At 68.6% G+C, this 40,745-nt stretch carries 36 protein-coding genes and 1 pseudogene (1 of these 37 only partly in view); 18 read left to right on the top strand and 19 right to left on the bottom strand.

Annotated elements, in window-relative coordinates; translation table 11 throughout:
• From D472_RS0112595 to D472_RS0112570, 5 genes and pseudogenes are all read left to right on the top strand, one after another.
• A pseudogene (locus D472_RS0112595) lies at positions 1 to 227 on the top strand (glycoside hydrolase family 6 protein); the annotation flags it as partial.
• Between the two features lie 208 nt (positions 228 to 435).
• Entirely contained in the window at positions 436 to 1,263 is an 828-nt protein-coding gene (locus D472_RS0112590; protein WP_017604846.1) for an SDR family oxidoreductase, read from the top strand.
• A gap of 324 nt (positions 1,264 to 1,587) precedes the next feature.
• A complete protein-coding gene (locus tag D472_RS0112585) occupies positions 1,588 to 1,941 on the top strand; it encodes an antibiotic biosynthesis monooxygenase family protein (protein WP_017604845.1) in 354 nt (117 codons plus the stop codon).
• A 365-nt stretch (positions 1,942 to 2,306) separates the two neighbouring features.
• Positions 2,307 to 3,278 carry a GNAT family N-acetyltransferase gene (locus tag D472_RS0112575; RefSeq protein ID WP_017604843.1) on the top strand — a complete coding sequence of 324 codons (972 nt, stop codon included), beginning with the start codon at positions 2,307 to 2,309 and terminating at the stop codon, positions 3,276 to 3,278.
• A 432-nt stretch (positions 3,279 to 3,710) separates the two neighbouring features.
• Complete coding sequence (locus D472_RS0112570) at positions 3,711 to 4,310, top strand: HAD family hydrolase (RefSeq protein WP_026117629.1); 600 nt, start codon at positions 3,711 to 3,713, stop codon at positions 4,308 to 4,310.
• A 61-nt stretch (positions 4,311 to 4,371) separates the two neighbouring features.
• On the opposite strand, the gene D472_RS0112565 is transcribed toward D472_RS0112570, so the two are convergent.
• From D472_RS0112565 to D472_RS0112555, 3 genes are all read right to left on the bottom strand, one after another.
• Positions 4,372 to 5,259, bottom strand: a complete 888-nt coding sequence (locus D472_RS0112565) for an alpha/beta fold hydrolase (protein ID WP_017604841.1) — start codon at positions 5,257 to 5,259, stop codon at positions 4,372 to 4,374.
• Positions 5,260 to 5,691: 432 nt separating this feature from the next.
• Complete coding sequence (locus tag D472_RS0112560; RefSeq protein ID WP_017604840.1) at positions 5,692 to 6,516, bottom strand: aldo/keto reductase; 825 nt, start codon at positions 6,514 to 6,516, stop codon at positions 5,692 to 5,694.
• 86 nt (positions 6,517 to 6,602) lie between these two features.
• Positions 6,603 to 7,610 carry an NADP-dependent oxidoreductase gene (locus D472_RS0112555; protein WP_017604839.1) on the bottom strand — a complete coding sequence of 336 codons (1,008 nt, stop codon included), beginning with the start codon at positions 7,608 to 7,610 and terminating at the stop codon, positions 6,603 to 6,605.
• Between the two features lie 377 nt (positions 7,611 to 7,987).
• Here D472_RS0112555 and D472_RS0112550 point away from each other — a divergent pair, with 377 nt between their 5' ends.
• Positions 7,988 to 8,824 carry a TIGR03619 family F420-dependent LLM class oxidoreductase gene (locus D472_RS0112550; protein WP_026117628.1) on the top strand — a complete coding sequence of 279 codons (837 nt, stop codon included), beginning with the start codon at positions 7,988 to 7,990 and terminating at the stop codon, positions 8,822 to 8,824.
• Between the two features lie 81 nt (positions 8,825 to 8,905).
• Positions 8,906 to 9,355, top strand: coding sequence for a GNAT family N-acetyltransferase (locus D472_RS0112545; protein WP_017604837.1), 450 nt, complete (start codon positions 8,906 to 8,908; stop codon positions 9,353 to 9,355).
• Between the two features lie 148 nt (positions 9,356 to 9,503).
• On the opposite strand, the gene D472_RS0112540 is transcribed toward D472_RS0112545, so the two are convergent.
• The 4 genes from D472_RS0112540 to D472_RS0112520 form a co-directional block, all read right to left on the bottom strand.
• Positions 9,504 to 11,306 carry an alkyl/aryl-sulfatase gene (locus D472_RS0112540; protein WP_017604836.1) on the bottom strand — a complete coding sequence of 601 codons (1,803 nt, stop codon included), beginning with the start codon at positions 11,304 to 11,306 and terminating at the stop codon, positions 9,504 to 9,506.
• A 213-nt stretch (positions 11,307 to 11,519) separates the two neighbouring features.
• A complete protein-coding gene (locus D472_RS0112535) occupies positions 11,520 to 12,002 on the bottom strand; it encodes a DUF1269 domain-containing protein (protein WP_017604835.1) in 483 nt (160 codons plus the stop codon).
• Between the two features lie 362 nt (positions 12,003 to 12,364).
• Positions 12,365 to 13,144 (bottom strand): class I SAM-dependent methyltransferase, encoded by a 780-nt coding sequence (locus D472_RS0112525; protein ID WP_017604833.1) that lies wholly within the window; start codon positions 13,142 to 13,144, stop codon positions 12,365 to 12,367.
• 53 nt (positions 13,145 to 13,197) lie between these two features.
• Complete coding sequence (locus D472_RS0112520; RefSeq protein ID WP_017604832.1) at positions 13,198 to 14,175, bottom strand: AraC family transcriptional regulator; 978 nt, start codon at positions 14,173 to 14,175, stop codon at positions 13,198 to 13,200.
• A 97-nt stretch (positions 14,176 to 14,272) separates the two neighbouring features.
• Here D472_RS0112520 and D472_RS0112515 point away from each other — a divergent pair, with 97 nt between their 5' ends.
• The 6 genes from D472_RS0112515 to D472_RS0112490 all read left to right on the top strand — a co-directional run bounded on the left by D472_RS0112515 (position 14,273) and on the right by D472_RS0112490 (position 21,326).
• Positions 14,273 to 15,130 (top strand): NAD-dependent epimerase/dehydratase family protein, encoded by an 858-nt coding sequence (locus D472_RS0112515; protein ID WP_026117626.1) that lies wholly within the window; start codon positions 14,273 to 14,275, stop codon positions 15,128 to 15,130.
• Between the two features lie 610 nt (positions 15,131 to 15,740).
• Complete coding sequence (locus D472_RS0112510) at positions 15,741 to 16,409, top strand: enoyl-CoA hydratase-related protein (protein WP_017604830.1); 669 nt, start codon at positions 15,741 to 15,743, stop codon at positions 16,407 to 16,409.
• A gap of 237 nt (positions 16,410 to 16,646) precedes the next feature.
• A complete protein-coding gene (locus tag D472_RS0112505; protein WP_017604829.1) occupies positions 16,647 to 17,276 on the top strand; it encodes a TetR/AcrR family transcriptional regulator in 630 nt (209 codons plus the stop codon).
• Positions 17,273 to 19,513: a glycoside hydrolase family 3 C-terminal domain-containing protein gene (locus D472_RS0112500; protein ID WP_017604828.1), complete on the top strand. Its 2,241-nt coding sequence runs from the start codon at positions 17,273 to 17,275 to the stop codon at positions 19,511 to 19,513. The genes D472_RS0112505 and D472_RS0112500 overlap by 4 nt, the downstream gene beginning before the upstream one ends.
• Positions 19,514 to 19,602: 89 nt before the next feature.
• On the top strand, positions 19,603 to 20,574 hold the full coding sequence (locus tag D472_RS0112495) for an arsenic resistance protein (RefSeq protein WP_017604827.1): 972 nt from the start codon (positions 19,603 to 19,605) through the stop codon (positions 20,572 to 20,574).
• A gap of 128 nt (positions 20,575 to 20,702) precedes the next feature.
• Positions 20,703 to 21,326: a hypothetical protein gene (locus D472_RS0112490; RefSeq protein ID WP_017604826.1), complete on the top strand. Its 624-nt coding sequence runs from the start codon at positions 20,703 to 20,705 to the stop codon at positions 21,324 to 21,326.
• Positions 21,327 to 21,563: 237 nt separating this feature from the next.
• On the opposite strand, the gene D472_RS0112485 is transcribed toward D472_RS0112490, so the two are convergent.
• From D472_RS0112485 to D472_RS0112470, 4 genes are all read right to left on the bottom strand, one after another.
• Positions 21,564 to 22,424 (bottom strand): 5-oxoprolinase subunit C family protein, encoded by an 861-nt coding sequence (locus D472_RS0112485; RefSeq protein ID WP_017604825.1) that lies wholly within the window; start codon positions 22,422 to 22,424, stop codon positions 21,564 to 21,566.
• The gene (locus D472_RS0112480; RefSeq protein WP_026117625.1) at positions 22,421 to 23,032 is read right to left on the bottom strand and encodes a 5-oxoprolinase subunit B family protein; all 612 of its coding nucleotides are present in this window, start codon (positions 23,030 to 23,032) and stop codon (positions 22,421 to 22,423) included. Before D472_RS0112480 ends, D472_RS0112485 begins: the two co-directional genes overlap by 4 nt.
• A 96-nt stretch (positions 23,033 to 23,128) precedes the next feature.
• Complete coding sequence (locus D472_RS0112475) at positions 23,129 to 23,890, bottom strand: LamB/YcsF family protein (protein WP_017604823.1); 762 nt, start codon at positions 23,888 to 23,890, stop codon at positions 23,129 to 23,131.
• A gap of 27 nt (positions 23,891 to 23,917) precedes the next feature.
• Entirely contained in the window at positions 23,918 to 25,162 is a 1,245-nt protein-coding gene (locus D472_RS0112470; protein ID WP_017604822.1) for an NRAMP family divalent metal transporter, read from the bottom strand.
• A gap of 185 nt (positions 25,163 to 25,347) precedes the next feature.
• Here D472_RS0112470 and D472_RS0112465 point away from each other — a divergent pair, with 185 nt between their 5' ends.
• Positions 25,348 to 26,055: a GntR family transcriptional regulator gene (locus D472_RS0112465; protein ID WP_017604821.1), complete on the top strand. Its 708-nt coding sequence runs from the start codon at positions 25,348 to 25,350 to the stop codon at positions 26,053 to 26,055.
• A 62-nt stretch (positions 26,056 to 26,117) separates the two neighbouring features.
• Positions 26,118 to 26,903: an aminotransferase class IV family protein gene (locus D472_RS0112460; protein WP_026117624.1), complete on the top strand. Its 786-nt coding sequence runs from the start codon at positions 26,118 to 26,120 to the stop codon at positions 26,901 to 26,903.
• Between the two features lie 18 nt (positions 26,904 to 26,921).
• Here the strand turns inward: D472_RS0112460 and D472_RS25410 are convergent, their stop codons facing one another.
• The 4 genes from D472_RS25410 to D472_RS25400 all read right to left on the bottom strand — a co-directional run bounded on the left by D472_RS25410 (position 26,922) and on the right by D472_RS25400 (position 33,039).
• Positions 26,922 to 29,210, bottom strand: a complete 2,289-nt coding sequence (locus D472_RS25410; protein WP_083903450.1) for an MMPL family transporter — start codon at positions 29,208 to 29,210, stop codon at positions 26,922 to 26,924.
• 150 nt (positions 29,211 to 29,360) lie between these two features.
• Positions 29,361 to 30,842, bottom strand: a complete 1,482-nt coding sequence (locus D472_RS0112450; RefSeq protein WP_017604818.1) for an SDR family oxidoreductase — start codon at positions 30,840 to 30,842, stop codon at positions 29,361 to 29,363.
• Positions 30,839 to 31,498 carry a DUF4383 domain-containing protein gene (locus tag D472_RS25405; protein ID WP_017604817.1) on the bottom strand — a complete coding sequence of 220 codons (660 nt, stop codon included), beginning with the start codon at positions 31,496 to 31,498 and terminating at the stop codon, positions 30,839 to 30,841. Before D472_RS25405 ends, D472_RS0112450 begins: the two co-directional genes overlap by 4 nt.
• Before the next feature lie 326 nt (positions 31,499 to 31,824).
• Complete coding sequence (locus D472_RS25400) at positions 31,825 to 33,039, bottom strand: lycopene cyclase family protein (protein ID WP_017604816.1); 1,215 nt, start codon at positions 33,037 to 33,039, stop codon at positions 31,825 to 31,827.
• A gap of 63 nt (positions 33,040 to 33,102) precedes the next feature.
• On the opposite strand from D472_RS25400, the gene D472_RS0112435 reads away from it, so the two are divergent.
• Together D472_RS0112435 and D472_RS0112430 are read left to right on the top strand one after the other, a co-directional pair.
• A complete protein-coding gene (locus D472_RS0112435) occupies positions 33,103 to 33,849 on the top strand; it encodes a class I SAM-dependent methyltransferase (protein WP_017604815.1) in 747 nt (248 codons plus the stop codon).
• 20 nt (positions 33,850 to 33,869) lie between these two features.
• Positions 33,870 to 35,420, top strand: a complete 1,551-nt coding sequence (locus tag D472_RS0112430) for an FAD-dependent oxidoreductase (RefSeq protein ID WP_017604814.1) — start codon at positions 33,870 to 33,872, stop codon at positions 35,418 to 35,420.
• Here the strand turns inward: D472_RS0112430 and D472_RS0112425 are convergent.
• The 4 genes from D472_RS0112425 to D472_RS0112410 all read right to left on the bottom strand — a co-directional run bounded on the left by D472_RS0112425 (position 35,384) and on the right by D472_RS0112410 (position 39,986).
• Entirely contained in the window at positions 35,384 to 36,391 is a 1,008-nt protein-coding gene (locus tag D472_RS0112425; RefSeq protein ID WP_017604813.1) for a DUF5914 domain-containing protein, read from the bottom strand. The two genes, D472_RS0112430 and D472_RS0112425, sit on opposite strands and share 37 nt — an antisense overlap.
• A gap of 11 nt (positions 36,392 to 36,402) precedes the next feature.
• Positions 36,403 to 37,368 (bottom strand): phytoene/squalene synthase family protein, encoded by a 966-nt coding sequence (locus D472_RS0112420; RefSeq protein ID WP_017604812.1) that lies wholly within the window; start codon positions 37,366 to 37,368, stop codon positions 36,403 to 36,405.
• Complete coding sequence (crtI, locus tag D472_RS0112415) at positions 37,365 to 38,831, bottom strand: phytoene desaturase family protein (protein WP_017604811.1); 1,467 nt, start codon at positions 38,829 to 38,831, stop codon at positions 37,365 to 37,367. Before crtI ends, D472_RS0112420 begins: the two co-directional genes overlap by 4 nt.
• Before the next feature lie 93 nt (positions 38,832 to 38,924).
• Positions 38,925 to 39,986 carry a polyprenyl synthetase family protein gene (locus D472_RS0112410; RefSeq protein WP_026117622.1) on the bottom strand — a complete coding sequence of 354 codons (1,062 nt, stop codon included), beginning with the start codon at positions 39,984 to 39,986 and terminating at the stop codon, positions 38,925 to 38,927.
• 261 nt (positions 39,987 to 40,247) lie between these two features.
• On the opposite strand from D472_RS0112410, the gene D472_RS25395 reads away from it, so the two are divergent.
• Positions 40,248 to 40,745: the 5' portion of a MarR family winged helix-turn-helix transcriptional regulator gene (locus D472_RS25395; protein WP_017604809.1), read on the top strand. It continues 96 nt past the right edge of the window; the window shows 498 of its 594 coding nt (coding positions 1–498); the start codon lies at positions 40,248 to 40,250; its stop codon lies off the right edge, out of view.

Here is a 40,745-nt window from a genome sequence, read left to right as displayed (position 1 = left end):
ATGCCTATGTGTGGATGAAGCCTCCGGGTGAGTCCGACGGCTCCAGCCAAGAGATCCCCAACGACGAGGGCAAGGGTTTCGACCGGATGTGCGATCCCACCTATGAGGGCAACCCGCGCAACGGTGAGAGCATGAGCGGCGCGTTGCCCAACGCTCCGATCTCGGGGCACTGGTTCTCCGCCCAGTTCCAGGAGTTGCTCGCCAACGCCCACCCACCGATCCAGTGAACACGAGGTGGACACCGTAGGACCGATGGGCCAGAGCCCTCCCGGGGTCGGGTGCCCGCTCGCCCTCACGGGCGGGCGGGCGCCCACCGCATGACTCCCGGTCGGGGTGGTGAGGCCGTGCTCACCGCCCCGACCGGGCTTTTTCGGTCAGGGTTGATTACTGTGGAGTAGGTCTCACCCTCCCCTCTCCGTCCCGAAGGGCTCCACCATGTCCTCCTCGTCCGTGTCCCCTTCCTCCCCGTCACGTCGTACCGCGCTGGTCACCGGTGCCTCCTCCGGAATCGGTGCCGCGGTGGCCACCGCCCTGGTCGCGCGGGGTCATCACGTGTACGGCACCAGCCGCTCCCCCGAAAAGATCACCTCGCCGATCCCCGGGGTCGAATACCTGGCCTTGGACCTGACCGACCACGCGTCGGTGGAGGCGTGTGCGGCCGCCGCCGGTGAGGTGGACGTCCTGGTCAACAACGCCGGAGAGAGCCAGAACGGGCCTTTCGAGGAACTGCCCATGGACGCGGTGGAGCGGGTGTTCCGGCTCAACGTGTTCGGTGCGGTCCACCTCACCCAACTACTGCTGCCGGGAATGCGCTCGCGCGGGTACGGCCGGGTCGTGATGGTGGGTTCGATGCTGGCCAGCTTCCCGTTGGCCTACCGGTCCTCCTACGTGGCGACCAAGGCGGCGATCAAGGGGTTCTCTGACTCGCTCCGGCGTGAGGTCTCCCCGTTCGGTGTAGGGGTGAGCACGGTGGAACCGGGGTCGATCAACACCGGAATCAGTGAACGCCGCACCCAGTACGTGCGCGAGGGGTCCCCGTTCGAGGCCGAGTACCGCACCATGGTGAACACGCTCAACGCCAACGAGGCCAAGGGCGTCTCCGCCGAGAAGGTGGCCACGACCGTGGTGAGGGCGGTCGAGGCACGCTCCCCTCGTCCGCTGTACGCGGTGGGCAGCAACGCACCCCTGGTCTTCGCACTACGCCGACTGCTGCCGCGTTCGGTGATGTTGCGGATCGTGGCCCGCAAGCACGGACTGCGCTGAACCGGCCCCTTCGGACGATTCCACCGGGGCGCTCGGGCCATGAACGCTCTGAAGGCGCGACCGAGAAGAATCGAAAACGGTGCTGCCCCGAAGATCGTGGTGGTCGAAGGAACCGGGAGCACAGGGCGACGCGCGGCGGGCGACCCCGAGAACGCCGACTCCTGAGACGTCGGACGAGCCTCACGCACGTAGCGTGCCCCGGAGCCGGGGCACAAGACCCTGCCTCGGCTCCGATCACGTCGTTTCGCGGGTATGGAAGCGTGCACGCCGGGAGGGTCCCTTAGGTTGGCCTCAGTAGGTTTCCAACCGCTTGGAGGAGCACCCGTGACCAGTGTCGTCAAGTTCAACGTCCTGACCGTTCCCGAGGGCGAGGGGGCCACCCTGGAGGAGCGCTTCGCCAAGCGCGCCGGTCTGGTGGAGAACCAGGAGGGCTTCGAGGAGTTCCAGCTACTGCGTCCGGTCGAGGGCACCGACAAGTACCTCGTCTACACCCGTTGGCGGTCCGAGGAGGACTTCCAGAACTGGGTCGAGGGGCAGGCCTTCAAGAAGGGGCACGCCCAGGCCGCCGCGGAGGCCCAGAAGGACGGTCACGCGCACGGCGGACACGGTGGCCCGGCCGCGACCGACAGCGAGATCTGGGGCTTCGAGGTCGTCCAGCAGGTGACCGCGAAGGGCTGAGCACCCATCGCTCCGGTCCGGTCGGGCGCCGGACCGGGGAAATCACGCCGGTTTGCGAGCCTCCACCAGGATGCGGGAGGAGGCGGTGGCCTGGGCCATCCGTTCCCCGATGAGCCCGGCATCGAGGCGTCGTGTTCGATGCCGCAACGGCTTTTACGTCGGTGGTGCACGGTGAACGGGCAAGGCACGAAAAGTCCTTGCGGGGCCGAAGAAGCGTGCGCTATAAATGGTCCGCCGCACCGAACGACGGTGTCGGCCCATGACGTGAAGGGAGGCGCATCCGATGTTCACCGTGATCACCGCGCCCTCCGAGGTCACCACCGAGCGCTGACCCGGCTCTGGGCGCACACACCGAAGGTGTCGCCTTGACCGTTCCTTTGAACGAACTGACCATCCGTCCCCTGACCGGTCCCGAGGAGCTCGAGCTCTTCAACCGATTCCCCTACCTCCTCAACCACGAGTTCCCCGTGGATCTGCAGGAGGGTCGCCGCCGCGCCCACTGGATGTGGGTGGCCTTGCACGGCGACCGCTTGATCGCACGCCTGGCCTGGTGGTCCCGTGCCCAGGACGACCACCCCTTCCTGTTGGACGTCCTCGACGTGGTCGAGGACCCGGACCTGGACCGGGTGGAGGTGGCCGAGCACCTGGTGCGCACCGCGGCCGCCGCCACCTTCGAGGAAGACGCCGCTTGGCCCGAATACCTGCGGTTCCTGCCGACCGGCTGGAACGAGGACCCCGCCCAGCGGGCCATGGTCCAAGACCTGATGAAGGCCTTGGAACGTACCGGTGGTTCCCTGCTCACCGAACGGCTACGTCTGGAATGGCGTGACGGTGGCCCGATCACCGTTCCGGGTGACCGACTCCGGTTCCGGGAGATCGAGAGCACCGAGGACATCCTCGGCCTCATGACCCGGGCCTTGGAGGGCACCCTGGACGCCCACGACCGCTCGGACCTACGGCACAAGAGCGCCGCACAGGTCGCCGCGGACAACTTCGAGGACGAGTTCGCCCGCTACACCACGCCGCGTTCGTGGTGGCGGGTGGCCACACTTCCCGACGGGGAGCCGGTGGGTTTCGTCATTCCGGCACGCAACGCCCGCAACCCGATCATCGCCTACGTAGCCGTGCTCCCCGAGCATCGCGGCAACGGCTACATCGACGATCTGCTCGCCGAGGGCGGCCGGGTGCTCCGCGAGGCCGGTATGGACCGGATCCAGGCCGCGACGGACGTGGGCAACCGGCCGATGGCCCAGGCCTTCCATCGAGCGGGCTATGACACCACCAGCGCCGTGATCACCATGGTGTGGAACCGGCCTTCCCTGGAACACACCTCCTGAACCCGTCCGTGGCACGAGTCCCTGGCGGACGGGTGGAGCCGGGGCGTCCACAGGTACTCGAGAGTGTCCCGACCCCCGGCTCCGCCGCACCGTAGCGTCGAAGTCCGCGTAGGTTCGTCTCCTACCGGCTTCGCCGGGGGCCACCCCGCGCACAGCAGACCAGCGGTGATCTTGCTCCCGGTAGCTACGTGAGCGCTCATATGGCTACCGGAAGCAAGATCACCGCGAACAGGGGGGCGACCACCATCACGCGATCGGGAAAAGGGGAAAACCACCCCACGACTCGCCCAACAAGCCCAAGCACCCCCACCTTCGGCACCCCCACCCCCAGAAGGGAAGAGCAAGCCAACGATGCACCACTAGGGGATTCGAGGGAGCCGCTCACGGGTAGGGAGCTTTTTCGTATCCGACCTCGAAGCCTGGGGAGTGCTTGTGAAAGCCGTGCTGTTCGACATGTTCGGTGTGGTCGCCATGGACCAATCACCAACGGTCCGCGCGCAGATGGTGGAGTACTCCGGGCACGAGCACGGTCCCTTTTGGGAGGCCTACTGGGCTTGGCGTCATTCCTATGATCGGGGCGAGAAGAGCGGCCACGAATACTGGAAGGCGGTCGGCGAACGCCTGAGCACGCCCTTCACCTCCGAGGAGGCCGAACGACTGATCGCCTTGGATCTGGACAGCTGGTCCCGGATCAACGGCGAGACCGTCGAGGTGGTCCGAGGGCTGGCCGAGGCGGGTACGCCTTTGGGGTTGTTGTCGAACATCCCCGAAGAGCTGGCCAGGCGGTTCGAGGAACGGTTCCAACACGTCTTCGACCTGTTCCCGGTACTGGGACTATCCTGCCGGATCGGATCCGCCAAACCCGAGAGGCCCGCTTTCGATTGGTGCCTGGAACGGCTCGGGGTACCGGCCGAGGACGTCCTGTTCGTGGACGACAACGCCACCAACATCTCGGCCGCCCGAGAATTGGGCATGCGGGCACACTTGTTCAGGTCGGTGCCGGAACTACGACGGGCGGTGGAGTGGGCGTGAGGCCTTTGGCGGTGCTCACCTGGCACCCCGCGGCGGCCTCACGGGCGGCTCGACCGCCGGATCAGGCGTCGAACTCGCGCAGGAGTTCGGCGACCTTCTCGGGCTGTTCGTACAGGGCCAGGTGACCGGCGCCCTCGATGGCGTGGACCTGGGCGTCGAGGAAACGTCGGGCCGGCCCGTGTAGTCGTGCGGGTGAGAAGAAGGGGTCGTGCGACCCGGTGGCCACGATGGTCGGCGTACCGGACCAGGCCCTGAAGAACTCCGCGTGAAGCGGGGTCGGATTGGAGTGAGTGCGGCAATGGCGGGCCACGAGGGTCAGCCACTCCGCCTCGGACCGGTGCTCCTCACAGTCGATGTCCGTGGACGGACCGCTGAGGAACTCGATCAGGCGGGCGCTGGTCTGCTCGTTGGGGTGAATCATCCACGGCAGGGTGGCGCGCATCGACTCCGAGCTGACACCGGCCGCGGTCAACCCCGCGGGGTTGAGCAGCATCAGGCCGGCGACCAGCGGGTTCGGAGTCGATGACAGCGCGATCGCGGCGCCTCGGGAATGACCCAGGACGATGACCGGACGGTCGGTGATGTGCGGTAGCAGTTCGTCGAGCCACGCACCATAGGTTCCGATCCCGGAGCCGGCGGTCCGCCTGCTACAGCTCAGACCGGGTTGTCCTGGAAGGTCGACCAGCAGTACCGGCCGCTCCGCGGCGAGCGCACGGGCGGCGGGAACCGTGGTGGCGGCGTTGAAGTTGGTTCCCGACAGGACCAGAACGGGGGTCCCGGGCCCACCCGAGGCGCGAAAGACCTGTGTGGGACCCAGTCGGGTCCGCACGGGTGGAAGGGGTCCGAGTTCGGGCCATCGGCTCAGGGCCTTGTGGCACCAGGCGTGTACGGATCGCTCGGCGTTCTCGGAACGATAGACACGCGCGGCGCGAAGGGGAACGACGGTCATAGGTCTGGTTTCGCTTAGAGAGAGAAGGTGTTCGCCGTCCTGACTTCCCGGCGCACCAGAAGGACTGTACGCCTCTGCTGGGCCCCTCGCCACTCCAGGGGTGGAGTATCCCAGAGGTGTCACCGGACAGGGGCCACCAAGAGCCCCGTACCCATGACGAAGCGTCCACTGTTGGGCGTGTTGGCCCTGGTGTGAGGGTGAAGGATCCCGTCCGCAAACGGCCATCGATTCCCGTCGACGTCTACTTCCGCCCTCGCCGGCACGACACGAATCACAGAGCCCTCCGAAGACAGCACGTCATCGGATTGCTGACTCCATCGGTGGCCGGATCCGCCTCAACGAGCCCCGGCACCGCCCTCACGGGATCGGGCACACACCGCGAAGGCGTGCGCCCGATCCTTCCGGAGTCCCGGCACCCCTTCGAGCCCTTCCTCAGGCGCTGTTGAGCTCGTCCGGGTTCGGCCCGATCCGACCATCACGGTTCAGGCCGTCGATCCGCTCCAGGTCCTCGGCGGTCAGCTCGAAGTCGAACACGTCGAAGTTCTCCCGAATCCGGGCGGGGGTCACCGACTTGGGGATGACGATGTTGCCGAGCCGTAGGTGCCAGCGCAGCACCACCTGGGCCGCGGTCTTGCCATGGGCGGCACCGATCTCGGTCAGGACCGGCTCGTCCAGCAGGCCCTTGCCCTGGCCCAGTGGGCTCCATGCCTCGGTGCGCAGTCCCTTCTCCGCGTTGAGCGCGCGCATCCGCTCCTGCGAGAAGTAGGGGTGCAGCTCGATCTGGTTCAGGGCCGGGGTGACCTCGGATTCACCGATCAGACGCTCCAAGGTCTCGGCGGTGAAGTTGGATACTCCGATGGCCTTGGCGCGACCCTCGGAGTAGACGCGCTCCAACGCCTTCCAAGTGTCCACGTACATGTCGCGGTCCGGGGTCGGCCAGTGGATCAGGTACAGGTCGACGTAGTCGGTACCCAGACGCTCCAGACTGGCGTCGAAGGCCTTCAGGGCCTTGTCGTAGCCATGATCGGCGTTCCACAGCTTGGTGGTGAGGAAGATGTCCTCACGAGCCACTCCGGAATCAGCGATGGCGCGGCCGGTGCCCTCTTCGTTGTCGTAGAGGCGGGCGGTGTCGATGCTGCGGTAGCCGACCTCGATGGCGGTCTTGACCGAGGTGTAGGCCTCTTCGTCGGGGACCTGCCAGACCCCGAAGCCGAGCTGGGGCATGGTGAGGCCGTTGTTCAGCGTGACGTACTGCAAGGGTGACGCCTTTCGACGGTGTGGGGTGTGCGCCGTGACGGTTCACGCCACGGCCAGGTGTGGGGCGGTCCGTGTGAAAGGGAGGCTCAGGCGGGCAGACGCACGAGCATCTTGCCGGTGTTGGCTCCACGCATCATGCCCAGGAAAGCGTCGACCGCGTTGTCGATCCCCTCCATCACGGTCTCCTCGAAGCGCAGGCCACCCTCGTTGAGCCACTGTGCGGCCCGCCCGTGGTACTCGGGGGCCAGGTCACCGTGGTCACCGACCAGGAACCCTTGGAGCTTGATCCGCTTGCCGACGAGTAGGAAGAGGTTGTCCGGGCCGGGGACCGGTTCGGTGGCGTTGTAGACCGAGATGGCCCCGCACAGGGCGGCGCGACCGTGGACACGCATGCCTTGGATGGCCGCGCGCAGGTGATCGCCGCCGACGTTGTCGAAGTAGACGTCGATGCCCTCCGGGGCGGCCTCGGCCAACTGCCCCTCCAAGTCGCCCTCGCGATAATCGATGGCGGCGTCGTAACCGAACTCCTCCAGCAGGCGGCGCTTCTTCTCGGGACCGCCCGCCGAACCGATCACCTTCGAGGCGCCGAGTCGCTTGGCGATCTGCCCGGCGAGGCTGCCGACCGCACCCGCGGCTCCGGAGACGAACACGACGTCGCCCTCCTTGAGTTCGGCGACGGCGGTCAGACCGGCGTAGGCGGTGAGGCCCACCATCCCGAGCGGGCCGAGGTAGGCCTGGGCGGGCGCGACCTCGGTGTCGACGACCTGCGCGCGTGCGGCGTCCAGGAGGGCGTACTGGCGCCACCCCTGGGAGTGAAGAACCGTCGCGCCGACGGGCACGTCTGGGCTTTGGGAGGCCACGACGGTGCCGACCGCGCCACCGTCCATGACCTCATTGAGCCGGAACGGGGGGACGTAGGACTTGACGTCGTTCATGCGCCCGCGCATGTAGGGATCGACCGACAACCAGTCGTTACGGACCAGGATCTGCCCCTCGGCGGGTTCGCCGACGGTGGTCTCGACCAGGGCGAAGTCCTCGGGTACGGGCTCGCCGACGGGTCGGGCCACGAGGTGGACTTCCTTGGAAACAGGCATACTTCTCCCCCTGAGTGCGGTGGGTTCGATCGGTCACCGAACGCGACTACGCACTCGAGCGTAGACCCGAACGGCGTTCTACACCCAGTCAGACCCTTCAGGGCGTCCTGTGAGGTTCCCCGCCCGCTCGGCCACCGGATGGTTCGACGCGCCGGACCGGCGTGGGCCCCTGGCCATGGCGGCGGCCCCGGTGGCACCGCCGGGCACGCACTCGCCGGCTCGTTCGATCACGCCGAGTCACGTGAGGGCTCAGACCGTGGCCACGTCGAGGCGCCGGCCGGGGAGGGGAAACGGGCCTTGGTCGCCTCTCCCCGACCACCTGCTCCGCCCCGCTCTTGAGGGCTTGCCCTTTGGGTGTCAAGGACTACCGTCGCCGCATGAGCGAACTACCCGAACCCTTGAGCGGCACCCGCCTCCAAGTGGTGCTGCCCGACGAGTCGCCCGACATGCCCGTATCAACCCTGGTCGACCTGGGTGTACGGGCCGAAGCTTTGGGGGTGGAGACCCTCTGGTTGCCCGATCACCTGCTTCCCCCCGAGCCCTACGGGACGACCTTCGGTGGCGTGTACGAACCTCTGGTGACCCTGGCCTACCTGGCGGCACGCACGCACAGGGTTCGGTTGGGCACGTCGGTGTTGGTGCTGCCCATGCGTGATCCCTTCGTCCTCGCCAAACAGGTCGCCACCCTGGATCGGGTGTCGCGGGGTCGATTCACACTCGGGGTGGGGGTGGGGTGGTCCCGAAAGGAGTTCGCCGCGCTGGGCTCGGACTTCGGTACCCGGGGCGCCCGCACGGACGAGATGCTGGCCCTGCTGCGGCATCTCTTCGAGGGTGAGGGCCCTTTCCAGGGCAGGTTCCATTCCTACGAGCAGGGAGTGTTCGCACCTAGGCCTGCGGAGCGGATCCGGTTGATGGTGGGCGGGGGTTCACCGGCCGCGCTGCGTCGGGCGGCGGAGTGGGCCGAGGAGTGGCAGGGCCTGGATCCGGAGCCCGAGGCCTTCCGGGAAGCCCGCGACCGGCTGCGCGGGCTGACCGATCGTCCCGTGCGGGCCGGTGTGCGCATGTCCTGGACCGGGGGTGAGCGGGAGTTCGAGGAAGCGGTCGAACGTTTCCGCGCGTTGGCGGCCTGCGGAGCGGATTCGGTGGCGGTGTGGTTCGGTGAGGAGAAGGGGTTCGGCGAGCGCATGGCGCGATTCGCGGCCGCACTGCGTTGACCGACGCCGGGTGGTGGACCGCTTTCGGTGAACTCAGGGCCCTGCCCCACCGAAAGCGGCACCTTCGCGTACTTTGGGCTCATGCTCACCATCGAACGCGCCCGCGCCGAGGACGTCACGGCCATCGTCGCCATGCTCGCCGACGACCCCCTCGGAGCCGCTCGGGAGACACCCGAGGACCTCACCCCGTACCTGAAGGCCTTCGAAGTCATCGACGCCGACCCCCACCAGCACCTGGTGGTGGCCCGTAGGGATGGTCGAGTGGTGGGCACCCTCCAGCTGACCGTGCTGCCGGGTCTGTCGCGGACCGCCACCACCCGCGCTCAGGTGGAGGGAGTGCGAGTACACGTCGACGAGCGTGGTAGTGGTCTGGGCGCGAAGCTGATGGAGTGGGCGGAGGGCCAGGCCCGCGAACGAGGATGCGCGCTGTTGCAGTTGACCTCGGACCTGGCCCGTGAGGACGCCCACCGCTTCTACGAGCGCCTGGGGTACGCGGGCACCCACCTGGGCTTCAAGAAGCGGCTCACCTGACCCGGCGTGCCGGCCGGTCTCGACGCGGCCACCGATTCGAACAGGCTCCGGTGGGAGGGTGGCGCCTTCCGGAATCCATGACCGGAGCGTTGCGGCGTCGGGGATCGTACCTGGGCTCCAGATCGTCGGATGGGCCTCCCCGCGTCCTTCAGGGGGTGACGATGTCGAAGGAGAGGTCGGGTTCGTCCAACAGACCCATCAACCGCCCCACCAGGGACTCGTCACCGGAGAACTCCATCCCTTCCATGCCCTTGCCCACGAGCAGACGCAGTAAGCGGAACTTGTTCAGGTCCACGGTCAGGTCGGGTTCGCCCCAGCGCGGGTTCTGTCGAATGGTGAGCGCGCCGTTGGAGAGCACGGTCCGGTACGTGGTGTTCAGGTCGTCGAACCTCCAGTCGATGACGAAGTACTCGTCCCATGCCTTGGGGCCGTTGACGCGGATCGCCACGGATTCGAAGAGCTGCTTCACCGACAGCGCCGAACTGACCCCGGTCCAGGCTCGTGCGGCCGGAGCCCGCTGCTTCCGACGTAGTTCGGCTGCCCCTTGGAGGTAGAAGTTACGCCACAGACCGTTCTCGGCTCCGAACCCCAGACGTTCGTACACCCCGGCCAGGACCGCCCGAGCCTCATCGTGTTCGGGCCGAGCGAACACCGCGTGGTTGAGCAGGGTGACCGCGAACCTGAGGTCACCGTCGGCCAGGTATCCCTCGGCCTTACGGATCACCTCCTCCACTCCGCCCATGCACTCCACGTATCGGCGTGCGGACTCCTCGGGAGGATGCTCCCAAAGGTGGGCGGGGTTGCCATCGAACCAACCCAGATAGCGCTGGTAGATCGCCTTGACGTTGTGCTCGACCGAACCATGGTAGCCACGGGTGTGCCAGGCACGCTCCAAGGAGGGCGGCATTTGGAAGCGTTCGGCGATCTCCGCCCCCACCAGCCCCTGGTTCATCATCCGAACCGTTTGATCGTGCAGGTAGGAGTACAGGTCACGCTGTTCGCTCAGGAAAACGGTGATCCTGTCCGCACCCCACATGGGCCAATGATGGGAGGCGAACAGGACCTCGGAGTCACGCCCGAACAGTTCGAGGGACTCATCGAGGTAGCTCGCCCAGATCCGAGCGTCCCGGACGGGGGCGCCGCTCAGGGGCAATAGGTTGTGCAGGTTGTGGGTGGCGTTCTCGGAAACGCACAGGGCCTGGTGTTCGGGGAAGTAGAAGTTCATCTCCGCCGGTGCCTCGGTGCCGGGGGTCATCTGGAAGACGATGCGAACCCCGTCCACGACCTCCTCCTGACCGGTGCGGGTGATGTCCCGGTTGGGCGCGATGAGGGTGATCGTGCCGTTGGACCCGGCCTGCCCCAGCCCCAACCCGATCCGGCCACGCGGCCCGGCCTCCAGGTAGGCGCCCGTGTAGAACATGCTCCGACGGGCTCTGGCGGCCCCCGCGTAGACGCTCTCGGAGAGGGCGTGCTCCAGGAAACCCTTGGGGGCGAGGATGGGCACGTTGCCGGTGGTGATCCCGCCGACTCCACCGAAGTGGTCCACGTGGCAGTGCGAGTAGATCACTCCACTGACCGAACGCTCTCCACGCTGGGACTTGTACAACTCCAGGCCGGCACGCGCGGTCTCGGCGGAGATCAAAGGATCGATGACCAGGACGCCCTGGTCTCCCTCCACGAGGGTCATGTTGGACAGGTCCAGGCCTCGGACCTGGTAGATCCCTTCGGTGATCTCGTACAGTCCCTGCTTGGCGCACAACCGGGACTGCCGCCACAGGCCGGGGTGGGCGGTGTCCGGGCAGTCCTGTTCCAAAAAGTCGTAGGCGTCGGCGTCCCACACCACCCGTCCCTGTTCGTCCTTGATCTGTCCGGGTTCCAGCCGTGCGAGGAAGCCACGGTCCGCGTCGGCGAAGTCGTCGGTGCCCGAGCGCTGGTGTCCGTTGCCGATCATCACTTCTCCTCGTCGTACCGACGCCGGCCGGCGGGGCGGTTCCATGCGTACGGACCATGATCACGGTGGGGCGTTCAGTGGGGCGCAACCCCCGACCCAGGTGTTGGCCAAGGCACCGATGAGCCGTCCGGGCCCATGAACGGAAGGCCGTCGGTGCGGGTGGCCCGCACCGACGGCTTGAGGGGACCTCGGGGCCTTCGGCACACGAGGGGGTCAGGAACGAAGTGCCTCGACCAGTTCCCGCTCGTCGTCCTTGGACAGGTTGGTCCGGATGACGGTGGGGTTCAGCGGTACGAAGGCGTCGACGACACGGTCGATGGTGGTGTCGTGGGCGAGCAGGAAGACCGCGGCGCGATCCCGTTGGAGTTCGGAACCGATCTGTTCGATCATGTCGTCGTTGATCCCGACGTCGCTGAGCCGCCCGGCGATCGCACCGGTACCGGCACCGACCGCCAATCCCAGGAGCGGGTTGAGGAAGAGCAGGCCGATGAGGGTCCCCCACAAGGCCCCGCCGGCCGCACCGTACTTGGTGAGGTCGAAGGTCTGGTGGATACGGGGACGACCCTTGTCGTCCTTGTAGGCGTAGGCGGCGTCCTCCAGCCGGAGGAGTTCCTGTTTGTTCAGTTCGGAGGCGATGTCGAGCGCCTTCTCGGCGGTGTCTCGATCGGCCACCCCGAGTACGATCAGCTGCGCCATGGGCGTGTGGTCCCCCAACGTCCGTTCCCCATCCGGGTTCTTGGGCCCCGATCCCGGATTCGGTACCTGTCGTCGGGAGCCTTTCCCAGGGGTGGCGTGGGCAAGGTCAGCACGGGGAACAGATCCGGCAAAACCTCACCAATCATTGAGAGGGCCACCGGGGCCGGGTCCGGGATCATCGGGATCACGCTCACGGCGCACCTGACGGCGCACNGCCGCCCCCCCAGCCGATAGAGGACGTATCCCCAGGCCAGAACAGCGGCGGTGACGATCAGGTGGCCCCACGGTGTCAGTTCCACGCGCTTCTCCTTTTCCACCCACCCCCGTTATCTACCCGTTACAAAAGCTCGGATTCGACGGGCTCAGGTGCGGCGAGCCATCACCAGCCGGGTGGTGTAGGGCACTCGAACACGGCCGTCGGGGAAGTGCCGGTCCGCGATGGTCCGCAGTTCGGCTCGCAGACGCCGCTCACCGATCTCCCTGGCGGCGGCCGCCATCTTGCTGGAGGACATCGCCATGCCCAGGTAGCCCTCGGAAGTGAGTTCCCGGACCCAACCGAAGGTGTGTTCGATCGCACCGCTCAGCCCTTCGGTGGCGTTCAGCTCCCCGACCAGGTCGTAGCTGCGGTAGTGGCGGTCGTAGCCGGGGCTGTAGCGCTCCAGCAGCGTCTCGTGGTCGTCGATGAACGCACTGTCGACCAGCTCCCGGTCGTTGTTGATCACGGCCAAGGCGCCACCGGACAGCAGGAGTCGGACCGCCTCGGCGTAGAAAGCGGGACGGTCGAACCAGTGGACGGCCTGGGCGGCCAGCACCAGGGCACCGGAGGCGTCCGGGAAGGGGATCTCCTCGGCTCGGGCGTCCACGTACTCGACCCCCTCTTCCTCGGACGCGGTTCGGCGCATGTCGTGTCCGGGTTCCACGCCGACCACGCGGGGGTCAGGACCGAAGGCGGAGCGCAGGGCACGGGTGGAGATGCCGGTTCCGGCACCGACGTCGAGCAGGAGCCGGGGGTGGGGCCAGGCGTCGGTGGCACCGTCGTGTACGTACTCGCGCAGGACCTCCATGGCCTGCGCGGGATAATCCGGCCGGTGGATGCGGTAGTTCTCGGCGAGTCCGGTGAAGGCCTGGGTTCGGTCGCTCAACGGGCGCCCTTCCGTGTGGGGATCGGTGCCCGCACATCCTAGGGTCGCCGCGCTCAGGCAGGCGTAGGGGAAGAGCCCACCCTCGGCACCGCGTGGGCCTGACGCGTACGTCGGTACCGCGAAGGGCTGACCCCGCGATGGTTCTTGAAGGCCGTGCTGAACGCGAAGGCGCTACCGTAACCCACTCGGGAGGCCACCGACTCCAGCCCCAGGTCCGGTTCGGTGACCAACAAATCGCAGGCCAAGGTCAGCCGCCAAGTCCGCAGGTAGGTCATGGGCGGGGTGCCCACCGAGCGTTGGAAGCGAGCGGCCAGGGTGGCGCGAGAGACGGCGCACTCCCTCGCCAGGGTGTCCAGGGTCCAGGGCTCGACGGGGCGTTCGTGGATCAGGTCCAGGGCGTGGGCGACGACGGGGTCGTGGCGCGCACTGAGCCAGTTCGGGGCGGCGTTCGGGTGCGTTTCCAGCCAGGCGCGGACCGCCATGACCAGGACGCAGTCGAGCAGGCGGTCGTTGAGGGCACTCTGCGCGACCCGGGCGGTGGTGATCTCACGGGTCAGGAGGTGGATCACGGCGGGGTCGACCGAGCCGGCCGGAAGGAGGGCCAGACGGGGCAACGCGGTCAGGGCCAGGCGTCCGACCTCGCCGGTGTCCCCGTAGGAACCGATGATCGCGGTGTGCGTGCCCTCGACGTCGTTGCCCCAGGTGCCGACGCCGTGGCACATGCTCTGGTGAAGTTCTTCGCCGCCCTGGGACACACAGCGTTGGCCGGGTTCGATGGTGATGGTGGGGGCCCGGCCAGGGCGATCGGAGACCACGTAGGGCTCGGGCCCCCGGACCAGGAGCACGTCCCCGGGGCCGGCCTCGACACGTTCGATTCCGGTGTCCAGGCACAGGGATCCCGCGGTGACCACGATCAGGTCCAGGGCCGCGCCTTCACGGATGTCGATGGACCAGGGTGGGCTCATCACCAGGCGCAAGGTGAAGGCGGAGCGGGCGCGTGGGGCGTCCATCAAGCGCACGAGGGGGTCCATGGGTCCGCCTCCCAGCAGAATGGATTCTGGACGTTCTCTTATACATTCCAGCAAAGAAACCATGTCCCGTCCAGCACCGGGGCGCTGTACTAGAGATATGGATACCGACGGCAATACACATCGAGTCCTCGTCACCGGCGGCACCGGGATGACCGGCCGCCGCATCACCCGCCTCTTGGCCCAGCGCGGCGTCGACCATCGGATCGGTTCCCGTTCGGGGCACTCCGAGAGCCACACCCCGCGTTTCGACTGGCACTCCCCCGGCACCTGGGACGGAGTCCTGGAGGGGGTGGACGCGGTCTACCTGTGCTATCACCCCGACCTGGCCTTTCCCGGGGCGGCCGAGAGCGTGACCGCGTTCGCCGAACGCGCCGCCGCACACGGGGTGCGCCGCATGGCGTTGCTGTCCGGGCGGGGCGAGGTGGCGGCCCAACGCGCGGAGAAGGAGGTGCGGGCGGTCTTTCCGGGGCTGACCGTGCTGCGCTGCTCCTTCTTCGCGCAGAACTTCTCCGAGCACTTCTTCGTGCCGGCCGTGTCATCCGGGACGCTGGCCCTGCCGGTGGCGGACGTCGCGGAGCCGTTCGTGGACCTGGACGACGTGGCCGAGGTCGCGGTACGGGCGCTCACCGAGGAAGGGCACGCCGGGAAATCGTACGAGATGACCGGTCCACGCGCCGTGTCCTTCGCCGAGGCGGGCCGAGCGTTGGAGAAGGCGGTGGGGCATCCGGTGGAGTACCGACGAGTGGAGGCGGAGGAGTTCGTCGCCGGACTGGCCTCCCAAGGGGCTCCAGAAGAATTGGGGTGGGGGCTGGTGGCCCTGTTCGAGGAGGTCCTGGACGGGCGTAACAGCCGGCCCACGAACGGGGTGGAGCGTGCGTTGGGTCGCCCGGCCGGCGGATTCGAGGAGTACGTGACCAAGGCGGCCGCAAGCGGGCCGTGGAACAACGGCGGATGATCGGCGGCACCTTACCCGCGGGTTCCTCGGAAGGGGGACCCGCGTTCCCATGTGGGGTCGGCGACCGGCAGGACACTCACGCACCCCACATCACCCGACAGAGTGATGTGTTTCACTCCACCCCTGAAGGGTGCCAGGACATGGACTCGATTCGAAAATCCAGTACACAGTACCTGCGCTTTCAGCAGGAACGGCGTTCCCGGCAAGCCTGCGAAGACATCGGATCTCACGCCCACTACTTCTAGCGATCTCCCCTAACGCAAGTGCTCCGACTTTGCCCAGGGGAGGCCTTATGAGTAGGAACGGAGCAAGACGGCTGTCGGATTCGGTCACTCCGGCCATCACGGTGCAGACGGCCGCGCACGAAGCAGCGAGCAGGTGGAGGGCACCGATTTCCGCGAGACGATCCGGGAGCAGGCCGGCCGGCCTGGCGAGAGCTTCTCCGCGTAGGTCCGGCCCGCGTGGTCCACCTCGCCCTGTTGCACCCCGGCGAAGGGCGGTCGCCCAGGCTGTCTTGGTGGAGCCGTCTGGTCTATGCTGATCACATTAGTTACCGGCCAGTAACATGCGGGTCGCCGAAGACACGGCCCACGAAGAAAGGCAGCGCACCATGCCCACGCTCGAACGCCATGACGAGGTCTTCGTCCTCGACCTCGGTGACGGGGAGAACCGCTTCCACCCGGACTGGATCGCCTCGGTCGACTCCGCGCTGGACGAGGCCGAGAAGGCCGAGGGCCCGCGCGCCCTGGTCACCGCCGCCACCGGCAAGTTCTACTCCAACGGCCTGGACCTGGAATGGCTCATGGCCAACGGCGATCGCTACAACGAGTACGTCGCCAGTGTCCACCAGCTGCTCGGGCGGCTGCTCTGCCTGCCGATGCCCACCGTGGCGGCCCTACAGGGTCACACCTTCGCCGCCGGAGCGATGTTCTCCCTGGCTCAGGACTTTCGTGTGATGCGCGCCGACCGTGGTTTCTGGTGCCTGCCCGAGGCCGACATCAACATTCCCTTCACCCCGGCGATGTCGGCGCTCATCCAGGCACGTCTGGCTCCGCGGACCGCCCACGAGGCCATGGTGACCGGACGCCGTTACGGTGGCGAGGACGCCGCGAAGGTCGACATCGTGGACCGGGCCGTGGCCGAGGAGGAGGTCCGCCCGACCGCCATCGAGTTGGCCCGTTCCCTGGCCGGCAAGGACGGCGCCACCATGGGCACCATCAAGTCCCGCATGTACGCCCCCGCCCTGGAGCTGCTGCGCCAGGCGGATCCGGTCGTCTGACCCCTTCGGACATCGCGCCGAAGCCGAGCCCTTCCCCCGAGATCAAAGAGCGTGGGGGGAGGGCTTCTTCGTGACCAGCGCAAGCCACGAGCCTCGAACTCCGACACGATCGATGTGCCTTGCACCACAAACCAACCAGGCGGTAGGTTTCGTTCCCAGCCTTCGAGTACGGCGCGCATGAGCAAGGGAACGATCCACCGGGGCCGCACGCTCGGACGCCTGCGCGTGAGGAGAGCCGTGACGGACCCAGAGCATCCCCGGCAGCGCTCCACCAAGGGTGAACGCACCCGAGAGCGCATCATCGACGCCGCCGGCGAGCTCTTCTCCCGCTCCGGCTACCGGGCGGTCTCCCTACGCGACATCGCCGCCCACGCCGGACTCACCCACGCCGGGGTCCTCCATCACTTCCCCAACAAGGAGGCCACCCTCATCCATGTTCTGAGCAGGCGCGACGCGATCGACGCCCCGCTCGTCCTGGACGTGGGACCGAACCACGGCGCACTCATCGACAACCTCGTCAGGATCGTGGAGCGCAACACCCGGACCCCCGGTCTGGTATCGCTCTACGTCAACCTATCGGCGGAGGCCACCGACCCCGCGCACCCCGCACACGACTACTTCTTCGCTCGTTACCGCATCCTGCGTGAGCACCTCGTCCCGACCTTCGCCGTCCTCCTCGAGGGTCGCCCGAATCCCACGCCCGAGGTCGCCGCCCAGCAGTTCATCGCCCTCCAGGACGGGCTCCAGGTGCAGTGGCTCCTCGAGCCCGGCGCCATCGACATGCGGGCCGCCGTCGTGTCCTTCCTGCGCACCCTCGGGATCACCACGTCGGACCCCCTCCCTCCACCTGACGAAAGGCCCGGATGAGCACCGATACCCCCCGCCCCGACCTCGCCACGAAGGCTTCGGCCACCTCCGGATCCGGCCTCTGGCACAGTACGCCGATCCCGGGTGTCCTGCGCCGCCTGCACCTGGCCGACGGCCCGCACGGCATCCGCCAACAACACGAGGACGGCGACCACCTCGGCATCGGCGGCAGCGTGCCCGCCACCTGTTTCCCACCGGCGGTCGCGCTCGGTTCCACCTGGAACGTCGACCTGGTGCGGCGGGTCGGCGCGGCCCTGGGCGCCGAGGCGAGCGCCATGGGGGTAGACGTGGTTCTCGGTCCGGGCATGAACATCAAGCGTTCGCCGCTGTGCGGGCGCAACTTCGAGTACGTATCCGAGGATCCCCACGTCACCGCACGGATCGCCGCGTCCCTGGTGGAGGGCATCCAGTCCGAGGGGGTGGGGGCGTGCGTGAAGCACTTCGTCGCCAACAACCAGGAGACCGACCGGATGCGCTCCAGCTCCGAAGTGGACGAGCGAACCCTGCGGGAGATCTATCTGCCCGCGTTCGAGGAGGTCGTCCGCACCACCGACCCGGCGATGGTGATGTGCTCCTACAACCGACTGAACGGGGTGTACACCGGCCAGGACCCGTGGCTGCTCACCACCCTGCTGCGCCAGGAGTGGGGCTTCGACGGTGCGGTGGTCTCCGATTGGGGCGCCGTGGTGGACCGGGTGGAGTCGGTGCGCGCCGGTCTGGACCTGGAGATGCCACCCAGCGGTACCGACGACCGGATCGTCGACGCGGTGAATGGGGGTGAGTTGGAGGAGTCGGTACTGGACACCGTGGTGGAACGACTGGCCAGGGTTCAGGAACGGGTGGCCACGGACACCTCGCGTTCTCGCGAGCATGAGGCGCATCGGGCGTTGGCCCGTGAGGCGGCGGCCGAAGCGCTGGTCCTGCTGAAGAACGAGGACGAGGTACTGCCGTTGCCTTCGGGGCGTTCGGTGGCGGTGCTGGGCGAGTTCGCCCGGACTCCGCGCTACCAGGGTGGGGGTTCCTCACACGTGGTGCCGACCCGGGTGACCAGCGTGCTGGAGGCGTTCGGCGCGGTGGAGAAGGAGTTCCCGGTGCGGTTCGCCCCCGGGTTCACCCTGGACGGGACCGATGCTCCGAAGCTGGCCGACGAGGCGGTGGCTCTGGCTTCCCGATCCCATACCACCGTGCTGTTCCTGGGGCTGCCGCAGGAATGGGAGTCGGAGGGGTTCGACCGTACCCACATCGACCTGCCGGCCGAACAGGTCGCGTTGCTGGCGCGGGTACGGCGGGTGAGCGAGCGGGTCGTGGTGGTGCTGTCCAACGGTGGTGTGGTGTCGGTGGCCGAATGGCGGGACGACGCCGACGCCGTGTTGGAGGGGTGGCTGTTGGGGCAGGAAGGAGGCGCGGCCATGGTGGACGTGCTGACCGGTGTGGTGTCCCCCTCGGGGCGGCTCACCGAGACCATCCCGCTGAGGTTGAGCGACCACGCCTCCTACCTGAACTTCCCCGGTGAGTACGGACACGTGCGCTATGGGGAAGGGGTGTTCGTGGGGTATCGGCACTTCGACACGTTGGAGCGGCCGGTGGCCCACCCGTTCGGGTTCGGGCTGACCTACACCACGTTCGGTTACTCCGACCTGGAGGTGACCGGAAACGATCGGGACGCGTGGACGGTGGCGTTCACCGTCACCAACACCGGTGCGCGGGCCGGACGGGAGGTCGCCCAGCTGTACACGGGCCGGGCGGAGGAGTATCCGACCCGGCCGGTGCGGGAGCTGCGCGGGTTCGCGAAGGTGGCGTTGGAGCCGGGTGAGAGCACACGGGTGGAGCTGGCGTTGAACGGGCGTGACCTGTCCACGTGGGATCCCGAGCACCACCGGTGGTCGTTGGCCGAGGGTACCTACACGGTGTCGGTGGGGGCGTCCTCGCGCGACGTCCGGCTGGTCGGAGAGATCGTCAGCACGGGAGACCGATTCGTGCCGCCGCTGACCAGGCGTTCCACCATCGAGGAGTGGCGGGCGAACGCGATCGGTGGACCGATCCTGGCCCAGATCCAGGCCGGGATGGCGGAGTTGGAGTCGGTACCACGGGAGCTACTGCGGATGGCGGACTCGATGCCGATCGTGGCTCTGGCCACGTTCGGGATGGGTGTGACGGAGGAGATGGTGGACCTGTTGGTGGCCGACGTGCGAGCGCGTAGGCGGGCGGCGATCGAACGCGGAGAGATCACCGGCTGAACTTCGGGGGTGGGCGGGGAGGATGACCGGGCCGAATACCGTGGACGTACCGCCCATCCCAACGTTCGGAAAGCTCGGGAAGCCACAACGTGTCCACGTCGGAGAAGTTCCAGAGTGTGTTCGTGGCACTGGCCGCGGTCCTCGGGCTGGGGGTCGGCCTGCTGTGGCCGGTCGGTGGAGTGGCCGGTCACCTGGTGCTACCCGCGCTGATGCTGATGCTGGTCGCGGTCTTCATCCAGGTGGACGCCGCCCAGGTTCGCCGGGTGCGCGACGCAGGCACGGTGGTGGCCACCAGCCTGGTGCTCAACTTCGTGTTCACCCCGCTGTTCGCCTGGGCGCTCGGCGCGGGCCTGTTGGGCGACTCCCCCGACCTGAGGATCGGGCTCCTCCTCCTGCTGGTCACCCCGTGCACGGACTGGTACCTGGTGTTCACCGGCCTGGCGCGGGGCCACCTGGGAGTGGCGACCGCGGTGCTGCCGGTGAACCTGCTGCTCCAACTACTGCTGTTGCCCGTCTACGTCCTGCTGTTGGGCGGGGAGGCGGCGATGGTCGGCTCCGGCACCCTGGTGGAAGCGGTGCTGCTGGTTCTGGTCGTGCCTTTGGTCCTGGCGGTGGTGGCCCGGTGGTCGGCCTCGCGCTGGAAGGGCGCCCGGTGGCGGGACGAAGGGCTGCTGTCGGCGGCCTCGGCCTCGGTCCTACCGCTGCTGTACGTGGCGGTGTTCGCCATGTTCGCCGGTCAGGCCCGCACGGTCGTGGCGCACCTGGGTGACCTGGCGACCCTCTTGCTCCCGTTGGCGGCGTTCTTCCTGGTCATGCCATGGGTGGCGGTCGGTGTGAGCCGGCTGCTGGGGCTGCCCGGTGACCAGCGGGTCACCCTCACCATGACGACCGTGGCGCGCAACTCCCCCGTGGCCCTGGCCATCGCGGTGGCGGCCTTCCCCGACCGCCCGCTCATCGCGGTGGCGTTGGTGGTGGGCCCACTCGTGGAGTTGCCGGTGCTCGCGGTGCTCAGTCAGATCGTGCGCGTCCGTGATCGGGGCACCCGTGTCACCGGCCGCTGAACCCCCGGCGGTCACGGGAACGTGGACGAAGAAGCCGCTCACGGCGGCGGTCCCGCGTATGGAGGGGGCGTAGCGGGTAACGGACAGGTGGGCCACGTCCAGCCACCCTCACCCCCGGGAGCCCTCTCGTGAAGCTGTACGCCGACACCCCCGTCCGTGCCTGTCTACAACTCGTCTCCGATCTGGCCGCCCTGACCTGGACGTTCCTGTGGATATCGGCGGCGCTCTCGCTACGCGAGATCCTCCAGTCCTTGAACCGGCCCGGAGAACTGATGAGCAGCACCGGAGAAGGCTTCACCGAGCACATGGACACGGCTGCCGAGAACGTCAGCCGGGTCCCGCTGGCCGGGGAGGCCCTGGCCACCCCGTTCACCAACCTCAGCGAGAGTGGCGACTCCCTGACCGCGGCGGGTGATTCCTTCCAGGAGTCGGTGGCCTCACTGTCCTTCACCCTGCCCCTGTTGGTCGCCCTGCTCCCGCTGTTCCTGCTGGCCGCGACCTGGCTGCCCGCGCGCCTTCGATGGATCCATCGGGCCACTACGACCCAGCGGCTCAACGGTCTGGCACCCGAGGCCCGCACCCGGCTGTTGGCGTTGCGCGCACTGTCCTGGGCCTCTCCCACCCGGCTCATGGCGGCGCACGAGGACCCGGCCCTTGCCTGGCAACGGAACGAGTCGGCGACGGTGGCCCGGCTGGCCGAACTGGAACTGCGTCGCCTGGGTCTGCGCCCGGGCAAGGGCGGCGACACCTGACCAACGCTCGGAGAAGAGGGGCGGGACGTGACTCAGGGAACCTGGCAGGACTTCGGGCCGCGCTGGGCGAACAGCAAGGAGTCGAAGGCGAGATCGTGCGGCGGGCACGGCAGGTTGGTCTGGGCGTACCCGAGGCCGTAGCCGGAGGTGGGGACGCGCGGTCCACCGTGGAACAGCTCCCTGGCGTGACCGGACGACGGGTCGGCCGGGCCGGAGGGGTTCTGGAGGCTCGTCTGCTCACTTCCACTGGACGAAACGGATGCGGGTGCCGGGCCGGGCCTGTGCGGCTTCGGGCAGATCGGCGGAGCACACCACGGCGATCACCGGATAACCGCCGGTGACGGGGTGGTCCGCCAGGAACAGGACGGGTTCGCCATCGGGTGGGACCTGGAGGGAACCGGGCACCATGCCCTCGCTGGGTAGTTCGCCCTCGCGCGAGCGTTCCAGGACGGGGCCGGCCAGGCGTGCGCCGACCCGGTCGCTGCGGGAGGTCACCTCGTAGGCGCCGGTGAGCAGGGTCCGGTGCGCCTGTTCGGTGAACCAGTCCTGCCGAGGGCCGAAACGGATCCGCAACTCCACCTGGTCGGCGCCGACAGGGGCCACGGGGGCGTGGTCCAGGTGGGGGAAGTCGGCCGGGGCGGGTCCCACGGGCAGCACATCGCCCGGTTCCACGAGCGCGGGACCGAGTCCGGCGAGCACGTCGGTACTGCGCGAACCCAGCACCGGCGGCACGTCCAGCCCTCCGCGTACGGCCAAGTAGGAGCGTAGACCACGGGACGGGGTGCCCAGGGTGAGTTCGGCGTGGTCGGGCAGGTGGAGGACCGTGTTGATGGCGACGCTCCGACCGTCGACGCGTACGGGTGCTTCGGCGCCGGTCACCGCGACGGTGACGGGGCCACGGGCTCGCACGCACAACCCGCCGAGGGTGACCTCCAAGGTGGCGGCGTCCGAGGGGTTGCCCAAGAGGCGGTTGGCCAAGGTGTGCGAACGGATGTCGGCGGCGCCGGAGCGGCCCACCCCGAGGGCGGCGTGCCCGAACCTGCCTTGGTCCTGAACCGTGGTCATGGGTCCGGTGGCCGAGATCTCCAGAAAACTCACGTGGCCTCCTCGAAGCGCACCCGTACGCCAGGGCGCAGCAAGCCGGGCGGATCACGTTCCAGGTCCCAGGTGAGGACGTCGGTGCGCCCGAGGAGCTGCCAGCCACCGGGTGAGCTTCGGGGATAGACACCGGTGAACCCTCCCGCCAGCGCCACCGACCCCTTGGGCACCCGGGTACGGGCCTGGCCACGGCGGGGCACGTGGAGTCGAGGGTCGTCACCGACCATGTAGCCGAAACCGGGGGCGAAACCACAGAAGGCGACGGTCCAGGTGGCGGCGGTGTGCGCACGGACGACCTCGGCCGATGTCATTCCGGTGAGTTCGGCGACTTCGGCGAGGTCTTCACCGTCGTAGTGCACCGGAATGGTGACGGCCTTTCCCTCTCGCCGAGCGACGTCCGTGGTCAGGGGGATCTGGGTGACGGCGGTGGCTACCGTGGCCGGATCGGTGCCCGGCGACAACCGCAGCAGAACCGTGCGTGCGGCTGGGACGACATCGGTGACGCCGGGTAGCGGGGCCACCTCCAATGCGGCGCTCAGGGCGATGACCTGGTCGAGGTCGGCGACCTCGACCAGGACCCCGGTGTCCGCGCAGTTCAAGACGCGCAAGGACTGCTCCGAATCTGGCCGGGCGGGTCCCCGCCCGGCGGTGTTGGGACCCACTGATGGTGGAAACGTCGGTGGCCGGTTCTCCTCGATCGTGGATCAGGTGCCGGTGAAGGGGGCGAGAGTGACCCCTTCGAGTCGCAACCGGGCGGCGACGGCCCGGGCGATGCCCACTGCGCCGGGACTGTCCCCGTGCACGCACAGGGAGTCGGCCTCGACGAGGATCTCGGTGCCGTCGATCGCGGTGATGGGCTCGCCCCTGGCGATGCGCAGGCAGCGGGTGGCGATCTCCTCGGGGTCGTGCAACACGGAGCCGGGTTCGCGACGCGAGACCAGGGTGCCTTCGGGCGTGTAGGCGCGGTCGGCGAACGCCTCACGGTAGGTGCGCATGCCCACCTCCTCGGCCCGCTCCAGGAACCGGGAACCGGGCAGTCCGAGTACGGGAAGGTCGGGATCGAAGGCGTAGACGGCCTCGACGACGGCGGTGGCCTGCTCCTCGTTGCGGACGATGGCGTTGTAGAGGGCTCCGTGCGGCTTGACGTAACGGATGCGCTGCCCCGCCAAGGAGGTGAAGGCGGATAGCGCGCCGAGTTGGTAGAGCACCTCGTCGGTGAGCTCGACGGGCGGGACGTCGACGAAGCGTCGACCGAATCCGACCAGGTCACGATAGGAGACGTGCCCACCGATGGCCACCCCGCGCTCGGCCGCCTCCCTGGTGGTGCGGCGCAGGGTGGACGGGTCGCCCGCGTGGAAACCACAGGCGACGTTGGCGCTGGTGACGATGGATAGCAGAGCCGTGTCGTCGCCGAGTTCCCAGCGGCCGAAGTGCTCGCCCAGGTCGGAGTTGAGGTCGATGCGCAAGGTGGTTCTCCTTTCGGTGTCGGCGGGCTACCGCCAAAGGCCTGCGATGCCGCTCAGGGAGTTGACCGCCATGTAGGCGGTCAGGACCCATGCGGCGACACCGATGGTCAAGAGCCAACGTGGGTAACGGTAGCCGTCGAGCAAGGTCGCGGAGTGGCGGAAGGCCACCCACAACAGCAGACCCAGACCGACCGGCAAGATGACGCCGTTGAGGGCGCCGGCCATGACCAGCAGTGTGGTCGGGGCCTGCCCGGAGACCAGGAAGATGGCCAGGGAGACCCCGATGAAGGCGGTGACCAGCTTGCCCTTGTGGTGCTCCAGCCACGGCGAGAAGGTCGTCACGAAGGAGATAGAGGTGTAGGAGGCCCCGATGACGGAACTGACGGCGGCCGCCCACAGGATCATGCCGAACAGGCGCATACCCACCTCGCCGGCGGCCTGGTAGAAGGCCTCTGCGGAGGGGTTGGGGGATTCCATGATCGCGACTCCTCCGGTGACGACACCGAGGATGGCCAGGAACAGCAGGAGGCGCATCACGCCGGTGACGAGGATTCCGGTGACGGAGGTCTGGGTGATGGCGGCGATGTTCGCTCGACCACCCTGGCCCCGTTCGATGAGGCGGTGTGCGCCAGCGTAGGTGATGTAACCACCGACCGTGCTGCCGATGATCGTGATGGTGGCGAGGAAGAGATCACTGGTGGCCGCCTCGGGCAGGACGGACTGGCGCAAGGCCTCACCGACCGGCGGAGCGGAGACGGTGGCCACGTAGAGGGTGAGGCCGATCATCAGCAGCCCGAGGACCACGAGGATGCGGTCCAGGGCCACACCCAGCCTCTTCACGGCCAAGATCACGATCGCGATGGCGGCGGAGACGACCGCGCCGATGCGCGGGTCGAGGCCGATCATGGCGTCCAGGCCCAGACCGGTACCGGCGATGTTACCGACGTTGAAGATCAGGCCGCCGAAGACGATGAGGACGGCCAACAGGTAGCCCGCGCCGGGCAGCACCTTGTTCGCCAAATCCTGGGCGCGTGTGTTCGAGACACCGATGACGCGCCAGACGTTCAGTTGTACGGCGATGTCGACGAGGATCGAGATCAGGATCGCGAAGGCGAACGCGGCGCCCAGTTGTGCGGTGAAGGTGGTCGTCTGGGTGATGAAACCAGGACCGATGGCGCTGGTGGCCATCAGGAACATGGCGCCGAGCAAGCCGCTGTTCAGGGCCACGCGCCCCAAGCGGGGACGCACCGGCACCGGGGACTGATCGCTCATGGTGGACTCTCCGGTGTCACTCAGGGGGGTGGAATGGGGCCCACCTCATCGTTGGATTGTTGAACAATACTGCAATCGCCCGATGGCGATAAGGGGTGGTTGAGTAAAACCTCCTGGCTCCGCTACGTAACATTGGTGGGACCACCGTGCCCGATGCGGGCACCCGAGCGGCTTGGAGGGCGCACTTGACGGCGACCGACGACCACATCGACCGGTTGCCCGCGCCGGCCCTGGTACGGCCGACCAGTCAAGCCGAACGCGTCGCCGACCTGCTCCGTACCTTCGTCATCGACGGCGAGCTGGCCCCTGGGGTGCGTCTGTCGGAGGAAAAGCTCAGCCGTAAGTACCAGGTCTCCCGGAACACGTTGCGCGAAGCGTTCCGGTTGCTGAGCCGAGAGCGTCTGCTGGTGCACCGCATGCACCGAGGCGTGTTCGTCGCCCACCCCACCGGCGAGGACGTACGCGACCTGTTCAACGCCCGTAGGTCCCTCGAACTCCCGGCGGTGCGCGAGGCCGGCCAGGCACCGCGGGCGTTGGTCGATGCGGTGGGGCAGGCCGTGGAAGAGGGGGAGGCCGCCCACGCGGAGGGGGACTGGTGGCGCGTGGGTAGCGCCAACATGCATTTCCACGAGGCCTTGGCCGCGCTGGCGCAGAGCGCCCGGATCAACGAGTTCATGCGGCAGGTTCTGGCCGAAACCCGGTTGGTCTTTCACGTGATGGCCATGCCTCGGGAGTTCCACGCCCCCTACCTGTCGTGGAACCGGCGGATTCACCTGGCCCTGGCGGCCGGGGACACCGAGGCAGCGGCCGAGGAGTTGGCGCGATACCTGACGATTTCCGAACGGCAGCTGACCACCGCCTTCGCCCAGATGGAGGGGCCCGAACAGGCCTGATCCTAAAGTAGCGCCACCGACCCCACCATTGGAGGGCATCGGGTGCCAAGATGGGTCACGTCATGGAACTGAACGGACGGCCCGTCAGCACGGGAGAACTCTCTGGTCTCGCCCTCCAGGGCTACGGACACTTCACGACCATGCTGGTCACGGAATTGCGCGTGCGGGGGCTGAGTCTGCATACCGAACGCCTGAGCCGGGACTGCACGGCCCTCTTCGGAACCGAACTCGACATCGCGCGCGCACGTGAACTCGCCCGCCGTTCGGCCCGCGCGAGCCCTTCCCCATCGATCGTCCGGGTCACCGTCTACGACCCCGGGCTGGACCTGGCCCGTCCCGCCTCACGGGCCCTACCCCAGATTCTGGTCTCCACCCGCACCGCCCCGACCTCCGCTCCGGCCCCTCTTCGGCTCGGCACCCGTCGTTTCTCCCGAGACACTCCCCTGGTCAAGAGCACCGGGCTGTTCGGGGTGATCCGGCAGCGGCGCGCCGCCCAGCTGGATGGATTCGACGACGCCCTCTTCACGGGGGTGGACGGCCGCGTCTCGGAGGGCCCCACCTGGAACATCGGCTTCTTGGACGCCACCGGATTGGTCTGGCCACAGGCGGCCTGCCTGCCAGGGGTGACCATGCGTCTGGTGGAGCGGGCCGCCGAAACACTGGGTATCCCGGTCTCCACTCGCCCGCTGTCGGCGCTGGCCGCCACCCGGATGTCGGGGGCCTTCATCACCAACGCCACGGTAGGAGTGCGCCCGGTCGAGGCGGTGGACGGTGTCCAACTGCCCCGACCGGAGGCGCTAAGCGAGCTCGCCCATGCCTACCAGGAGATTCCCGGAGAAGCCCTCTAGGGGTGAACGGTGGGTGTGTCAGTCCTCTCGTTCGTCCCGGGCCTCTTTGAAGGCGGTGAGGCCACCGGTCTTCTCGCCACGCTCCACGGTTCCGCTTCCGGTGGAGTTCTCCGGATCGACGGAGCCCTTGTCAGGCGATGCGGTGTCCGCTCCATCCGTGGACGCGGTGACCGGACCAGGGGCGGCCACCCGAGCGGCACGGCCGGGCCACCACAGGCGCGGTCCCACGTCCAGGGAGAGCGCCGGGATGAGCAGGGAACGTACGAGCAGGGCGTCGACCAGCACACCGAACGCCACCAGGAACGCCAACTGGAGCAGGAACAGCAGCGGGATCACGACCAGTGCCGCGAAGGTCGCCGCCAGCACCACCCCGGCGGAGGTGATCACGCCACCGGTGACGGTGAGGGCACGCAAGAGGCCCTCCCGGTGACCGTGGACCAGGGTCTCCTCCCGGGCCCGCGCCATCAGGAAGATGCTGTAGTCGATGCCCAGGGCGACCAGGAACACGAACGCGAACAGCGGCACCACCGGATCGGCGCCGGGCAGATCCAGCACGTGGTCGAACACGAGGGTCCCCACACCGAGCGCGGTGGCGAACGAGAGCACGTTGACCGCCATGAGCAGCAGCGGGGCCACTAGGGAGCGCAGCAGCGGGATCAACACCAAGAACACGACGATCAGGACCAGGGGCACCACGACCAGGAAGTCACGCTGGGCGGTTTCGAGGGTGTCGAGGTCGGTGGCGCTGACTCCGCCGACCAGGGCGTCGGCCCCCTGCACCTCTCGCAGGTTCTCACGCAGGTCCCGGATGGTGTCGGTGGCCTCGGTCGTCTCCGGGGCCGCCACCAGGTCGGCCTCGATCAGAACACGCCCGTTCTCCTCCAGGATCGGGGCCTGGACACCGGGCGGGCCCGGTTCCGTCACGGGCTCGGCGCCATCGACTCCGGAGGTGTCCTCGGCGGCCTCGACGATTTCGTCCACGTATTCGGCGTTGGCGATGATCTGGGCCGGGGCCGCGTTGGACTCCGAACCGAAGCCACGCTCAAGGGTCTCCTGACCGTTCACCGCTTCGACCTCGGTGCGAAAGACCTCGGCCTGGCCGGTTCCCTCGGCCGTGAATTGGGGCGCGAACACGGCGGCGAGGAGCAACAGGGCGGTGGTTCCCAGCCAGAAGGCGCGGGGCCGGCCGGCGACGGTGCGGGCGATGCGCCCCCAGAAGGGGTGCTGCTGGAGGACGCGGTCGGTGCTCTGCCCTTCCTCGTGGCGGGTGTGGTGGGGTGCGGCGGGCCAAAAGGCGGCACGGCCGCACAGGGCCAGGGCGGCCGGCAGGAAGGTCATCGCGGAGAGCATCGCGGCGACGATGCCGATGGCGACCACGGGTCCGAGGCTGCTGGTGGAGTTGAGGTCGGCGGCCAACAGGCAGAGCAGACCGAGGATGACGGTGCCTCCGGAAGCCAAGACGGGCCCGGCCACGCCCCGGATCGAGGCGAGGATCGCAGCGGGCGCGTGCTCACGGGTGGCCAGTTCCTCGCGATAGCGGGCCACGAGTAGGAGTGCGTAGTCGGTGCAGGCACCCACGACCAGGATGAACAGGATGCCCTGGCTCTGACCGTTGAGGCTGACCAGTCCGGTGTCGGCGGCCAGGTACACCAGCGCGCCGGACAGGCCGAGGGCCAGTAGGGAGGCGACGATGACCAGGATCGGCAGCAGTGGCGAACGGTAGACGGCGATCAGGATGATCAGGACGGCGACGACGGCGACGATCAGGAGGGTGGAGTCGATGCCACCGAAGGCCGCGACGAGGTCGGCGGCGTAACCGGCCGGTCCGGTGACCTCGGCATCGAGTCCGTCGACGGCCTCGTCGGCGAGGAGAGAACGCAACTCGTCCACGGAGTCGCCGGTGTCGTAGGTGTTGTCGATGGGCACGATGAGCTGGGCGACGGAAGGGTCCTCGGTGCCGGGGACGGGTCCCACGACTTGATTCGCGACCCAGGGTCGCTCACCGATCCGTTCGGCGAGGGTGCCCAGTTCGGCCGAACGGGTCTCGGTGAGTTCGTCCTCACCGGAGAAGACGACGATGGCGGGAACACTGTCGGCCCGATCGAAGTCCTCGGCGAGGCGATCGACCTCGGTCGACTCGGAATCGTCCGGGAGGAAGGCGGCCGGGTCGTTGGTCTGGACCTCGCCGAGCTTGCCGAGGAAGGCACCGAGGGGCCCCGCGCCGAAGACCCATACCAGGGCGACCAGGAGGACGGCTCCCACCCACCAACGTGATCGCCGAGCAGGGCGTTCTAGTCCTGTGCTCACCTTCGGGAGTCCTTCCAGGGTCGAGTGAAATTTCGCTAGAAAAACAAGCCTCTTGGAATACTAGGCAAATCTTTCCTCACGCTACCGCACCACCGTCGCGCTTCGTCCGCGGGTCGAGGCGAATCGTCGGCGCAGGGGCCTCGGAGGTGCCTACGGCATGGCGTCGTGTTCGGCCCGGGCGGCGATGTTGTCGGCCATCGACCCGAACACCACCCCGTGGAAGGGTGTCACCGCTTTCCAATACAGGTGTCCTAGCAGGCCACGGGGGTGGAAGACCGCCCGCTGGTGGTACACGGTACGTCCACGAACCCGGGCCGCCCCGAGCTCCAGCCAGGCCGGACCGGGCAGTCGCATCTCCGCACGGAGCCGCAATAGCCGCCCCGGAACGATCTCCTCCACCCGCCAAAAGTCCAACGAGTCCCCTACGCGCAGGCGTTCGGGGTCGCGGCGACCACGGCGCGGCCCCACCCCGCCCACGGCCAGGTCGATCCAGCCCCGGGCGGCCCAGGCCAGGGGCCAGGAGTACCAACCCCGTCGCCCACCGATCCCCTCGATCACCCGCCACACGGCCTCGATCGGTGCCTCCACGATCCGAGCGCGGCGGTCGGTGTACAGGCTTCCCCCGGACCAGTCGGGGTCGGTGGGCAACGGGTCGGAGGGCGCGCTGGGCCAGGCCGCGGACGACCATCGGGTGTCCACCCGGTCCTCGTCGATCCGGCGCAACGCCAACGCCACCGCCTCATCGAATCCGAGCCGGTGGTGATCGTTCAGCAGTTCGGACAGGTCCTCCCGTTCGACCACCGCGTCATGGCGCAACGACTCCACCAGGGGTCGGGCCACCGTCGGCGGAACCGGCGTGATCAGACCCACCCACAGGCTCGACAACCCAGGTGACAGGACGGGCACCGGGATGACGACCCTTCGGGACAACCCCGCCACCGCGGCGAAGCGCTGGACCATCTCCTCGTAGCTGAGTGTCTCGGTCCCGCCGATGTCGAAAACGCGATCGGTGCCGGCCGGCAGCGTGTCGGCCAGGACCAGCAGACGCAACACGTCACGAACCGCGATCGGCTGCACCCGACTGCGCACCCATCGGGGTGTGGTCATGGCGGGCAGACGTTCGGTGAGGTGCCGCAACATCTCAAAGGACGCCGAGCCCGAACCGATGATCACCGCGGCGCGCAACACCACGGTGGGCACCGGTCCGGCTCGGAGGATTTCGGCGACCTCCGCACGGGAGGCCATGTGCGGGGACAGGTTCCGTCCGGTCGGAGCGAGTCCGCCCAGGTAGACCACTCGTCCCGCGTCCGCCGCCCCGGCCGCTCGGGCGAAGGTGCGAGCGGCCCGGGCGTCGGTACTCTCGAAGTCGTCTCCCCCGCCCATCGAATGCACCAGGTAGTAGGCCACGTCCACGCCACTCAACGCCTCGGCGAGCCCCTCCCCGGAGACCACGTCGCCGCGGACCACCTCTACCCGTGCTCGCCAGGGATGGTCACGGAGTTTCTCCGGCGTTCGGGCCAAACAGCGGACCCGGTACCCCGCGTCGAGCAGTTCGGGGACCAGTCGCCCGCCGATGTATCCGCTGGCGCCGGTGACCAACGCCAGGCGCCCCCGCCCCTGTGCGCCGCTCACCTGGTGGACCCGCCTCGACGGTGGCGACCGTAGGCACCCAGTGCGGTCGCGCCACCGGGGGCTCCCCGGTGGGCGTCCTCGTATCCCGCCCGGTAGACGGGATCCTGACCCCTTTCCCGGGCACGCGGCACGCCCTCGGCCCCACGGGCCCGCGCACCGCCGTCCTCGGTGCGCGGGGCCGGCACCCGGGTCTGGTGGCGGCTCTCCCGGTACTGGTGGAAGGGGTTGTCCTCGTCCAAGCCCCCGCTGAACCGGCCGTACATGCCAAAGGTCAACACCACCAGTCCCACGACGAAGCTGAAGATGACGTTGGGGATGGAGAAGGCCAGGATGTTGAAGTCCGTGCCCATCAGGAAGAGGTTGACGAGTCCGCTGACGAGGAAGGCGACGCCGACCACGATGCACACGTTGGAGGCGAAGATCCCGCCCAACACCATCGCGCCCACCAGCAGCGAACCGACGGCGATCGACAGGAAGCTCAGTGCCCCGTTGGTGGACAGTCCCGCGATCACCTCGCCCTGGGTGTCGAACAGCGGAAGTCTGATCATCAGACCCGCGATACCGAAACCGATCAGGACCAAGCCGGTGAGGCCGGCACCGATCCGGTAGACGAGGTCGAGCCGCCGATCCGCTCGTCGTTTGGTGTCCAGTTTCATGTTGCCGCCCCCTTCGGTTCTCCTCCGACCGAGCGTCGGAGGGGCCAGCGACGCTCGGTGCGGGTCGTACCACTCCGGCGACGTACCGATATGCCGTGAGCGGTGTGCTCGCCCCGGGTACGGCGGACCACCTTCAGGGGGATCACACCGACCACACCGCTCGGCCGGGGCCTGCGGGGGTCGGGTCCGGGGCCTGGGACCCGGAAGGTTCGGGCGGTCCGTCCCACGTCCGCCGCTGTGTCATCCCAATTCCCCGAACCTTCGCCTCCCAACCCGGCAGAACCACGCTCATGTCCCACAAGCCCCTCATGCCACCCATATCGACCTCACTCTGTGGGCCCTCGATCCGGCCGCGCGGTGCCCTCACGCGTGCGCAGGGCGTGCCACAAGTGGTCGAGGGCGCTGCGGGACATGGCCGCCACCGGTGTGGTCAACCCCATACGCAACTCCTTGGGCAAACGGGAGGCGCCGTCCAGGAAGGCCAGTACGTCGCCGAGTCGGTTGCCCGCGAAGAGTCGTTCGAAGAAGTCGGCCCCCTCCACCCGTCCGCGGTCCAAGGCCGCGAGCATGATGGCGTCCATCACCAGATGCCGAGACCGGTGTGGAACCGGAGGCACCGGTGTACGGTCCGCCGCCAGGGCATCGGCCACCGCGGCCGTCTGCCGCGCCACCCCGCTGAACGTGTAACCGGTGGAAGGTCGGGTGGCACCGCCCGCGGTGCCGATCCGGAACAGGCGTCGTCCGGTCCGGGTGGGGAAAGGGGCATCGGTCATCGGAATGATCCCCTGTTCCGTGGCGGTGACCTCCACCTCCCCCAGTCCCGCCTGGGCGCAGTAGGCGGTGAGCGCCTTCTCGTACTCGGGGGTGGTCAGGGCGGTGCGACCGAACTCGGTGTACTCCACCAGTGCCTCGCGTGTGGACAGCGGCAGCACGTAACCGAAGGCGACTCCGGTACGGGGTTGCGCCGGACGCAGGTCCATCAGGATCGCCGCCCCGGGGTCGAAGGTGTCCTGGGGCAGGCGCACGAACCAGCCCAGAAAGTGCTGGAGCAGCCTGGTGCGTCCACCCGGGGGCGGGGGCGGGGGGCGGGAGTCGAAGACCCATCGGGCCGTCAACGACACCTCGGTGCCATCGGGTTCGATGGCGTGGACCGTGGCGTGTTCGGGTCCGTCGACCAACCCGGTCACGTACGACTCCCGTGACCGGAGGTGCTCGTCGGCGTGATCGCGCACGTGGGCGGCCATATCGGTGGAACGCAGCATCTTGTACACGTAGGGATCGGCCGGTGAACGGTACTCGGTGCCTCCGTGGCCGACCACGCTCAGGTCACGCCAACGCGCCGTCAACAACCCGTCCCAGGGGCCTGCGTCCGGCTCCCAAAAGCACCAGGTACGTGGAGGCGGAGTGTGCGCCCCCGCCGGAGGCTCCAGTAGGGCGGTGCGCAAGGGACGCCCGCGTCGTTCGTTGACCCCGCCCATGCGATGGGACAGGGTGAGCCCTGCGGCTCCCCCGCCGATGATCACCACGTCGTAGTCGGTCATGTTCCCAGCATGTCGGGACGTGCGGGAGGAAGCGAGGACACCGGCGACACACGTGGGAGGAACATGACCGCCACGACGAGTGGGATGAAGACCGGAGCGGTCACCGACGAGTTCGATCACGCGGCCGCCTCCTACGATCGCCTGGTCGGCGCCAACCCCGGGTACCACCGGGACCTGCGCACCTCCGTACGGCGGCTACGGCTGCCCGATCGGGGCGAAGGGCTGCGCCTGCTGGATCTGGGGTGCGGTACCGGCGCCTCCACGGCGGCGCTGCTCGATGCCGCGCCCAAGGCCCGGATCGTGGCGGTGGACGCCTCCCAAGGGATGCTCGACACCGCCCGTTCCAAGACATGGAGCGGCGACGTGGCGTTCCACCGGGCGCGTGCCGAGGATCTGTCCCCCGCGTGGTCGCACGAACGGCTGGGCGGTCCGGCGGACGCGGTGTTCGCCGGCTACCTCGTCCGTAACGTCCCCGACCCCGACGCGCTCCTGACGTCGATCTGCGCGGTGCTGCGCCCCGGTGGGCGTCTGGCCCTGCACGAGTACTCGGTGGCGGACTCGCCGACCGCGCAAGCGATGTGGACGACCGTCTGTTGGGGCGTGATCATCCCTTCCGGCAGGGCGCTGACCGGGCGGACGGACCTGTTCCGCTACCTGTGGCGCAGTGTGCTGGAGTTCGATGGAAGACAGGCCCTGCTCGCGCGTATGCGGGCCGCCGGCCTGGAGTCGGTGGCCAGCGCACCGCTGCCGGGCTGGCAGTACGGCATCACGCACACCTTCGTCGGGTCCCGTCCGGGGGGTACCTGGTGAGCGCCGACGTCCATGATCCGATGGCCGAGGCGATCGAGGCGCCCGCGCCCGTGGGCCCACGACCGGAGCACACGCCCCGGGTGGCGGTGGTGGGGAGTGGCATCGCCGGACTGGCGGCCACCCGCGCTCTGGTCGAACGTGGGATCGGGGTGACGGTCCTCGAACGCGAGGAAGGGTCGGGGGGGCGGTTGCGCGGGTGGGACACCACCCTGGCCGACGGCACCACGGCGACGATGACCCGGGGTTTCCATGCCTTCTTCCGTCAGTACTACAACCTGCGTACGTTGCTACGCCACGGCGACCCCGACCTGTCCGCCCTGGTGCCGCTGAGGGATTATCCACTGGTGCACGCCTCGGGTCTGGCCGACCGCTTCTCCGGACTTCCCAGTACCCCTCCGTGGAACGCCGCCGTCCTGGCCGCGACCAGCCGCAGCTTCCCGGCCCGGGAGCTGGCCGGGGTGAACGTGCCCGCCGCGTTGCAATTGCTGGACGTGGACGTGCCGGGTGTGTACGAACGTCTGGACCACCTGAGCGCCCGGGACCTGTTGGAGGCGATCCGTTTTCCGCGCAGCGCTCGTCACCTGGCCTTCGAGGTGTTCAGCCGAAGCTTCTTCGCCGCGCCCGAGCGCCTGTCCGCGGCGGAGATGGCGGTGATGTTCCACATCTACTTCCTCGGTTCCTCCGAGGGGTTGGTGTTCGACGTGCCGCGTTCCCCCTTCCCGCAGGCCCTATGGGAACCTCTGGCCGAACGTCTACGCGCCACCGGGGCGGCGTTCCACCACGGCGCACGGGTGGAGAGGATCATCCCGGAGGAACCGACCGGGGCCACGGTGGTCTGGGCCGCATCGGGCGGGGAACGGAGTGAGCGCTTCGACGGGGTGGTGCTGGCCACCGACCCGGGCGGCCTGCGCGAAGTGGTGGCCCACTCCCCTGCTCTGGGTGACGAGATCTGGCGGACCCGGGTGAGCGGGCTGCCGTCGGCACCGCCGTTCCTGGTCTCCCGTTACTGGTTGGACCGTCCGGTGCGCACGCACCGGCAGGCGTTCCTGGGCACCGCCGGTCACCCCACCCTGGACAACGTCAGCGTGTTGGAACGGTACGAGGATCAGGCGGCCGACTGGGCACGCCGTACCGGTGGGTCGGTCGTGGAACTGCACGCCTACGCCCTGCCGCCCGGATGTGACCCGGCGACCGAACAGGTGTCGCTGTGGAAACAGGCCCTAGAGGTCTATCCCGAACTGCGCGGGGCCAAGGCGGTGGACTCCCGCCACGAGCTACGTGAGGACTGTCCACTGTTCCCGCCGGGCGGGTACGGCGACCGATGCACGGTGGGCACTCCCCACCCGTGGCTGGTGGTGGCCGGGGACCACGTGCGGGTGGATCTTCCGGTGGCGTTGATGGAACGTGCCGCCACCAGTGGCGTACTGGCCGCCAATGCCCTGCTCACCCGATGGGGGAGGTGGGGACACACGGTGTGGAGCGTGCCCCGCCGGGGTCGTTTCGCGCCACTGCGCGCCCTGGCCCGCTCCCTGCGTCAGCCGGGCCACCGTCCGGAGGAGCGCAACAGGTAGCGGCGCTCCGCGTAGTCCAGGTCGTCACGCCACAGGCGGCGGGCGGCCAGGCGTACCACCGGGCGGACCGCTCCGGCGACCCGGCGGGCCAGTCTGAAACCGACGCGCTCGGAGGAGGCGACGGTCGCCTCGATGATGGCGGTGCGCGGTACCCCTTTCTCGTCCACGCCCAGCGGGGTGGCGTGGGTCTCCACCACGCTCCCCTTCCCCTCACCCTCGATGATGCGCATGAGGACCGTGCGCGGTTCGGGACAGGTGAACTCGGCGCGCACCGGCACGCCCCAGCGGCCGGCCACCCGAAAGCCCACGTCCACCACCAGCCGGTCCGGGTCGGGGTCGGGCCCACTCGGCACCTCGGCGACCCGCAGGCCGACGAAGGAGTAGGGGTGGAACCAGGAGCCGTGCCAGGGGTCGAGCCGGTTGGCGATCACGTCCTCGGGTTCACAGCGACCGGCCAGGCTCTCCACGGCGGCGATGCGACCGGCGACCGCGGGACGCTCGGGGAGTACGGGCGCCTCCGTGGGCTCCTCACCTCCCACGTGGTCCAGACGTACCCATACGAGCACTCCGTCGTCGTGAGCGGGGTAGGGGTGCCAGCCGGGAAAGCCCTCCGACCCCAAGGACAGTCCGTGCCAACGGCACACCAGACGCCCTCGATCCACCGCGCCTCGACACAACGGGGCCCCCAGATGTGGACAGGCTCCGGGGCCGGCGTGCACGGAATCGTCGGGTGTGCGCCAGGCCACCAGTTCGGTACCGGCCACCATCCGGCCGAAGGGGCGGTCGGTGCGCACCTCGTCCGAGGCGGCCAGCACGTACCAGTTACCGGACGGACGGGCCAAAGCGCGCTTGAGGAGCGCACCGATCACCCCCGGCGCCGCTTCACGCCAGGTCGGTTCCTGTCGAGCCCAGGTGTCCTTGGGCATGCGGCGCAGGGGGAGCCACCGAGGTTCAGGGTCGGGCAGGGTCATCTGCGATCTCCTCAGAAGGCGGTCCTTGCGTCCCGCGGTCGTGGAACGGCCCTCGCCCATAGGGAGCGGGCCAGGGCGGGCACGGCCGCCGCCATCTTGCGGGTGTCGGACACCCGGTGGCGGACACTCCACACGTCGAAGTCCGCCGCGCCGATCTCGTCCAGGATGGCGCGGTAGAGCCGGAAGGCGGTGGCGACACACGGGCGGGCGACCGGTTCGAGCATGGCCAATCCAGGTTCGGCCGAACGGTAGAGGCTCTGGTTGACCTCCACCATGTCGGCGAGGGCCCGGCGCACACGCGGGTCCGAGGCGCGCACCCGGGCGCAGTACTCCAACAGGTCGCGATCGACCCCGTGGCCGGCGAGGACGTCGGCCGGCAGGTAGATCCGCCCACGCCGGAGGTCCTCGGCGACATCACGCAGGAAGTTGGTGAGTTGGAAGGCCTCGCCCAAGGCGGCCGCGTGCGGCGCGGCCTCGGCCCGGGGGACGACGGTGCCCAGGACCGGAAGTACCTGAAGCCCGATCACCGCGGCCGAACCGTACATGTACGTGCGCAGATGGTCGAGATCGCGATACCAGGTCACCTCCAGGTCCATACGCATGGCGGACATGAAGGCGGTGAAGTACGCGGCGGGCAGCTCGTAGCGGTCCACGGTGTGCGCCAAGGCGCGCAGGACCGGTTCGCTGGGCTCGTTCCCGGCGATGAGCACCGCCAGCTCGGCGTCGATCCTGTCCAAGTGCGCCCGTTGTTCGTCGAGGGTGACCCCGAGAGCGGGTTCGTCGACGATGTCGTCCACCCAGCGAGCGAACCCATAGAGCGCGTGGATACCGGGACGACGTTCGGGTGGCAGCACCCGGGTGGCCGTGTAGTAGGTGCGGCCGTGGTGGGCGTGCAGGTCGCGGCAGCGCAGGTAGTCCTCGCGCAGACGCTTCGAGGCGATCCCGGCGGCGTTCAGTTCGGCGATGGCCGTGTTCATCGGCGTCTCCGTCGTGTCGAGGCGGCCAGCACACGCGCGGCCGCCAGTTTTCCCGAGATCAGCACCGTGGGCAGCCCCACGCCCGGAGTGGTGCCGCAACCCGTCAGGACGGCGTTGCTGGTGCCGGCCATGACGTTGCGAGGCCGGAAGGGGCCTGTCTGGGCGAAGGTGTGCGCCAAGGAGAACGGCGTGCCGTGGGCCATGCCCTGGCGGGCCCAGTCGGCCGGGGTGACCATCCGCTCGGCGCGGATCGACGCGTCCAGGCCGGTCAGCCCGCGTTCTTCGAGGGTCCGGACGAGGTCGTCGCGATAGCGTGGTCCCACTCGGTCCCAGTCGATGTCCCCTGCGGCGAGGTTGGGCGCGGGTGCCAGGACGTAGAGCAGGTGGTGACCGTCCGGGGCCAGTGAGGGGTCGGTGATCGTGGGTTGGGTGACCAGGAGCGAAGGGTCGCTCATCGGTCGTCCCTGGTCGATGATCTCGGTGAAGGTGCGCTTCCAGTGACGGCCGAAGGAGATGGTGTGGTGGGACAGGTGGTTCCATGTGCGATCGGTGCCCAAGTGCAATACCACCGCCGAAGGCGAGAAGCGGTGCGGAACCATGCGCCGAGGGGCACGGCCCAGGAGGCGTTGGGCGGCGGGCAGGTCGATGCTCAGCACGAGTTGCTCGCAGGCCAGACGTTCGCCTTGGTCGGTGATCACCGCCCTGACACGGTCGCCCGCGCGTTCCAGGCGCGTCACGGTCTCGCCGTAGCGCAGACGTGCACCCGCCTTGGCCGCGGCGCCGGCCAGGGCGTCGCCGATGGCGCGCATTCCGCCGCGCGGGAAGTGGACGCCGGCGATGGTGTCCATGTAGGCGATGACGGCGTAGGCGGCCAGGGCGCGTTCGGGCGCCACTCCGGCGTAGAGGGACTGGAAGGAGAAGATGCGCCGCAACCGCCCGTCCTTGACGTGGCGGCCGACCGCCGGCGCCAGACGACCGAAGCCGCCCATGGCGGCCAGTCGGACCAGGTCCGGTCCCAGCAGGTCCAAGGGTGAGTCGAAGTCGGCGTCGATGAACGAGCGCATCTCCACTTCGTGGAGGCGGGTGAGCCAATCGCGCAGGCGCAGGTAGCCCATGGCCTCACGCGTCCCGGCGACCCGGGCCACCTCGGCGGTCATGCGACGGCGGTCGGTGTGCACGTCGATGGTGGAACCGTCGGCGAATTCGGCGCGGTAGGCGGGGGCCAACGGTAGGAGGTCGAGGCGATCGCGCACACCCTCCCCGACGGCGGCGAAGGCCTCGTCCAAGAGTTCGGGCATGGTCAGGACGGTGGGCCCGGTGTCCACCTGAAAGCCGTCCATGTCGAGGCGGCCCGCGCGACCACCGGGGTGGTCCTCGCGTTCGATGATCACCACCTCACGGCCGGCACCCAGCAGGTGCAGCGCGCATGAGAGGCCGGAGAGGCCGGCGCCCACGACCACCACGGGTCCACGGCCGGGCCGAGGGTGTCCCGAGGGCCGATTCGGGTTCTGATCAGGGTTCACGGGTCCCACTTCCGAACGTGTTCGAGGTCGGGCTCAGCTCCGCGCCGCGATGTCGGCGAAGCCGACCAATCCATCGCGCACGGCCGGATCGAGGTCGAGTAAGGCGATGTGGGCCATGCCCTGGTCGGCCAGAGCGCGGCAACGTCGACGCACCAGGTCGCGCGCGCCCAGACGCTCGAGGACGTGCGCGACCTCGCCCGTGTCCACTGGAGCGTCGCCGACGCGTTCCAGGAGTTCCAGGGCGGCGGTGTCGCCGCCCTCCCTGGCCAGGTCGACTCCGACCGCGAGGAGCATGGTGTTCTTGCCCTGTTCGAGGTCCTCCCCCGGCGTCTTCCCCGTACGAGAGGGGTCTCCGTACAGGTCCATGAGGTCGTCGCGGAGCTGGAAGGCCACACCCACGTCGACGCCGTAGTCGCGCAGCGCCGCAACGGTCGTGGGTGGGGCGCCCGCCATGACGGCGCCCAGATGGAGCGGACGTTCGACGGTGTAGGAGGCGGTCTTGAGCCGGTCGGTGCGCAGGGCGGTGCGCACCGACCGTTCGGCACGCGCTTGGGAACGCAGGTCGAGGTACTGCCCGACCATGACCTCGGTACGCATGTCGCGCCACACCCGGTGGGCTTCCCTACGGGTGGGCAGATCGTCCAGTGCCTCGTGGAGCAGGTCGTCGGCCCAGGCCAAGGCGAGGTCTCCGGTCAACACCGCCATGGATTCGCCGTAGCGTTCGGGGTCCCCCTTGTGGGAGAGCGATCGGTGTTCGGCGGCGTGTGCGGCGTGTACGGAGGGCTCTCCCCTCCGGGTGGACGCGGAGTCCATCACGTCGTCGTGGATCAGGGCGAAGGTCTGGAGTACTTCGATGGCCGACGCCGCGCACAGCGCCGCGCGCGCCTTGGGTCCCCGTGTCGAGCCACCTCCGGACAGCCACCCCCACCAGGCCAGAGTGGACCGGAGCCGTTTGCCGCCCAGCGTGAAGGAGACGATGCGCTCTGCCAGTTCGCGGGCACAGTCCGGGTCCAGGGAAGTCACCTCGCGCACGCGCGAACCCAGGTGTTGGTCCAGGACCTCACCGACGGCCGCGCGAACGCCGACAAGGTCCACGGGAACTCGGTCGGTGTCCGCGCCCACCTGACGGCCGTTCGTCGATGAGGGCCGCCACTCCGTACATGGTGCTTCCGTCTTGAAGTCGACGATGACAACCTCCTGGTAGGAAGGCACATGAACGTTTTGTCTCGAATTGCATGATTCTCGCAAACCGAACTATTACACATCGCATACACTCGAGGCCACCCAACACTTCGCACCCCCGTAAACTCGTTCACAGTGACCGGAAGGACCGATCATCGTGACGCTGGGAGACGCATGGACACCGCGCCCAGAACCCGTCCCACCGGGTCCGAGGGTTCAAAGGCGTCCGGAACGGAAGCGCTGGTAAGGGAAGCGGCCGCCACGGAGCGTCGCGGATCCCCCGCTCCCGAAGGCACTACGGAGCACTCGCGCGCCGACCTGTACACGGCCCTCCAGACCGACGGCCAGCAACTGGCGGTACAGCTGGTACGTCTACTACACCGGATGTCGGAACGCTCGGGCATGAACCCGACCGACTTCCAGTGCTACACACTGCTTCGGGTATCCGGATCCATGACCCCCGGGGAGATCGCGGACAGCCTGTGCTTGTCCACCGGCTCGGTGACCGGGGTGATCGACCGGATGGAGGCACACGGCCTGGTCGAACGCGCGCCCCATCCGCTGGACCGACGCAAGGTCGCGGTGCGACTGGTGGAGGGCGCGGAGCAGCGGGCCAAGGAGACGGCCCCCCACCTGCGCGAGGCCATGATCGCGCTGCACGAGGACTACTCG

It is taken from the genome of Nocardiopsis alkaliphila YIM 80379, from assembly GCF_000341005.1.
Taxonomy (GTDB): domain Bacteria; phylum Actinomycetota; class Actinomycetes; order Streptosporangiales; family Streptosporangiaceae; genus Nocardiopsis; species Nocardiopsis alkaliphila.
This window is presented reverse-complemented; position numbering and strand designations above follow the sequence as displayed.

Excerpts from the sequence above, each read along its gene's own strand:
- D472_RS0112550 (WP_026117628.1), top strand. The coding sequence starts at position 7,988 with ATGAGCGAACTACCCGAACCCTTGAGCGGCACCCGCCTCCAAGTGGTG.
- D472_RS0112500 (WP_017604828.1), top strand. The coding sequence starts at position 17,273 with ATGAGCACCGATACCCCCCGCCCCGACCTCGCCACGAAGGCTTCGGCC.
- D472_RS25400 (WP_017604816.1), bottom strand. The coding sequence starts at position 33,039 with ATGACCGACTACGACGTGGTGATCATCGGCGGGGGAGCCGCAGGGCTC.
- D472_RS0112515 (WP_026117626.1), top strand. The coding sequence starts at position 14,273 with ATGGATACCGACGGCAATACACATCGAGTCCTCGTCACCGGCGGCACC.
- D472_RS0112590 (WP_017604846.1), top strand. The coding sequence starts at position 436 with ATGTCCTCCTCGTCCGTGTCCCCTTCCTCCCCGTCACGTCGTACCGCG.
- D472_RS0112470 (WP_017604822.1), bottom strand. The coding sequence starts at position 25,162 with ATGAGCGATCAGTCCCCGGTGCCGGTGCGTCCCCGCTTGGGGCGCGTG.
- D472_RS0112535 (WP_017604835.1), bottom strand. The coding sequence starts at position 12,002 with ATGGCGCAGCTGATCGTACTCGGGGTGGCCGATCGAGACACCGCCGAG.
- D472_RS0112425 (WP_017604813.1), bottom strand. The coding sequence starts at position 36,391 with ATGACCCTGCCCGACCCTGAACCTCGGTGGCTCCCCCTGCGCCGCATG.
- D472_RS25405 (WP_017604817.1), bottom strand. The coding sequence starts at position 31,498 with ATGAAACTGGACACCAAACGACGAGCGGATCGGCGGCTCGACCTCGTC.
- D472_RS0112430 (WP_017604814.1), top strand. The coding sequence starts at position 33,870 with ATGGCCGAGGCGATCGAGGCGCCCGCGCCCGTGGGCCCACGACCGGAG.
- D472_RS0112545 (WP_017604837.1), top strand. The coding sequence starts at position 8,906 with ATGCTCACCATCGAACGCGCCCGCGCCGAGGACGTCACGGCCATCGTC.
- D472_RS0112510 (WP_017604830.1), top strand. The coding sequence starts at position 15,741 with ATGCCCACGCTCGAACGCCATGACGAGGTCTTCGTCCTCGACCTCGGT.
- D472_RS0112420 (WP_017604812.1), bottom strand. The coding sequence starts at position 37,368 with ATGAACACGGCCATCGCCGAACTGAACGCCGCCGGGATCGCCTCGAAG.
- D472_RS0112555 (WP_017604839.1), bottom strand. The coding sequence starts at position 7,610 with ATGCCTGTTTCCAAGGAAGTCCACCTCGTGGCCCGACCCGTCGGCGAG.
- D472_RS0112540 (WP_017604836.1), bottom strand. The coding sequence starts at position 11,306 with ATGATCGGCAACGGACACCAGCGCTCGGGCACCGACGACTTCGCCGAC.
- D472_RS0112520 (WP_017604832.1), bottom strand. The coding sequence starts at position 14,175 with ATGGACCCCCTCGTGCGCTTGATGGACGCCCCACGCGCCCGCTCCGCC.
- D472_RS0112460 (WP_026117624.1), top strand. The coding sequence starts at position 26,118 with ATGGAACTGAACGGACGGCCCGTCAGCACGGGAGAACTCTCTGGTCTC.
- D472_RS0112435 (WP_017604815.1), top strand. The coding sequence starts at position 33,103 with ATGACCGCCACGACGAGTGGGATGAAGACCGGAGCGGTCACCGACGAG.
- D472_RS0112565 (WP_017604841.1), bottom strand. The coding sequence starts at position 5,259 with ATGACCGTCGTTCCCCTTCGCGCCGCGCGTGTCTATCGTTCCGAGAAC.